The following is a 57,671-nucleotide window of genomic DNA, read 5'->3' on the forward strand; positions in this document are numbered from 1 at the left end:
AGCCGGCGCGATGTTCGGCGGCCACCAGTCGCGGGAATACGTGGATGCCATCGCCGGCGATGGTGAAGTCATGAAAGCCACCGCGGTATTTTTGCCCACGGTATTTAACCACGCGCACGCGACGCCGCTCGGCACCGTAGACGGGTGTCAGCTCTTCCAAGCGGATAACGCCATGGGCAACGCTGTGTACGGTTTTATCCAGCGCCTCGGTGGTCAAGTCATCCAGCAACAGGACCGTGGCGTCATAGCGCACAAAGTAGTGCTTAATCGCCAGGATTTGCCGGCGGTAGCGCAGCGAACTCTGCGCCAGCAAGCGGATCTCCGACAAACTGTCGATCACCACGCGGGTCGGCTTGACCCGTTCCACCGCTTCGAAGATCTGCCGGGTCGCTTCGCCCAATTCCAGGTCGGACGAATACAACAGACTTTGCTGGTGATCAGTGTCGAGAAAGCTCTCGGGCGGCGTCAGCTCGAATATGTGGATGTTGTCATCGAGGTCCCAGCCATGGGACTTGGCGCCCTGGCGTAACTCGCGCTCGGTTTCCGAGAGTGTGATGTACAAGGATCGCTCGCCGCATTTGGCGCCGTCCTGAAGAAAGTGGAGGGCGACGGTGGTTTTGCCTGTCCCAGGCTCACCCTCAAGCAGGAACAAATGGCGGCGAGACAAACCGCCGGCAAGAATGTCGTCGAGACCGACGATACCGGTGGCTGCTTTGTCACTTGATAGCGCGTTGGATGTAGACAAGAAGTGCCCTCAGGTCACATGCGAGTAGAGGTGCGCGGTCGTTCGAACGCGCCATATTCTCTTGACCGTTGTGTATTCCGGGGGTTCAACCGTTTCAGGAGGTTTGTGCGGTGTATCAGCGTTCAGAACACTTTGCTGAAGCGCTATAGACCCTGTTGCAGTGCCGGATCGTCGGGATTCTGCTGTTCCAGTTGCGCGAGCAGCACTTGTACGTTCTGGAGCTGACCGCTTTCCTTCCAATAGTTGACCAGCAAAACCCGGGCTTTGCGATTGGCGGGGTGGCGTTGAATGATCTCTTCCAGTTGTCGCTGGGCGGCTTCCAGTTCCTGCTGGGCGTGCAGGGTAGTAGCGAGGTCGTAGCGGTAATCCTGATTGCCCGGTTCCAATTCCACCGCTTTGGACAGACCCAGCAGGGCATAGGGGCGCTCGCCATGGTGCAGCAGCCACATCCCCAGCGCGTGTTGCAGATACGCTGATTCCGGGTGCGCCGTCAATTGGCGCGCCAGTAACTGCCGGGACTCGTCGGTCTTGCCCTGTTTGTCTAGCAGCTCGATCTGCGCCACCACGGCTTGCAGGTTGTCTGGCTGCAGTCGCATCGCCTGTGCCAGCGCATTTTGGGCTTGCGGCAACAGTGCGCTGTGAATGTACAGGCGCGCCAGTTGAATCCAGCCTTCGGCCGTTTCGGGTTGGGCCTTGAGCGCTTTCACAAACTCATCCAGCACCTGCTGCAAAGGCCCGAAGTACAGGCCCAGGGTGTCGGGGGACAGGCCCAACAGGGCGTTGGCGGCGGTGAATCGTACAGCTTGTTCGGGATCATCCAGTACCGGGCCGAGTAACAGCGTGCGCTGGCCGGTGGGCACCAGGCCGACAATGCTATGGATGGCCGCCTCGCGGACCAGCGCCGATTCGCTGCTCAGGTCTTTGTCTGCAAGCTTCAAGGCATGAGGGCTAGGGTAATTGGGCAGTTCGGCGTGCAACGCCGCGCGGCGCTCGGGCGAAAGGTCCGTCCGGCCGAGTTGCTGATACAGCACACGGGCGGCGCCGGGCTCACCGTTGCGCGCCTGTTTCAGGGCTTTGGAGTAACCATGGGCAATCGCAGCCGGTACGGCCACCGGGGTGGAACGGGAGAAATACCAGATCAGCACAATCGACAATAGGGCGCACAGGCCGATGATGGAGTAACGGCGAGACTTTGACATGCAGGCGTCCGAAAGCAAGGCAGGAATGCAAAGCCGTCAGCTTCGGTCAGAGCATGGCGGGTGTCAAACCCGGGAGAAGCTTGCGCCCCATCGCATGTTGATCGGCGGGGGCGATGACTGGCCAAAACAGTCAGGTAGCTTGAAGGTTTTGACCATTGCCGCAGTGGCGCTCCAGAGCGACTATTCCGACAATTCGGACCGTTCAAGGAAACAATAATGCAGATTGAAAATAAGATCTTCCTGGTCAGCGGCGGCGCTTCTGGCCTCGGTGCGGCTACCGCTGAGATGCTCATTGCCGCCGGTGCCAAAGTGATGCTGGTGGACCTCAACGCCGACGCGGTGGCGGCCAAGGCCCAGCAGCTCGGCGAGAACGCCCGCAGTGCAGTGGCGGATATCAGCCAGGAAGCGGCTGCCGAAGCCGCCGTGCAGGCCACGGTTGCAGCGTTTGGCGGTTTGCATGGGCTGGTGAACTGCGCCGGAGTGGTGCGTGGCGAAAAAATCCTCGGCAAAAACGGCCCCCATGGGCTGGCAAGTTTTGCCCAAGTGATCAACGTCAACCTGATCGGCAGCTTCAACCTGCTGCGCCTGGCGGCTGCGGCCATTGCTGATACCGAGGCGAATGCCGATGGCGAGCGCGGTGTGATCATCAATACCGCTTCCGTGGCCGCATTCGACGGGCAGATCGGCCAGGCAGCCTACGCCGCCTCCAAAGGCGCTATTGCCAGCCTGACGTTGCCTGCCGCACGTGAGCTGGCGCGCTTTGGCATTCGCGTGATGACCATCGCCCCCGGCATTTTCGAAACACCGATGATGGCCGGCATGACGCCCGAAGTGCGCGACTCCCTGGCTGCCGGCGTGCCTTTTCCGCCACGCCTGGGCAAACCCGCCGAATACGCCGCGCTGGTGCGGCACATCATTGAAAACAGCATGCTCAATGGCGAGGTGATCCGTCTCGACGGCGCCTTGCGCATGGCTGCCAAGTAAGGAGCATTCCCCATGACTGATCCCATTGTTATTGTCAGCGCCGTGCGCACGCCCATGGGCGGGTTCCAGGGCGACCTCAAGGGCCTGACCGCGCCGCAGCTGGGTTCCGCCGCGATTCGTGCCGCCGTTGAGCGCGGCGGTATCGCCAGCGACGCCGTGGATGAAGTGTTGTTTGGCTGCGTGCTGCCCGCAGGCCTCGGCCAGGCGCCCGCACGCCAGGCCGCATTGGGTGCCGGGCTGGACAAGGGCACCCGTTGCACCACCCTCAACAAGATGTGCGGCTCGGGCATGGAAGCGACGATCCTGGCCCATGATTCGCTGCTGGCCGGCAGCGTCGACGTGGTCATTGCCGGCGGCATGGAAAGCATGTCCAACGCGCCGTACCTGCTGGACCGTGCGCGTAGCGGCTACCGCATGGGCCACGGTCGTGTACTTGACCATATGTTCCTCGACGGCCTCGAGGACGCCTACGACAAGGGGTGTCTGATGGGCTCCTTCGCCGAAGATTGCGCCCTGCATAACGGTTTCACCCGGGAGGCCCAGGACGCGTTCGCGATTGCCTCGCTAACACGTGCGCAACAGGCGATCACCCATGGCAGCTTTGCTGCGGAGATCGTCCCGGTGCAAGTCACCGTGGGCAAAGAGCAGAAAACCATCCTGCATGACGAACAGCCGCCCAAGGCCAAACTGGACAAGATCAGTAGCCTCAAACCGGCGTTCCGCGAAGGAGGCACCGTCACGGCGGCCAACTCCAGCTCGATTTCCGATGGCGCGGCGGCGCTGCTGCTGATGCGCCAGTCCGACGCTGAGAAACGCGGCCTGAAGCCTCTGGCAGTGATCCATGGGCATGCGGCATTTGCCGATGAGCCGGGGCTGTTTCCGGTGGCACCGGTGGGGGCGATTCGCAAGCTAATGACCAAGACCGGCTGGAGCCTGGATGACGTCGACCTGTTCGAGATCAACGAAGCTTTTGCCGTGGTCAGCCTGGTGACCATGAGCAAGCTGGAAATCCCCCACGCCAAGGTCAACATCCACGGTGGCGCGTGCGCCCTGGGCCATCCGATCGGCGCCTCAGGGGCGCGGATTTTAGTAACGCTGCTCTCGGCACTGCGCCAGAACGGCCTCAAGCGCGGCGTCGCCGCCATTTGCATCGGCGGTGGTGAAGCCACAGCCATGGCCGTCGAATGCCTGTACTAAGGACTTATCATCATGCTGGCGAATGAAGAACAACGACAGATCAGCGACGCGGCCCGGCAATTTGCCCAGGAGCGCCTGAAACCCTTTGCTGCCGAATGGGACCGCGAGCACCGTTTTCCCAAGGAGGCCATCAGTGAAATGGCCGGACTCGGCTTTTTCGGCATGCTGGTGCCGGAGCAGTGGGGCGGATGCGACACCGGTTACCTGGCTTACGCCATGGCGCTGGAAGAAATCGCCGCAGGCGACGGTGCCTGCTCGACCATCATGAGCGTGCACAACTCAGTCGGTTGCGTACCGATCCTGAAATTCGGCAACGAGGAGCAGAAAGAGCGATTCCTCAAACCCCTCGTCAGCGGCGCGATGCTCGGCGCCTTTGCGCTGACCGAAACCCAGGCCGGCTCCGATGCCAGCAGCCTGAAAACCCGCGCGCGCCTGGACGGCGACCATTACGTGCTGAACGGCTGCAAACAATTCATCACGTCCGGGCAGAACGCCGGTGTGGTGATTGTGTTTGCCGTGACCGACCCGGCTGCCGGCAAGCGCGGGATCAGCGCGTTTATCGTGCCGACCGACTCGCCGGGCTACAGCGTGGCGCGGGTCGAAGACAAGCTCGGCCAGCATGCGTCTGACACCTGCCAGATCCTCTTTGAAGACCTGAAGGTGCCGGTCGCCAATCGGCTGGGTGAGGAGGGCGAAGGCTACAAGATTGCCCTCGCCAACCTCGAAGGTGGCCGCGTGGGTATCGCCTCGCAAGCGGTCGGCATGGCGCGCGCGGCGTTCGAAGCGGCCCGCGACTATGCCCGCGAGCGCGAAAGCTTCGGCAAACCGATCATCGAACATCAAGCCGTGGCCTTTCGCCTGGCCGACATGGCCACTCAAATCGCAGTTGCCCGGCAGATGGTGCATTACGCCGCCGCCCTGCGTGACAGCGGCAAGCCAGCACTGGTGGAAGCCTCGATGGCCAAGCTGTTTGCCTCGGAAATGGCCGAAAAAGTCTGCTCGGCCGCCTTGCAAACCCTCGGCGGTTACGGTTACCTGAGCGACTTCCCACTGGAGCGGATCTACCGCGATGTGCGGGTCTGTCAGATTTACGAAGGCACCAGCGATATTCAGCGCATGGTCATCTCACGCAATCTTTAAGGAGCCGATACATGAGTTACGAAACCATCTTGCTCGAAGTCCAGGGCCGCGTCGGGCTGATTACCCTCAATCGCCCGCAGGCCCTGAACGCCCTGAATGCGCAACTGGTCAGCGAATTGAACCAAGCGCTGGATGGCTTGGAAGCCAACCCCGAAATCGGCTGCATCGTGCTGACGGGCTCGAAAAAGGCCTTTGCCGCCGGCGCCGATATCAAGGAAATGGCCGAGCTGACCTACCCGCAGATCTATCTGGACGACCTGTTCAGCGACAGCGATCGCGTAGCCAACCGTCGCAAACCGATCATTGCCGCGGTCAACGGCTTCGCTTTGGGCGGCGGTTGCGAACTGGCGTTGATGTGCGACTTCATCCTGGCCGGTGATAACGCCAAGTTCGGCCAGCCGGAAATCAACCTCGGCGTACTGCCAGGCATGGGCGGCACGCAGCGCCTGACCCGCGCGGTGGGCAAGGCCAAGGCTATGGAAATGTGCCTGACCGGACGCTTTATCGATGCCGTGGAAGCGGAGCGCTGTGGAATTGTCGCGCGTATCGTGCCGGCCGATGAGTTGCTGGAAGAAGCGCTGAAAGTCGCCACCCTGATTGCCGGCAAATCAGTGCCAATCAGCATGATGGTCAAGGAAAGCGTGAACCGTGCGTTTGAAGTGAGCCTGTCGGAAGGCGTGCGCTTTGAGCGCCGAGTGTTCCACGCAGCGTTTGCAACGCAGGATCAGAAGGAAGGCATGGCGGCGTTCGTGGCCAAGCGGGCGCCTGAGTTCAAAGATAAGTAACAGCTGCTAGCCTCAAGCTGCAAGCCTCAAGTAAAAACCAGTTTCCCTTTACTTGCCGCTTGCAGCTTTTAACTTGATGCTGCTAAAGCATGTAATTCTTCAGCTCCCTGGCAATCACCATCCGCTGAATCTCGCTGGTCCCTTCGTAAATCTGCGTGATCCGCGCATCCCGGTAGTAACGCTCCACCGGGTAATCCTCCAAGTACCCATACCCGCCGTGAATCTGCATGGCTGACGAGCAGACTTTCTCCGCCATTTCCGAGGCAAACAGCTTCGCCTGGGAGGCTTCCGACAGGCATGGCTTGCCCGCGCTGCGCAGTCGAGCGGCGTGCAGGATCAGCAGGCGCGCTGCATTCAGCTGGGTTTGCATGTCCGCCAGCAGATTGGCCACGCTCTGGTGTTCGATGATTGCCTTGTCGAACTGCACCCGGTCACGGGCGTACGCCAGCGCCGCGTCAAACGCCGCACGGGCGATTCCCAATGCCTGGGCGGCGATGCCGATGCGCCCGCCTTCCAGGTTGGACAGGGCAATCGCCAGCCCCTTGCCACGCTCGCCGAGCAGGTTGGCCTCAGGCACCGTGCATTGGTTGAGGGTGACGGCGCAGGTGTCCGAAGCGCGGATACCCATCTTGTGCTCGGTGCGATCCACTACAAAGCCCGGCGTTGCCGTAGGCACCAGGAACGCTGAGATGCCTTTCTTGCCCAGCTCCGGGTCGGTCATGGCGAACACAATGGCCAGCTTGGCGCGCTTGCCGTTGCTGACGAACTGCTTGGCGCCATTGAGGACCCACTGGCCGTCACGCAGTTCGGCACGGGTGCGCAGGTTGTGGGCCTCAGAACCGGCCTGGGGTTCGGTCAGGCAGAAGCAGCCAATCGCTTGGCCGCTGGCCAGGTCCGCCAGCCAGGTTTGCTTCTGTGCATCTGTGCCGTAGTTGAGAATTGGCCCGCAACCCACTGAATTGTGGATACTCATCACTGCACCGACGGCACCGTCTCCGGCGGAAATTTCTTCCACGGCGAGGGCGTAGGCGACGTAATCGACATACGTACCGCCCCATTCTTCCGGCACCACCATGCCCAGCAGGCCCAGTTCGCCCATCTTCGCCACCAGGGCGTCGTCGATCCAGCCGGCTTTCTCCCAGGCTTGCGCGTAGGGGGCGATTTCGCCGCGGGCAAAGTCGCGCGCCATGTCGCGGATCATCACTTGTTCTTCTGTGTATTCAATGTCTTGCATGGCTCAGTTCGCAACCTTCTTGAAGTGATGAAAGAAGCTTTCTACATGGCTGAGCGCAAGCCCATGCAGGGTTGGCGGGTTCCAGCGGGGGCTCTTGTCTTTGTCGATGATCAGGGCGCGAACACCTTCGATCAGGTCGCCGCGTTCGAACCATTGCCGGTCAAGGTGCAACTCCAGGGCAAAACATTGCTCCAGGGGCAGGCGGCGGCCGCGACGTAACATTTCCAAGGTGACGGCCATGGCCAGCGGCGAGCGGGTTTTCATCAGGTTGGCGGTGGTCAGCGCCCATTCGTGGCTATCGGCGACGGTGACTTCCTGAAGCTGCTCAACGATGCTCGGTACATCCGGCAGCGCGAAGAAGTGGTCGATGGCCGTGCGCAAAACGGCCAGCGGTGCATCGGGCAGTTGCTGCACCGCCAGTTTGGCGAGCACGCCTTGCAGGTCTTTAAGCGGTGAGTCGTGCCATTGCAGACGATCAAGCTTCTGGTCCAGCTCGGCGAGCTTCGCGCTGTCGAGATACCAGTCTGCCAACCCGCAGTACAACGCATCGGCCGCTCGGATCTGCACCCCGGTGACGCCCAGGTATGTGCCCAGCTCGCCGGGGATACGCGACAGGAAGTAACTGCCGCCCACGTCAGGGAAGTAACCGATTGCCACTTCCGGCATCGCCAGGCGACTGCGTTCGGTGACGACGCGCAAATCGGCGCCCTGCACCAAGCCCATGCCGCCGCCCAGGACAAACCCGTCCATCAGCGCCAGTACCGGTTTGCGGTAATGGTGAACGGCCAGGTCCAGCGCGTACTCCTCGACAAAAAAATCTTGGTGCAGGCTGTCGCCGTTCTTGAAGCTGTCGTACAGGGAACGTATATCGCCGCCGGCACAAAAGGCCTTCTCGCCCGCGCCGCGCAGGACCACGGCGTGCACCTGCGGGTCATCGGCCCACGCCTGCAATTGGGACGCCAGGCGGCGCACCATGTCCAGGGTGATGGCATTCAAGCCTGCGGGGCGATTGAGGGTGAGGTGGCCGATATGGTTGCGAATCTCGGCGAGCACTACGTGCTGATGCGTATCTGCGTGGCTTGCCTCGGTTGAAACCTGAGCAGTCATCGATAACTCCCTGCTTTTATTGTTCTTTATCAAGATGTTCGCGAACGAAACATCCCTTGATCGTACCAGTGCAAATTTGCCCAGTACAACCTTCAATCATGCAGGTCGTTTTTGCATTTATGCAGCGAGTGGGTGATGGACTCAAGGCACCCGACTCGCCAGCACTTCACCAATACTGCGGCGCCTGGCGTGGGTTTGCGCTGCGTGGATCAGTTGTTCCAGCGCTGTGGGCTCCACGTCATAAAATTGCTCCATTTCGGCCAGCGCCTGTTTTAAATCGGCGGCGGTGATGGCGGGGTCTCGATCCGCGTTGGGGTGTGGCAAGAGGGTGGCCGGTGATTCGGCGGCGCCTTTGGGATAGCGCGTGCGCGTGGCATTGTTATAAGCCAATGCGCAGGCCAACAAGGCGCCGGCACCGAGTAGCACGGCGCCTAACTCATACCAACCCAGTGCGGCGGACGCCGGGTCAGCCAATACCAGCGTCATGGCCAGGCCACCGGCCGGCGGATGCAGGCAGCGCAGCCAGCACATCAGCACCACCGTGATGCCCGCCGCCAGGCAGGCGCCACCCAGGGAAGTGCTGAGAACTCGGGTTACCAGCAGGGCGACGACACCCGCGCAGAGGTAGCTGCCGATGATCGACCAGGGCTGCGCCAATGCACCCGATGACACGACGAACAGCAACACGGCCGAAGCGCCGAGCGGGCCAAGCAGGTGCAATGCGACCTCCATGCCAAACACTTGGGCGCATAACCAGATACTGAAGAGTGTGCCCACGGCCATACCGACGGCGGCACGGCTCCATTCGGCGGGGCGGGTGTTGATTGCAGCGGGGAGCCAACGAGCGAGCATTGAAGAGGGTCCATAAACAGCGGGCAAAAAAAAGGCTTGTCTGGTTGCCCGGAAAAGCCCTTTGAGCGTTCCAACCGTTGGGGAAGGAACGCTCCGCAGTGTGCCGACCTTGGAGAAAGGGTGCCAATGCATATTAATGAAGCTTGAGTGCAATAATAATGAATTGTAACGGCATTAATTGGGCAGAGAGCAACAGACCTTACCGAGCACGCGATTACAGGTTTCTTCGTCCAAAAAACGTCGGTGAAGGCTTTCCTGTAGCCCCGGTTCACTGGCCAACGGCCCTTTCAAGGCCACCAAGGCATCGCGCAACCCCATCAGCCGGTCCAAAGGCAGCATGGACACGTAGCCGACATGCACTTCGGCACGGGTCAGGGCAGGCTTATCAAGCGAAACATGATCTGGCACGGTGTTGTCCTCTCGTCCTTGTTATGACCCATGGCCTATGGCGGTAAATAAATACCGCACTCAGGCGAGTTTACAGTCGGGTTTTGGGCACAGGAAAGGGAAAAGGCACCAGCCATTACGTAAAGCTACGTAGGAGTTTTCTGCACCGGGAGCGCCGGCGCAGGGGTCAAGGTTGCGCGGTTTTCGCCAGGTGCAGTAGCACGTAAGGGGTGTGGTCGAATTCGCCGGCCAGGGTTGGGGTGATGGAGCGAAAGCGCGGGTCCGTCAAGCCTTCGTAGTCCGCAGCGCTCATCACCAACCAGGCGGGCCCTTGGATCGGCTTCAAGTCGGCCGCTTGCTGGGTGAACAACGGCACTTGGTCACAGTCGACGTTGACCATGTATTTGATGGCCTTGGCGTCCTTGCCCAAACCGTGCAAAACCACCGGCGCCCGTTGTTGCATCACCTGCTCATGGACCTGAAGGGTAAAGGTGCGGGTATCGTAGACACTGCGTTCCAGCGGTTCGACCACCAGAATATAGGTGGCCCAGACCGCCAATACGCCTGTAAATGCTGGTCCGACCGGGCGCAGCCGCGTCTTGAGCAACGCCAGCAGCGACAGAACCTGCAGCCCCCCAAGCACGCCGAGCACCCAGCCAAGATGGCTCATTTGTTCCGGATAGCGCGGTCTCGCGAACAGCAACCCGGCAATCAAAAGCGTCGGTAGCGCCGTCCAGATACCCAGCATCAACCCGCGCAGCCAGGCGAAGAGCCGCCCGTGCGCCACGTGGAAGGGATACGCCGCAATAATCGCCGCCATGGGCAACATCGGTAGCACATAACGCGCCTTTTTGGCCTGGGGAATCGACAGGCCGAGCATCACCAGAAGCCCTGCGGCCGCGCAGTACCACACCAACTGCAACGCCGGCCCTGGGGCGCGTCGCCCGCTGATCAGCATCGCCAGCAGCACCAACAGTGCCATTGGGTACGCCATGGCATAGTTGCCCAGGGAACTGGTGAAGTAATACAACACGCCACTGGAGCCTTCGCGGCCATCCATGCGTCCGAGGAACTGCATGCGGATCACGTCCTGCATGAAGCCTTCGCCGCCACTCAGCTTGGCCATCAGCAACAACAGGCCAACACACGCCCCCAGTAACGCCAGCGCGAGTAGGCCGAAGCTGAACAGCTGGCGCCATTGCCGGTTGATCAGGTAGTAGCTGCACAACACGCCAGTGGGGATGACCAGGCCAATCGGCCCGCGGACCGCAAAGCCGACAATCAGCAACAGGTACAGCCAGTGCAGGCGTTTTCCCGCACCGAAGTGGTCATGGGCATAACCCAGGTAGAACACCGCCAAGGCGATCGCGGCCAGCATCTGGTCGAGGGACACCGAGCGGGTTTCGCTGATAAACGTGCTGCTTAGCAAGAGTATTGCAATGCTCAGCAGGCCCCAGCGCTGGGAGTAGGGCGCCGTCAGTCGATACACCAGGGTGACGATAAATGCCGAGGCAATCGCCGTGGGCAGCCAAGCGGTGAAGCTGGTGACCTGGCCCAATGGCAAGGACAGCAGCCACGTCAGCAGTGTCGAAGTGGCCAGGTAATCTGCATAGGGCTGCCCGTAAGTGGTGGGGAAAAAGCTAGGCCCATGGCGCAACATCTCCTGGGCGAACACCACGAAGCGTGAGTCGAAGCCAATAATCGCCTGGTGCCAGCTGCCGGCGATAAACAGCAACAACGCCAGCAACCCCAAAACGAGGGATTGGCGGCGGATCGTTGGATTTAACAAGGGCGGTTGAGCTTTGTTCACGTCTCAGGCTTCCACAACCTGTGGCAGCCACTGCTGCTGGGGAATCGGCAAGTTGCACGAGTCGCCGCGGCCAATCGGGTAGTACTGGAAGCCTTTACGCGCCAGACGTTCGCCGTCGTAAAGGTTGCGACCGTCAAAGATCACCGGGGTTTTCAGGCGTTGGTGGATCAGGTCGAAGTCCGGCGCCTTGAACTGTTGCCATTCGGTGCAGACGATCAGCGCATCAGCCCCGCCCAGGGTGGACTCCGGGGTGCCCATGAGCATCAGTCGTGGGTCATCGCCGTAAAGGCGCTGGGTTTCCTGCATGGCTTCCGGGTCGAACGCACGCACATTCGCGCCGGCGGCCCACAACGCTTCCATCAGCACGCGGCTTGGCGCGTCACGCATGTCGTCGGTGTTGGGCTTGAACGCCAGGCCCCACAGCGCGAAGGTTTTGCCGCGCAGGTTGCCCTTGAAGTACGCGTTGACGCGCTCGAAAAGCTTGCTCTTCTGGCGCTGGTTGATGGCCTCCACCGCTTCGAGCAGGTCGCTGGAGCAGTTGGCTTGCTTGGCGCTGTGGATCAGGGCGCGCATGTCTTTGGGGAAGCATGAGCCGCCGTAGCCACAACCGGGGTAGATGAAGTGGTAACCAATGCGCGAGTCGGCGCCGATGCCAAGACGCACGGCTTCGATGTCCGCGCCCAAGTGTTCAGCCAGCTCGGCGATCTGGTTGATAAAGCTGATCTTGGTCGCGAGCATGCAGTTGGCGGCGTATTTGGTCAGTTCGGCGCTGCGCAGGTCCATGAAGATGATGCGGTCGTGGTTGCGATTGAACGGCGCGTACAGGTCACGCATCACATCACGCACTTCTTCGCGCTCGCAGCCGATGATGATGCGGTCCGGGCGGCGGCAGTCGGCCACGGCCGAGCCTTCCTTGAGAAATTCCGGGTTGGAGACGATATCGAACGCCAGGTGCCGGCCGGCCAGGTGCAGGGCTTTCTCGATATGCGCGCGCAGGGTGTCGCCGGTGCCGACAGGTACGGTGGATTTTTCCACCAGGATCACCGGTTCCTTGCGGTGACGCGCCACTGCATCGCCGACTGACAGCACGTATTTAAGGTCAGCCGAGCCGTCCTCATCCGAAGGCGTGCCCACGGCGATAAACAGCACTTCCCCATGCTCGACGGCCAGCTTTTCATCAAAGGTGAAATGCAGGCGCCCGCTCTCCAGGTTCTCTTTCACCATCGCCGCGAGCCCCGGCTCGAAGATGCTCACATGGCCTTGCTGCAGCAGCTTGACCTTGTTTTGATCGACGTCCATGCAGATGACATCGTGACCGACTTCGGCCAACACGGTGGCCTGCACCAGACCGACGTAACCACTACCAAATACACTGATTTTCATGGGGCATTCCTGGGACTTGTAGCGCTAGCACGACGAGAGTTGATAACCAGCACACCGAGGATGACAAGCGCCACCCCCAGGGTTTTTGAAACGGAAAAATCTTCGTTGAACACTGGCAGGCTGGCCGCCAGCAGGTACACCAGGGCGTAGCTGATGCTCAACAGCGAATAGGCGCGGCCCAGCGGCAGCTGCTTGAGCGCGCCGAGCCAGCAGAGCATCGACAGCGCATAGGCGAGGATCGCCAGCATGACGACACCCAGTGCACCGAGGTCAATGCTTGCCGTGAGCCATTCATTGGGCTGCGGCAGGCGCGTCATGCTCCAGCGCATGCCCAACTGGGCGGCACTGACCAGGCCGACGCTGCCCAAGGCCAAGGCAAAACCTTGTACCCGGCTCATACGTGGCGCCCCAACAGCACGACACCGCCGATCACCAGCGCTACACCCAGCCAGTGACGGCCGTCGATGGGCTCATGAAAGACAAACCGCGCCACCAGTGTGACCAGCACGAAATTCAGGCTGAGCATGGGGTAGGCAATGCCCACTTCAAGGCGCTGCAACACCAATAGCCACACCAGCAGGCCCAGGCCCAGGCACACCAGCGCCGACCACAACCACGGCGAGCGCAGCTTCAACGCCCAGCCATCCGGCAGGTCGCGCCAGCTTTCCACGGCGAACTTCTGTGAGACCTGGCCCATGCACGTCAGCAGGCAGGCGGCCAATAGCAGTAGCAGGGTGATCATGGGTTCACCTGCGGGAAGATCAGAATCACGATGTTGCCTTGCTCATAGCGCTTGCCGTCACCTGGCAGCAGCGCCACTTCGGCGATTTCATCGTCACCCTTGACGCGCATTACCACGCCGACCGGCCCCTTCCGGCGCGCATCACTCATCCATTGCTGGACTTGGGTGGTGTCTATCTTGTGGTCCCCGGCATCCGGGTAGGCGAGGCCGTATTTGACTTCGCCGACGGTGTTATAGAGCGTCACGTCCGGGCGTGCCAGACGCCACGACAGCGCCGACGCCGCGCCCAGGTCATTGCTCAGCAACGCGGTGGCGGGTTGCAGTTCCTGCAGGTGGTCGATGATGAATTGATCCGGGGTCTTGTTGTACACCACCGAGTGCGGCAACGCGGCCGGCAACAACGCGACCATCAACCCACTGCCGAGTATGGGGGCAGCCCACCAACGCAATGGCTGCGCGGCCTGCAGCAAGTTGACCAGGATCCAACCGAACAGGAAGGTGAACACCAGCACCAGGCTGAGGGTTTCCTGGCCGTGCTCGTATACCGGTTTTTTCAGTTGGAACCAGCTCAGCGCCAGCAGCACCACCACGCCAATGACGAGGTTCAGCCAGCCGTTGATACGCAATGCCCGGTAGCGGCCCTGGGCCAGCTTGTCGGCCAGGGTATTGCCCATCAGCAAGGCCAGCGGCAGCAGACACGGCATGATGTAGGAGGGCAGCTTGCCCTTGGCCAAGCTGAAAAACGCCAGGGGCATCAGCAGCCACAGCAACACAAAGCCGATTTTCGCGCTGCGCTTGTCCAGCCACGCCTGTTTCAGGGTGGACGGCAACAGGGCGACCCACGGCAGGCTGAACGCAACCAGCAACGGCAGGTAGTACCAGAACGGCTCGGCATGCTGCGCATCGTCGCCGGCGAAGCGTTGGATATGCTCGTGCCAGAAGAAGAAGTGCCAGTAGTCCGGCTCTTGCAGATGCACCGCCAGCGCCCACGGCACGCTCACGACGATCGCCACGATCACGGCGACCACGCCGTAACCCAGCAGCTCACGCAAACGCTTCTGCCAGATCGCGTAGGGCAGGGCGATCAACACCGGCAGCAGCCAGGCCAGGAAACCCTTGGTCATAAAGCCCATACCACAGGCCAGACCGAGTAGCGCCCAGGACCCGAGACGACCGTTGCGAGTCGTGCTGTCGAAGCAAAACCACAAGGCCACGCCGGTCAGGTTTACCCAGAAGGTGAACTGCGGATCGAGGTTGGCATAGCCACCCAGGGCCGCAACGCTGACGAAACTCATGTAGAGCACGGTGCTGACCAGGGTTTTCTGCGGGTCATTCCACAAGCGACGGCTGACCAGATACACCAGCAGAATGCTCAGGCCGGTGCTCAAGGCCGACGCAAACCGCACGCCAAACAGGTTTTGCCCGAAAATCGCCTGCCCCAGCGCGATCATCCAGTAGCCCGCTGCAGGCTTCTCGAAGTAGCGAATGCCCATGAAGTGTGGCGAGGCCCAGTTGCCGGTCAACAGCATTTCCTGGCTGATCTGCGCGTAACGGGTTTCATCCGGAATCCACAGGCCGTGAGTGGCCAGCGGCAGCAGGTAAAACATGCCAAACGCCAACAGGAGCAAAGGCAGGGCCATGCGACGAATCATGCCTGCTGCACTCCGAGCCAACCTTCACGGCCACTCAAGGTGCCGCGCACCAGTTGTTGCTGGGGCAGGGTGGTCAGGTCGCTGGGCAACAAATCGCCCAGCGGCTTGAAGTCGATGCCGCGCTGCGCTGCCTGCGCGAGCAACTGGCGAAAATCATTGGCCATCAGAATCCCTTCTACTTCTGCGTGGACCGTGTAGACGTTGAGCTTCGACGCGGCAAAGCGGTCGAAAATGAACGCATTAAAGTCTTTGGCAGCCACCACCGGCCCGACGACTTCATCGAAGGTCGGCAGGTCTACCGGAATTTGTGGAGTGCCCGCGCTGCCATCGGCCAAGGTAGGACGAAACAGGCTGGTGCCCCGGCAATCGCTGTTGTAGCGAAAGTTGAACCCTTGCTTGGCTTGCACCACGCGCTCGTCGGCACGCCAACCGGCGGCGGCCGAGCAGTCGATGCGTTCGCCGAGGATATCGCTGAGGGTGTCGACACCACGACGGATCTGTTCGACCAGCTGTGCCTCACTCCAGCGCCCGGTGTTGGCCTGCCAGCCGTGGTGATCCCAGGCGTGCAGGCCGACTTCATGCCCAGCCGCCTTGGCCTGGCGCATCAAGTGCCCCAGGTCACGGCCGATCGGTTTGCCCGGCCAGGCCGTGCCGGCCAGCAGGATATCCAGGCCATACAGGCCTACCGCATTGGAACGCAGCATCTTCCACAGGAATTGCGGGCGGATCAGGCGCCACAAGTGGCGCCCCATATTGTCTGGCCCGACACTGAAGAAGAACGTCGCTTTCACCGAGGCTTCATCCAGGGTTTCGAGCAACCGCGGCACACCTTCACGGGTGCCTCGGTAGGTGTCGACGTCGATGCGTAGGCCTGCTTGCATTAGTGCTTATCCGCGATTTCGAGCATCGCTTCACGCAAGAAGAAGTCCAGCGTGTTGCCGATGGTTTCGCTCATCTCTACGGTCGGCTCCCAGTTCAGCAGGCGCTTTGCGTTTTCGATGCTTGGCTTGCGGTGCGCCACGTCCTGGTAACCGGTGCCGTAGAACGCCTTGCTCTCAACGTCGCGGAAACCGGCGAACGGCGGGAAGTTGCCACGCAGCGGGTGCGCTTCGAACTGACGCAGCAGCTCTTCGCCCAACTGGCGGATGCTGGCTTCGTTTTCCGGGTTGCCGATGTTGATGATCTGGCCGTTGCACGCGTCGTTGTCGTTATCAATGATGCGTGCCAGGGCTTCAATGCCGTCGGCGATGTCAGTGAAGCAGCGTTTTTGCTCGCCACCGTCGAACAGGCGGATCGGCGTGCCTTCCACCAGGTTGAGGATCAGCTGGGTAATGGCGCGGGAACTGCCGATACGTGCAGAATCCAGGCGGTCCAGGCGTGGGCCCATCCAGTTGAAGGGACGAAACAGGGTGAAGTTCAGGCCCTTGGCGCCGTAGGCCCAGATCACGCGGTCCAGCAATTGCTTGGAGACCGAGTAGATCCAGCGCTGCTTGTTGACCGGGCCCACCACCAGGTTCGAGGTGTCCTCGTCGAAGTACTGGTCCTGGCACATGCCATAGACCTCGGAGGTCGACGGGAAGATCACGCGTTTGTTGTACTTGACGCAGTAGCGCACCAGCTTGAGGTTTTCTTCGAAGTCTAGCTCGAACACACGCAGCGGGTTGCGGGTGTATTCGATTGGGGTGGCGATGGCCACCAGCGGCAGGACCACGTCGCACTTCTTGATGTGGTACTTGATCCACTCGGTGTGGATGCTGATGTCGCCTTCCACGTAATGGAAATTCGGATGGCTGCGCAGGCGCTCGATGGCGTCGGAGCCGATGTCCAGACCGTAGACTTCGTAACGGTCGTCACGCAGCAGACGCTCGGACAGGTGGTTACCGATAAAGCCGTTCACACCCAGGATCAGCACGCGGGTACGGCGTGGCTTGCGGCCGGACTCGGCGCCGCGCAGCACGGAACCGTCGACCAGGCCCAGTTCGTTGGCCAGGGACGGGCCGGCCAGGTACAGACCGTTGTCATTGCGCTGGCCAAACTTGATCACCAGGGAGTCTTCGCCGCAGGCAATGCGCAGCGGGTTGACGCTGATCACCCGGCCCGGCGCCAGGCCTTCGTTGCCCTTAAGCACTTCGGCTTGCCACACGATCAGCTTGTGCTCGCCCACGGCGCAGAAGGCGCCCGGGTACGGTTGGGTGACGGCGCGAACCAGGTTGAAGAGCTCTTCAGCTGGTTTTTTCCATTCCAGCTTGCCATCGGCGGCGGTGCGGCGGCCGAAGTAAGTGGCCTGGCTTTCGTCCTGGGCAGTTTCAGCGAGTTTGCCGGCGGCCAATTGCGGCAAGGCATCGCGCAGCAGTTTGCTGGCAGCGTCGCGCAGTTTGGCGTGCAGGGTCAGACCGTTGTCGCTGCGCTCGATGATGACTTTTTGCTGGGCCAGGATCGCGCCGGCATCAGCACGCTTGACCATGCGGTGCAGGGTCACGCCGGTTTCGGTCTCGCCGTTGACCAGCACCCAGTTGGCCGGGGCACGGCCACGGTACTTGGGCAGCAAGGAGCCGTGCAGGTTGAACGCACCTTTGCGCGCAGTGGCCAACACTGGCTCGCTCAGCAGGTTGCGGTAGTAGAACGAGAAGATGTAATCCGGGTTCAGCTTGGCAATGCGCTCGATCCACAGCGGGTGGTTGGCATCTTCCGGGGCGTGCACCGCAATACCGTTGCGCGCGCACAGTTGGGCGACGGAGCCGTAGAAGTTGTTTTCCTTCGGGTCATCGGCATGGGTGAACACCGCAGCAATGTCGTAACCGGTATTGAGCAGCGCTTCAATCCCTGCACAACCAATGTCGTGGTACGCGAATACAACAGCTTTTGAACTCATGATTGGACCTGATCAGCAGAAGTAGAGGTATGGGAGGACACCAGGCCGTCAACGACGACCACCGGAGCCGGTGCTGCCGGCGTGTTGCGCAGCACTTTTTCGATAAAAAAGCGTGGGCGGGCACGCACGTCGCTGTACATTCGGCCCAGGTATTCACCCAAGAGCCCCATGCCGATGAACTGGCCGCCGGTGAACACGAACAGCACCGCAAACAGCACGAACAAGCCATCGCCAGCCCAACCGGCACCGAATACCAGGCGCATGATGATCAGGGCAAAGGCGAACAGCATGCCCAGCGCCGCCAGGCTGAAGCCGACGATGGACAGCAGGCGCAGCGGGGTCGTGGTCATGCAGGTCAGCAGGTCGAACATCAGGCTGATCAGGCGCATGGCGCTGTATTTGGATTCGCCGTGTTCGCGCTCGGCGTGATGGACCAGGATTTCCGTGGTGTGGCGGGCAAAGCCGTTGGCCAGGATCGGGATAAAGGTGCTGCGTTCACGGCAGGCGAGCATCGCATCGACGATGGTGCGGCGATAGGCGCGCAGCATGCAGCCGTAGTCGGTCATGGCCACGCCGGTGGAGCGTTGTACGGCCAGGTTGATCAGGCGCGAAGGCCAACGGCGGAACGCCGAGTCCTGGCGGTTGTTGCGCACCGTGGCGACCACGTCGTAACCCAGGGCGGCTTGTTCTACCAGGCGCGGGATTTCTTCGGGCGGGTTCTGCAGGTCGGCGTCGAGGGTAATCACCACTTCGCCTCGGCACTGCTCGAAACCGGCCATGATCGCCGCATGCTGGCCGTAGTTACGGTTGAGGATCACCGCCACCACGTTGCTGGCGTCTTCAGCGGCGGCATCTTCCAGCAATTGGGCCGAATTGTCGCGGCTACCGTCATCCACCAGGATGATTTCGTATTCGTAGGCCAGTAGCTTGCAGGCTGCCGTCGTGCGACGCAGCAATTCAGGCAGGCTCTCTTGTTCGTTGTAGACCGGGATAACGATCGACACGCAATGAATAGGGTAGGGTTTCAAAGATTCATGACCTCGGGTTAGAGCAATTTGGAGCGTGGAAACAGCAGCTGTCATTGGGCAAAAGCCCGGTCCGTAGATTTAGAAGCGGCGCCAAAGGTGAAGCATAATCAATAGGTTAAACGATATAACGCGGTTTGCTATGAAGTGCTGTGTTTAAGATTAAGCGTAAATATGTGGAACAGATATGAAAGGCAGATGAAAAACTCGTTTATTTGACAGGTAGACAGCTAGGGTTCAGCTAAACAACTAAGGGGCTTAGGGCTTTAGTTGGTTGGCGAAATAGGAACTGTTTCTGGTGCCTGTGGTTCAACTTGGGCGTGCACGCTCAGCCACCGAATGTTAGTGAAGAATCTTCTCTGCAATGCACCCCAAGTGCCGGTAAAGTAAGCCGTCTCTTGCCAGGGTGATCGGATGAATAGCGTGCAGCTTTTACGCGGCCAGTTGCGGCCAGTGTTGATGGGGTTGTTGATGAGCGTGGCGTGTGTCACGACCGTGCAGGCCGATGACGGGGTGGCGCTCAACAGCATCGACCAAGTGCCGGAAGGTGTGGAAGTGCGTGGTAAGCAGATCGCCGCCTATACCTGGGACGATAAACAAGGCAAGAACCTGCTGGTGCTCGCCGAGCAAGTCGGCGAGCGTGACGACGACGGCACCCAGTCCGCCTTTGTGTACGCGGCCCAGTACCTGATCGACGGCAACCGCCCAAAACGCGTGTGGATGCTGTACGACGATGTGCAGCATTGCGAGTTCGACGCGTCTCTGCGCTTCGACCGGGCCGCCACCAAGGTCACCGACCTGACCGGCGACGGCATCACGCAGGCTACCGTGGGGTATTCGCGCACCTGCACCAGTGACGTCAGCCCTAACGAATTCAAGCTGATCATGCATGTCGGCAAGTCGCAGAAGTACCGTCTGCGCGGTGTCGACCGGGTTGGCGCGGCCTGGTGGGACGAAGAGGCTGGCGCCTTGCGCGGCATGCCGTTGCCCAAGGATTGCAGCGTGGCCGGGCAGCAGGCGCTGGTCAGCCAATACAAGGAGCAGGGCACCGAATTGCCATTGCCGGGGTGTTATGGCGACGAGAAGGACTTTGCCAAGGCGCCGGAATTGTACCTGGCGTTCATGCGCCAGCACTGGTTCGCGCTGATGCAGAAGCAGGACAGCGACTGGAGTCAGACCCTGGTCCAGCCGCAGGAACCCACCGAGGAGGAGGACACCGCCCCGTGACTTTGTGCCAGGGCCTGTCCTGAGTTAGACTCAGCCTTCGCCAATTCACTAAATACCTTGATTAAACAAAGGCTTGCTCGAGGTATTTAATCCAAAGGCTGATTTACTTTGACTGAGTCTATCCGCAACCCGCTGACCCTCTACCTCACCCGCTTGGCCCCCTCCAGCCAACTGACCATGCGCTACGTGCTGCAAGACGCGGCCGACCGCTTGGGCTTCGAGGACATTAACCTCGAAGACATCGACTGGCACCTGCTGCAACCCGAACACGTCATCGCCCTGGTCGCTGCTTTGCGCGAGGATGGCTATGCTCCCAATACCTCGTCGCTTTACGTGAACGCAGTGCGTGGCGTGATGAACGAAGCCTGGCGTATGAACCTGATCAGCCAGGAACACCTGCTGCGCATGCGCACCGTTAAGGCCACACCCGGCACTCGCCTGAGCCAGGGCCGCAACCTGCGGCGCAGCTTGATTCGCGAAATGATGGACGTCTGCGCGGCCGACCCACGCCCGCAAGGCCTGCGGGACGCAGCCGTGATCGGCATTCTGTATGGCTCCGGTATGCGCAAGTCGGAGTCGGTCAACCTCGATTTGGCGCAGATCAACTTCGAAGAGCGCAGCCTGCGGGTGATCGGCAAGGGCAACAAAGAGTTGATCAAGTACGCGCCGGACTGGGCGTTCGCTAAGTTGCAGGCGTGGCTGGCGTTTCGACGTGAGCAGCTCAAGGAGGGTGAGCAGGACGACAGCTTCCTGTTCAACCGCATTCGCCGCGGCAGCCATATCACCCGCGAGCGCATCACCAAACATGCGATTTACTACATCGCGCGCCAGCGCGGCGAGCAGGTGGGGGTGAAGATTATGCCCCATGACTTCCGTCGCTCGTTTATTACGCGGGTGATCGAGGAGCATGACCTGTCGATCGCGCAAAAACTGGCGCATCACACCAATATCCAGACCACTGCCAGCTATGACGTGCGCGATGACAATGAGCGGCGGCGGGCGGTGGATCGGTTTGATTTGTAGAACCGGTGAATGGGGTCCCCTGTGGGCTCCGGGCAAGCCCGCCTCCCACAAGGGTATTGGGCAGGATTCAGAGAATGGGTTTGCCGCCGGTCACCGCGTAGCGCGAGCCGGAGATATAGCTGGCCTCATCCGAGGCCAGCAACACGTAAATCGGCGCCACTTCCACGGGCTGCCCAGGCCGACCTAGCGGCGTTTCGCTACCAAAGCTCTTCACGTCTTCATCGGTCATCGTCGCCACAATCAACGGCGTCCAGATCGGGCCGGGCGCAACGCTATTGACGCGAATCCCTTTACTGCCGAGCAATTGCGCCAGACCACCGGTGAAGTTGGCAATCGCGCCTTTGGTGGCGGCGTAAGGCATCAGCGTTGGCTTGGGCATGTCGGAGTTTACGGACGAGGTGTTGATGATCGAGCTGCCGGCCTTCATATGCGGCACCGCCGCCTTGCAGAGACGAAACATCGCGGTGATGTTGATATCGAAGGTCTTGACCCATTCCTCGTCCGAGATGTCCTCGAGCGTTTCATGGCTCATCTGGAACGCAGCATTGTTGACCAACACATCGATGCGGCCGAATTGCTCCACCGTCTTGTCCACCAACGCCTGGCAGACGCTTCGTTGCGCGATGTCGCCGGGCAGCAATAGGCACTGGCGACCGGCTTCTTCGACCCAGCGTGCTGTTTCCTTGGCGTCTTCGTGCTCGTCCAGGTAAGCGATGGCCACATCGGCGCCTTCGCGAGCAAACGCGATGGCGACCGCACGGCCGATACCGCTATCGGCGCCGGTAATCAGGGCGATCTTGTTGGCCAAGCGGCCAGCCCCCTTGTAACTCTGCTCGCCGCAATCGGGGTACGGATCCATTTTTTTCTGGGCGCCGGGCACGGATTGAGCCTGCGGGGTGAAGGGCGGGCGAGGGTAGTCAGTCATTTCAATCTCCATAGATTTCCAAAAGTGCTATGGGATTAGTAATGAGCAGGCCGGCGATAGTTGTAATGGATGCCGGTTGGGCCCGACGAATGGTTTGCGCCGGGCCTGAACCTGTCAGGCGCAGGGCGGGGCGCTTGCCAGGTGCGCGGGAAAGCGTCGCAACGTCCACAACGTGGTGAGCATTGCCGCGATGGCACACAGTGCGATGCCAACCAACATCGGCGCGGGCGTGTGATCGGCAAACACGCCGATCAGGGTCATGGACAGCGCGGCGGTAATCATCTGATGACGAAGCAGCAAGGCAAGGTGGGCGATACGTTGAGGCATGGGGCAGTTTTGGGCGAAGCAAAGGTCGGTCAGCTTAAGGGATCCGCACAAAACCGCAAATGTGGGCTTCAATAACCAGTAGGTGCCGCCGATAACATGACGAGTGGCGCTTCAGCGGTTGGCTTTCCAACCGGCTCACCAGGCACGGGGATACCTGCATGACGATCAAATTACGCTTGATTCTGTTGATTGTGACCGGATTGCTCACTGCCTTGATCATGAGCTTTGTCAGTTACCTGGGAAATAGCCGGATGGGCGACGCCGTGCAGGACAATGAAGTCAGCATGACCGTGCTGCGCAACCACATGGAAGCCGACATGATGCACGATGCCCTGCGCGCCGATGTGTTATCGGCCATGCTAGTGGGCTTGGGTAAAAGCACCAGCACCAAGGCCGAGGTCAACAGTTCGCTGCAGGAACACGCCGAGCATTTTCGCCAAGTGTTGGCGGACAACCTGAAGCTGCCGCTGGACGATACGCTCAAGGCAAACCTGGAAAAAATCCGCCCGAGCCTCGATAGCTATATAGGTGCAGGCGAGCGAATCGTCGCCCTGGCGCTGGACAATCCGGAAGCCGCTCGCGGGGAACTGGATACGTTCAACACCGCTTTCACCCGGCTTGAAGAACAAATGGCAACCCTGAGTGAACTGATTGAATCCAACACCCAACAGACCAGCGTTGGTACTCACCAGACCATCAGCAACGCCAATTTCACCCAGGGCGCCGTGTTGATCGCCAGCCTTTTATTGCTATTGGCCCAGGGCCGCTGGGTCATCCTCAGCATTATGGGCCCGCTGCAGACGGCCAGCCGCATTGCTGCGAGCATTGCCAGTGGCAACCTGAGCGAGCCGATTGTCGAGCCCAAACGCAAGGATGAAGCCAGTTCATTGATTCGCAGCCTCGCCACCATGCAGCGGGATTTGCGCGGCATGATCGAAGTGGTGCGCAGCAACGCTCATGGTGTCAATGTCATGAGCGAGCAATTGAGCCACGGCTGTCATGAAGTGGCTGGCAGCAGCCAGCAACAAAGCACAGCCGCGAGCACCATGGCCGCTGCAGCGAGTGAAATGACCGCGAGCATCGAAGAAATCACTCGTCACGCCGAGCGCGCATTGGACATGGCTAACCAGGCTGAGACCTTGTCCAAGGACGGTGGCCGGGTGATTCATCAGGTGGTCAGTGACATGGACGGTATTGCCCGTTCCGCACAGCAATCCGCCCAGGTTATCCGCACGCTGGACAAGGAGTCCGAGGCGATTTTCAGCATTATCCAGGTGATCAAAGGGATCGCCGATCAAACCAACCTGCTCGCCCTGAATGCCGCAATCGAGGCCGCACGCGCCGGTGAGCAGGGGCGTGGTTTTGCTGTTGTCGCCGATGAAGTGCGCAACCTTGCCGGACGCACCAGTGCTTCGACCCAAGAGATTGCCAGCATGGTCGGGCGTATTCAGCAAAGCACGCGGGAAGCGGTGACCAGCATGGAGGAGGGCGTCGCCCAAGTGGATAAAGGCATGGCGGTGACCGCCGAGGTGGAGCGGGCGATTCGCGAAATTCTCCAGGCCACCTTGAACACCACGGAAATGGTCAACGATATCTCCCGTACGATCGGGGAACAAAGCCTGGCCAGCAATGAAATTGCGCATCAGGTCGAGATGATTGCGGGTATGTCGGAGAGTAACAGCCGGGTGATCGCAACGACGGCGTCGACCACGGACGAGTTGTCGTCGTTGGCGGGCAAGCTGTCGCAGTCAGTTGATCGGTTTCGCTTATAAATATGTAAGCTATTGATTTAACTAAACTAAATAGTCATTTAGTTTAGTTATTCTTAACGGCTATTAAAAGGAGGAGGGTAGCTCAACAGATGAACTAGGGGGAGCTCATACTTGCTCGTTATCTTCCAAATTTGAACGTTATCTCTCAAGGAAAGGAAATTAGCACCCAGTGAAATCACGTGTAATCGGTAACAACCCCGTGCTTTATGGGCTGCAGCCATCAGGCGCGTAGATGGCTGAATCAGTCCTACGCACGAACTGGCGTCAGGATTATCGTGCCGTTAGGTTTAACTTCCAGGTCGAGTTTGTCTCCGCTGGCCAACTTTATGGCCGACAGGAGATCGTCAGTCAGCGGTATGATTAAATCGCCAGTGCCATCAGCTGCATCCTGGCATTTGACTTTCCAGCTCGTATTTTTAGCCTTGGGCTTCGGGTTCATTATTTTCTCCGGGTGATCAGATGACAGAGCCAATTTATGATTATGACCCAGCAGACTCGCTGGTTGATTTAGAGGCCGTAGTTGTATTTTTGGCTGATGCACACGACACCGGTGACGCGGCTTTCATTACCGAAGCCATAGCCGTTGTTGCACGCGCCAAGATTCGTATCGAGGCAGATGGCCAAGCCTAGGAGTCATCGTCTTGAACGTGTGTTGCTAGTAGCAACACCTTAACGCTGATCACCTGGTGAAAAGCAGCCTCCAGAGCCCCCCAGTCCCGTATATGGCGGTTCGCATAATGTATATTATGTTAAATGATGGGTGGAAACTATTCCATACTGCCCGTGCCTCGAAGGTACCCGGAAGTGAAGATCGAAATTTCAGAGAAGTAAAAATCTAAATTGCGGAATTGTTCCTGCATTTGGATATTTCCTTCCATCTCAGTGCTACTGGAACGTCCTGAGATTCAGATGGGCGAGCTACCGGCCTGCTCAATCTGAGTCAACCCGACCTTCAGCTTTGATTCGACGAATTGGCTTTAGCACTATCGATCAGTCGACCAACTCGATGCTTGCGGATTCCACGGCCATCCGGCCACCTATTCCATGAACATCCGGCCACTGATTCCACGATGATCCGGCCACCCATTCCACGGTCATCCGGCCACCCTTGACCACTACATTGCAGCGAAGACAACGAGGAGGCTCGATCAGCTCACCTTCGAAAGAGATCGCCGCTTGTTGGTTGGTTAACTCTGCTGGACGCTTGCATGCGAAGCAGATCGGGCAGGCTAGGCTTCCATGGAGATGTACTACGTCTCGAGACCCGGCACGCTCATGCAATTCGTCAATATTCTGAGTTACCACAGAGACATCTCGATCGGAACTGGCCAAACGGGCAACCATCTCATGGGCTGCATTCGGCTTCGCTTGAATGGCTTGCTGGCGGCGCCAAAGGTACCACCCCCAAACCAAAGCGGGGTTTTTCCTAAAAGCGTTTGCAGTTTCAAGGGGCCGGGGATCGTGTCTTGCTCACAGTCCTGTGAGCTTATCTCTGAACGTGGGAATACCGCTCTCTGCTGAGATACCAGCACCCGTGAAAAACACGACTTTTCGAGCAACATCAAGGGCCTGAGAAGCCTTCTCCATATGGCACATCTGTGGAGCTTTTGTCTTCATATTCGCGACTAATCGCCAGTTTAACCCGCCGCCAATCGCCGGCCGGCGCACGCGTAAACTTGCCTCACACTTCAGACTCAGGCGCCCAGCGACGGAACATCACGCTCGCGTTAACGCCGCCAAAGCCGAACCCGTTTGAGAGTGCGTGCGTGATCGCCATCTCCCGGGACTTGAGGCTTACCAGGTCAAGCCCGGCAGCCGCCTCATCGGCATGATTCAGGTTGAGCGTGGGCGGCACGACCTGGTCACGAAGCGCCAATACGGTAAAGATCGCCTCGATGCCTCCGGCCGCCCCCAGAAGATGCCCGGTGGCAGACTTGGTCGAGCTGATTGCCACGCCAGAGCCGCTCCCGAACACCGAGCGAATAGCGGCCAACTCGCCCTTGTCACCGACCTGGGTGGAGGTCGCATGTGCGTTGATGTGCTGAACATCCAGAGGGCTGACAGCAGCCTGACGCAGTGCCTGCTCCATAGCGCGCCGTGCGCCGCTGCCGTCCTCGGGACCTGCGGTCAGGTGATAGGCATCCGCACTGGTGCCATAACCCACCAGCTCGGCCAGTGGCGTGGCGCCACGCGCGAGGGCATGCTCCAGTGACTCGATCACTAACAACCCCGCGCCTTCGGACATCACGAAGCCATCGCGATCCCGATCAAAAGGCCGTGAAGCCTGCTGCGGGTGCTCGGCAAAACCGGTGGATAGCGCACGGGTCGCTGCAAAACACCCCAGGGTCACACGGTCGATCGCCGCTTCGGTACCGCCGCACAGGGCGATATCTGCCTCACCATTTCTGATGATTCTGGCGGCATCGCCGATGGCCTGTACGCCGGCGGCACAGGCCGTTACCGGGGCGCCGAGCGGCCCTTTGAAACCGTGCCGGATGGAAACGTGCCCAGCCGCCATGTTGGCGAGAAAAGACGGCGCAGTGAATGGCGACAATCTGCGCGGGCCACGTGTGTCGGTGGTCCGCACAGCATCGGCAATCACACCAAACCCGCCCACGCCAGATGCAATGATCGTCGCGGTCCTCTGCTGGTCTTCGCTTTCCGTCGGGTGCCAGCCTGCCTGCTCAAGCGCCTCATGCGCCGCCACAAGGGCAAACTCGATGAAGCGATCCATCTTCTTGCGGTCCTTGGCCGAAATGATGCGTTCCGGGTCATACCCCGCGATAGCGTCTTCCGCCAGTGACGGGACCTGACCACCGACTGCAACCCCCGTCCCCTCGGTCACCTCGCCCGGTAACTGGCGGATGCCCGAACGCCCAGCCAACAAGCGCTTCCAGACTTCCTCAACGCCGCACCCCAGAGGCCCGACCATGCCGACGCCCGTGACGACGATTCGCTTTTGACCGTTGAGATTATTCATTGAGCCCTCTTCATTTATCAGTCGAAAGTGCTTGGGTGGGTTTCGCCGTATGCGTGCTGCTTTCAGACTCAGGACGGATCTTGAACCAGATGGAATACATCGCGGGCAGGAAGACCAGCGTCACAATGGTTCCGACAAACGTGCCTCCGATCAAGGTGTAGGCCAGCGTCCCCCAGAAGACCGAATGGGTCAGCGGGATGAACGCCAGGATTGCCGCCATCGCTGTCAGCAAGACCGGGCGGGCCCGTTGTACCGTGGCTTCGACCACCGCATGGAAAGGGTCCAGCCCTTCTTGTTCGTTGTGGTGGATTTGCCCGATCAGAATCAGCGTATTACGCATCAGGATGCCCGAGAGCGCGATCAGCCCGACCAGCGCGTTGATACCAAAGGGTTGTTGAAACAGTAACAAGGTCGGCACCACACCCATCAACCCCAGCGGTGAGGTGAGAAACACCATGATCATCGCGGAGATTGAGCGGACCTGCAAAATGATGACCAGCAGCGTCATGGCGATCATGATCGGGAACAGCGGCAACATCGCCGTACCGGCCTTGCCCGACTCCTCGATTGCACCCGCTTGCTCGATCCGATAGCCGTCCGGCAGTTTGTCGATGATCGGCTGGAGTTCCTTCACAATCACACTCGACACATCCGGCGGCTGCAGATCCTCGGCAATGTCACCGCGTACGGTGATGGTCGGCGTACGGTCACGACGGCGCAGGATCGGATCCTCCATGCGTACGTCGACTTGCCCGACCTGCGACAATGGAATCCGCTGACCCGCCGTGCCGACCAGGGTAAAGCCTTCGATTTTGGCGGGATCAAGACGGATATCACCTGCCGCGCGCCCGACCACCTGCACCGAACGAATGTCCTCGCGCACCGCCGTGATCGGTACGCCCGCCAGCAGGAACTGCAGTTGCTGTGCCACCGCGCTTGACGTCAAACCCACGGCCTGCAAACGATCCTGATCCAGCGTGAAATGCAAGGTCGGCGTCAGCGGGCCCCAGTCGGTGTTGACGGTTCTCATCATCGGACTGGCCTGCAACACGTCCTGCACCTGGCCGGCGATTTCGCGAAGTTTCACCGGCTCAGGCCCCATCACTCGATACGCAACCGGAAATGGCGAGTACGGACCAAACACCAGTTGCGTGACCCTGACCCGCGCTTCTGGCGCAAGGCCTTCGGCAGCCGCCTCGCGCAGACGCAACTTGAGGGTTTCACGGGCCTCCTGGCTGTCCGTCAGCACCACGATTTTCGCGAATGACGGATCCGGCAGTTCCGGTGCCATCGCCAGATAAAAGCGCGGCGCACCTTGCCCGATGTAGGCCGTGACGATTTTTGCCTCCGCCTGCTGTTGCAGCCAGGCCTCTATCTTGGCGGTGGTGGCGCTGGTCTGCTCGATGGAGGTTCCATAGGGCATTTGCACTTCAACCAGCACCTCAGGACGGTCCGAGGTCGGGAAAAACTGCTTCTTGACCAGGCCCATGCCGAGGATCGACACCACAAACAAAACGATGACGGTACCGGCCACCAGCCATTTGCGCGCAATGACCTGCGTCAACAGCCGGCGGAAGCGGTTGTAGTGACGGGTGTTATAGATGGCTGCGTGGCCACCTTCGACTGTCTTGATGTTCGGTAGCATCTTCACGCCCAGGTACGGGGTGAAGACGACGGCCACCACCCAGGAGGCAATGAGCGCGATGCCGACAATCCAGAACATGTTGCTGGTGTACTCGCCGGCGGTCGATTGCGCGAAGCCATTGGGCATAAAGCCGATCGCCGTCACCAGGGTACCGGACAGCATCGGCGCCGCCGTATGACTCCAGGCGTATGCGGACGCCTTGATGCGGTCGTAGCCCTCTTCCATTTTCACCACCATCATTTCGATAGCAATGATGGCGTCGTCCACCAGCAGGCCGAGCGCCAGGATCAACGAGCCGAGGGTAATCCGGTCAAAATTCTTCCCCGTAGCCTCCATCACCACAAACACCACGGCCAGCGTCAACGGCACAGCGGCCGCCACCACAACGCCGACACGCCAGCCCATGCTGAGAAAGCACACCAGCATCACCACGAGCAGTGCGACGAAGAACTTGACCATGAACTCGCCGACGGCGGAATCGATATTCACCGCTTGATCGGTGACTTTGGTGAGCGCCATGCCCAGCGGCATACCCTGGTTGATCTTGACCGTCTCCGCATCCAGCGCCTTGCCGAGGTCCAGCCCGTTCCAGCCCTCGCGCATTACGATGCCCAGCAGCAACGCATCTTCACCGTTGTTACGTACGAGAAAGGTTTTGGGATCTTCGTAACCACGTTCGATCGTCGCCACATCAGAGAGCTTGAGCGTGCGTCCCTGGAGCGTAATAGGCGTGTCCCGGATCTTCTGCAGCTTATCGAAGGCGCCATCCAGGCGCAGGAAGACTTCGGGGCCTTGGGTTTCAATGGAACCTGCGGGCGTGAGCACATTCTGATTGTTCAGCGCGGCAAAAATGTCCTGAGGCGATACGCCCAGGGTGGCCAGGCGATCATGGGAAAACGAGATAAAGATACGTTCGGGCTGCTCCCCGATAATATTGACCTTCTTCACACCCGGCACATGCAGCAGGCGCTGGCGCAACGACTCGGCATCGCGCACCAACAGGCGCTGTGGCTCGCCTTTGGCCTTCAGGGCAAACAGGGCGAATGTCACGTCCGAGAATTCGTCGTTGACCATCGGCCCGATGACACCGGCCGGGAGTTTGATCGCCTCGTCATCGAGCTTTTTACGCGCCTGATAGAACTCCTCCTGCACCTGCGACGGCGGCGTGCTATCGAGCAATGACAGCATCGTGAACGCCAGGCCTGGGCGGGTATAGGTTTCCGAGCGGTCGTACCACTTCAGTTCCTGCAGGCGTTTTTCAAGCGGTTCCGCGACCTGATCCTGCATCTCCTGGGCAGTTGCCCCCGGCCACGCGGTGATGACCGTCAACTGCTTGACCGTAAAGGGAGGATCCTCCGCGCGCCCCAGCTGGAAGAACGACAGGATGCCCGCGACGGCAATCAGGAAGATCAAGAACACTGTGATCGAGCGCTCGCGTACGGCGAGCGCCGAAAGGTTGAAGCGACCCTCGCTCATGGATGAGTCCCCGCAACCTTGACGTCACCCTGTTGAGCCAGCCGCACCTCTTCGCCATCCCGCAGCAGGTGTGCGCCCAAAGCTACAACAGGCTCGCCTTCCTTGAGATCGCCTGCGACGCGCGCTGAATCGTCGCTTAAACCCAGGACCTGCACAGGCCGCCAACTCACTTTCGCCGGTGTACCGGCGATGACCCACACACCCGTCCCCTTGCCAGGGTCATAAACCGCCGCGATGGGTACTTGCAACACCGGCCCCTGCGCCGCGCCTTCGGCAATCCTGACCGTGACAGTCGAACCAAGTGGTGCATTCGCCAGTGCGCCTTCCAGCACATACCGCGCCTCGAAGGTGCGAGTCATACGGTCCGCCGAGTCCGACAGCAGCCTGAGCCTTGCGGTAACAGCACCGGTGGTGTTGCCATAAAGTGTCGCTTGCGCGGAAGACCCGGCTGCCGGGCGCGCGGTCTCGGGCAGGTGCACGATCGCTTCGCGCTGCCCTGCCCTCGCGAGCCGAACCACTGGCTGCCCCGGACTGACGACTTGCCCAGGCTCAGCGAGCGTCTCCACCACGACGCCGTCGGTATCCGCCACCAGCACCGCATAACCCAAAGCATTGCGCGCCACGTCAGCCTGCGCCTGCGCGGCGCCCAGTTGCGCCCTCGCGGTATCCGCCGCCGCTTTAATCTGGTCATAGGCCGATGCAGAGACCGCGCCTGCTGCGACCAGATCACGGTAGCGCGCTTCGTCATCCGCAGTCTGCTTGGCTCGGGCCCGAGCAGCTGTGACCGACTCTTGCTGTGCCCGCGCCTGTAAACCCAAGTCAATCGGGTCGAGGCGCATGAGCGGCTGGCCACGCTTGACGGTCTGGCCGGTGTCAACCAGACGCTCAAGGATCTTGCCTGACACCCGAAAGCCCAAATCGCCCTGAGTACGGGCAGCGACCACCCCAGTGAAAGAACGCGAGATATCGGAGGAACCCTGAACCGCTGCCGACCTCACCAGAGGGGCTTGCGTGCGCGGATCTTGAGCGGTGGATGAGTCACCACACGCCGTCAGGACGAGAGGCAACAAGCAAGCGGCAATAGGGACAGGTCGAAGCCGGCGCATAGATTCCCTTGATTCAATAATAGGATGGAAATCATATTTTTAGACTTGTGACTATAATTGTCAACGGTCACAATCATGGTGCACCAACTTGAAAGCGGTAAAAATGCTTGTTATCGGCCACTCTTCCCGTGGCTCGATAGTGTCAATTGACAGGCTGTGACCATTAAGTAATATGGTCACAATCAACATTCGATTCAAGGAATCTCAATGCCCTCCCTTCACCCCCTCGCTCTTTTGGTGAGCGCCAGCCTGATAGCAGGTTGCACGGTCGGTCCGGACTATCAGCGTCCTGACGCGCCGCTTTCCGGTGGATATATGGGCCAGGCGGCTGTTGAACAGCGGCCTGGTACGCCGCAGGCGAGTCTTGTCGCGTGGTGGGAAGGCTTCGGTGATCCACAGTTGGCCGACTTCGTCTCTAAAGCCCTTGCGCAGAACCTGGACCTGGCACAAGCGGCGGCGCGAGTCACACAAGCGCGCGCAGGACTGGGCGCCGTCAATGCCGCTTTACTTCCATCGGGAAATATCAGTGGTCAGGCTGCGCGGTCCTATCAGTCAATCGAGACGCCACTCGGCCAAGTGCTGAATTCAACCCCTGGCTTTGATCGCTACGGAAGCTCCTACGAGCTCAACCTTGATGCGAGCTGGGAGGTGGATGTATTTGGCGGTCTGCGACGCGGACGCGAGGCCGCACTGGCCGAGTACCGGGCCTCCGAGGCTGACGTTGCCGCCACACGCCTGGCCATCGCTGCGCAGACGGCTGATATCTACATCACGATCCGTGGATTTCAGGCCCGGCTGGACATCGCAAACCGACAAGTCAAAACACAGGAGCAATTGCTGGAAAAAGTCCAACTGCTCTATGGCAAAGGCCTCGCCGCCAGCTATGAGGTTCGCCAAACGGAGGGCGCGCTGTCGCAAGTCCAGGCGACAGTGCCGGCCCTGCAAACCGGCCTGGATGCCGCCATGAACTCGCTCGATGTGATCCTCGGCACACCTCCAGGCACGCATCGAACGCAATTGGCGAGTCAGGGCACGATTCCTCTGGCACCACAACTGAGCGACACTGGAACACCCGCCGATTTGCTGCGCCGCCGGCCAGATCTGATTGTGGCTGAGCGCCGCCTCGCGGCCTCCAACGCACGCATCGGTGAGGCCAACGCCGAGTACTACCCGAAGTTTTCACTTAGCGCATTGCTCGGCAGTGCCACGGCCGTATCCGGCGGCAACCTGTTTACCGGCGGTGCCAGCCAGTCGGCAGGCGTCCTGGGCTTGCGCTGGAGACTCTTCGACTTCGGTCGCATAAACGCACAGATTGACCAGGCGAAGGGGCAGGAAGCCGAAGCCCTGGCTGCTTACCGCCAGTCTGTACTACACGCCACGGAGGATGTCGAAAACGCCTTCTCCGCCCTGGTAAATCGGGAAGTTCAGGCAACCACCCTCGCCACAGGGGAGGACGCTCTGACACAGGCACGCCAATCGTCGTTCACCGCCTATGAAAAGGGCACCGCCAGCCTGATCGATGTTCTGCACGCCGACGAGACCCTGTTGCGGGCTTCCGATGCACGCGCACAAGCGCGAACAGAATCGGCTCGGGCGGCGGTCGCAGCATTCAGAGCGCTCGGCGGTGGATGGCAAGCGCCTGAACCTCGGCCTGTGGCGACTCGATAGCCAGCCAAGCCTGCTCTGCCGGCCCCTGGGAATAGCACAAAACGGCGAGTTGCCGAACAACACAACAGCAAGACGCCGGAGAACATTACTATGCAGTCGAACAATAATTCCTGGGTACTCATTACCGGCGCATCAAGCGGATTCGGCAGAGAGTTTGCGCGACAATATGCTGCAGAAGGAAGAGCATTGATCCTGGTTGCGCGCAGGCTGAATGAGCTTGAAGCGCTCGCTGATGAGTTGCGCGCACGTTACGCCGTCGATGTGTTGGTGCAACAGGCGGACCTTTCATCCATTAATGTAATTATCGATTTGCATCGATCCCTGCATGACCGCAACATTGTCGTCGACATACTGATCAACAACGCAGGCTATGGCCTACAGGGCGCATTCCTGGACGAGCCTCTGGAAAGCTCCTTGGCTATGATCGACTTGGATGTCGCCAGCCTGACCGCCATGACTCGTCTCTTTGCTGAAGATATGCGAGCACGGCGCAAAGGGCATGTCTTGATGGTTGCAAGTCTGCTGTCTTACCAAGGCGTTAAAAACTTTGCCGTTTACTCCGCCGCCAAAGCTTATGTGCTGAGATTCTCCGATGCGCTTCATCGTGAACTCAAAGGTGACGGTGTCGTCGTCACTGCGCTGTGTCCAGGCATGTCTGACACCGGCTTTGCATCAAACGCCAAGCAAAAGATCACACCCCTCTTGCGCAGGGTGATGATGCAACCCCAGCCCGTGGTACAAGCAGGAATCCGCGCACTGCAAGCGGGACGAATGAGCGTTGTGCCGGGTTTCGGCAACAAGGCCATCAGCGTCCTGACCTGGGCCACGCCTCGTCGCTTTCATCAGGGGCTGATGGAGCACGTAATGGGCGTCTGAGCGCGTGAAAAAATAGCCTTTCCCAACGGTAAGCGTTGGGAATGTTCTAAACGGCCGGAAGTAATGCGCGACTCCCGGCCGGTGTGTGGAAGCAGCCAATCAGAACCGATAACTGACAGAGGCTCCAAGACCGCTCGCGCTGTTTTTATACTTGGAACTGTATGCGCCCCTGGTCGCAGAGACGTGGTTGATCTGAACACTCTCTTCCCACAGATAAGAGTAGGCGACATCAATCGTGACATTGTCTACCGGGGTCCAGCCTGCGCCGACGCTGAACACTTTCCGGTCGCCCGTAGGAATGCGCGGCCCTCGATCGGTGTTATTGGTGGGCGACTGATCGACCGAGAAGCCGGAACGAAGCACCCAGTGATCATTTAACTTGTACGCCGCGCCGATCGCGTGAGCCCACGTATCATGCCAGTTCTGTTCTTCGGTGACGGAACCTAGCTGAGCATTCAACAAAGGAGGCAACCCTTTGGTCTCGCTGGTCAATTCCTTGAAGCGACTCCACCGCGTCCAGGTACTCCCAGCGTATAGGGTCCAGTCATCATCCAGTTGATGAGTCAACGACATGTCCACGGACTCTGGAGTATCCACCGCCAGCGAAGCGTCATAGCTGCGACCACTCACCCCCAGCACGCTAAAGAGACCGCCAGTGACCTTGGTCTTGGCATCCAGGCGGTAGCTGACCTTGGAATGGTAAGTCATCCCCAGGCGGGTTCGGTCTGTAGCCTGCACCAAAATACCCACGTTGAAACCCAGAGCCGTGTCATCCCCAGTGCTTTTGAGTTTGCCGTCATTGCGGCCGGGGCTCAGCGGATTGGGCACCATCCCGGACAGCTCGCCGCTGATGCGGTTGATGGTAGGACCAAACCCGATCGATACTTTATCGTTAAAGGCATAGCTGACCGTGGGCTGAAACGTAAGGGTCGTGACTTCACTTTTGTTGGCATAGTAACGGCCAGCAAAATCGCTGCCGTAATCGGTCATCAGACCAAACGGCACATAGAACCCCACACCGAATGCCCAATGCTCATCAATAGGCTTGACGTAGTACCCCATCGGTACCGTGGTCACTGGCACCATGTCGCCGTCTTCCTGACCGCCGAATGTACTGCGCGTCTGGCTTATATCCGACTTCGCGAAAAGCGTCGCGCCGCCCACGCTGACCTGCTCGTTTTTCAAGCGAGCCATACCCGCCGGATTACCGAAGACGGTGCTCGCGTCTTCAGCCGAAGAAGAGCGACCGGCAAACCCGGAGCCCATCCCGCTGATGCTTTGTTCGTTTAGCGCAAAACCGCTCGCTAGCACATTAGAAGAAGCAAGCACGACAGCCAGTCCAAGTGGACGCTTGAGCATTTTTTTTTTCATTATTAGAACTCTTCTTGATTACCGGAAAGAACCGGTTAGCAGTAGTTTTGTTATGGCTTTCAGTTCGTTTGCATCATGTAAAAGGGCCACCGTCTGTCACGCCCAAAGGACCCGGCGACCGTCACGGAAGTAATAGAGCGGCGCTGAATCATGACAATTCCTCCGAAGCTGAGGCGTCATATTTAGCTATGTGACCATTTATGTCAATGGTCACAAATCAGACAGAAAGAGTTACCACGCAGCACGATGCCGTGGCAGAACCTGGAAAGATATTTTTTAGACCCTCACATGAAAGCTGCGCAGGATACGCAGCCTGGAATCACGGCATGAGGCTGCGCAATATTAAGTTTGAGGTTAGCGTGGGTGCTGTCTCAACGAAGTCGAGATTGTATTGCAGCAGCAAAGGGTTGACGAAAGGCCGCAACGCAAAATGGATGGAATCTACCGTCTCGTCCAATGGAGTTTTGCGTTCAAATTCACCGCTTTCCCGGCCGTCACGCACAATCTGCAATACGAAACGTTTAATCTTTGCGTCGTAATTTTGTGTACTCGGCCAGCTTTCTGACGCCGCAAGAGCGGCAATGTCATAGAGTTTTCGATCGTTAAAGAACAGGCTTGCACCTGTGGAGATCAAGGTCCTGACCAAGCGTCGAAATCGCTCCGTCGACGAAATATCATCGACACTGATGGCATGTTCAACCGCCGCAACGATTTCCACCAGGCAATTTGAGCAGATGGCTTCGCCGATCGCCTGTTTGGAATCGAAGAATTTGTAGATGTAAGCCTTGGAAAATCCGATAGCATTGGCCAGGTCGGAAACCGTGGTTTTGCTGTAACCATACTGGCTGAAATGCTCGTTGGCCGCCGCGACAATCTGATCTCGAATGTCATGATCGGCTGGGCCACGAACGCCGGGTGAGGAGACTGATGACTGGTTCATGCTCGTAGCTTACGCATCCCCATCAAGGTTGACAACTTGTGACCATTTTGCAATATAGTCACAATGCACTTGCACCACTCAGCGCAGCAACTCGTGTGATTCATCCCTCTTTACGGCCTTAACCGGCCGTTTTTTTCTGGCAAATATATGGATTAAGTCCAAGGGCGATACGAACTGACTAGGCGGAGGATCAACTGCACACCAATTTGACACGGGACCTAATGATAACTGTCGCTTCAACGTCTTTGAGATAAGGCGCATCAATGGGGTGTTCGCCAAGCTCGAATGGGCTGTTCACCCAGCTACTTTTTGGATCTCAGCCACCACATGCTTCACTGCGTCTTCGATCGCACCTTCATTACGGCACATCACCCAGCCATGATCCGCAACCGCCTGCTCGAACATCTCTGTGCATGTAACATGCTCTGCATACTTCTGGATCACTGTACCGCCCAATCCTCGCGACCGTGCAGTTGCCCTCGCCCACGAAATATCCGGCGCGGTGACAACGCCGACATGCACATCCGGTACTCGCACGTCTCGCTCCTGGTTCAACTGGAGAATCTCTGCAAACGAGACGGTGTGTCGAAACGCAGCATCGGACGGATACCAGCGATCAATCAGGATAATGCTGTCCAACGGCTGCTGAGTCAGCACGTTCCGGGATATCCAGCTGCGACTGTCGGCAAAGCGCTCGCACACAGCCCATTCCAGATTCCGTGAGGGATTTCTGGCAAGCTCATTAACCAGGGCCATGGTTTCCCTTCTGTAGGGATCGCTTTTTCTCTCGCAAAGTCGGATGACTTTCTTGTTGTCCGCCCTCAGTGTTGCCGTTACGGCCTCCAACAGCGTGGTTTTGCCGGTGCCTTTGGGCCCATCCAGAGAAACAAAAAACGGAATATTCATTTGTCACACAGTTATCAGGACAAAGATGACCACTCTAACTGCATTTTCATGCTGCCCACGCACCCATGCACTTTCACAAGTAATTTTCCCACCCCCTAGGTATGCTCCGCGTCTATTGCCGATCACTGATACCGGGATGCCAGCCCAAGTCTCTGCTGCACAGTCGCAGTCTATGGAGCCGTATCCTCTCAAGGACGTTTGAAAGATGAGCACCCCCGCGCTGGACATCAGCAGCCTGACCCCCTTGCCTTACCATCAGCGTGTGGTCGATTACCTGAAAGCCCATGAACCTGTCGTGTGGGAATGGGCCTCGTCTCTGGGTGTTCAGCAGGAACATGCCCAGGATGTACGCGCGCAGTTGCTAAGAAACACGTATCGCCTGAGCCCAGAGACCCACCCGCAGGCCTATCAGGCGTGTGAGACGGCGCTGCAATGCTTGCAGATCCAGGCGCCCGCGACCCTTTATCAAGCCGGCGATGGCACGATGAATGCCAGCCTGTATTACCTGGCCGGTGAAGTGCACGTGGTGTTCTACGGGCCGGTTCTTGAGCGACTGGACGCTCAGGAGTTACTGGCGCTGCTGGGGCATGAGCTGGCCCATTACCGCTTATGGTCTGAGCACGGTGGCGACTATCTCACCGCCGAGCGGATTCTCAATCACGCCATGGCCGATATGAATACGCCTCCCAGCCTGGAACAGACCGCACGTTTATATAGCCTGCACACCGAAATCTACGCCGACCGAGGCGCGGCCCTGGTGGCTAGCGGACCGGACCGACAGCGTCGATTACCTCGCTGGTCAAGATTCACACCGGGATTGTCAGCGTCGATGCCGCCAGTTATCTGAAGCAGGCTCAGGAACTGGATGGTAATGAGGCACAGGTCTCCCAAGGCGTTTCGCACCCGGAGACGTTTCTGCGCTCCCAGGCGGTGGACAACTGGTGGCGGCAGGTGCCGGATACCGACAATTGGCTATATGGCCGGTTGCGTGGGCCGTTGTCGCTCAATCGCTTGGATGTAACCGGCCAAGTCGAGCTGACCGCCCTCACCCGCAGGTTTATCGCCGGCTTCATCGGCACCTCTGTGCTGCAATCGGAGGTGGTGCTCAATCAGGTGCGTGGTTTCTTTCCCGACTGGAAAGACAATGAAGCGACGCTGGACCTGGGCACGCTAAATGCCGAGCTTGTCGACGCGAGCATCCACGAATACCTGCACTTCATCATGCTCGACCTGAGCCTGGTGCACCGCGACCTGCGAGATGAGGCCTTGTTGCACGCGGCGCGCACCGCGAAGAAACTCGGCAGTGCCGACGACTTTATCCGCGTGCTCAAGCGCGATATCAAATTACCCAAACGTGAGCTCGACCCGATCGTTCGCGCGCTCAAAGCGGAGGTCGACACATGGACCCGATAACCCAACCCATCAACTTCACTCAATTGCTGCAGACCCACGATGGCGTCGCCGTCCCCATTGACGATGTGCTGTTCCTGGCGCTGCCGCTACTGCGTCAGGTCGCGCACTTGCATGAACTGGGACGTGTCGCCCAGCTCAGTTATCTCGATGTGCTGCAAGGGCCGGAACGCACGCTGCAACTGCGCAATCCCGAGGGCGTTACGCCACGGCTGGCGTTGGAAGCGATCAAGCAGGTGCAACCTAATCCCGAGTCGGCGCTGAATGTCGTCGGCAAGGTCCGCCTGATCCGGGATTCGGAAAGTGGTGTGGCCGTGACCGACCTGCAAGTCCAGGAAGACCCGCATGAGACGATTGATCACCCGGTTTTCCTCACTGACCTGCACAGTTGGGAGCATCGCCTCGGGCACCACGACGAAATCACCGATATTTTCCAGCTCGGCCAATTGCTGGCCTGCCTGGCGTGCGGGTTGGATTTCGCCGATATCAACGACCTCAAGGCCTTTGCCCGTCACCGCCGTAACCTGTTTCAGCTCAACGGTCGGCTCAACCCGGTGCTGGCCAATCTGATCGTCGAAATGACGGAGCTGAACCGCCATGAGCGCTCCAGGGATGTCAGTTCGCTGATTCGACGCCTGGAATCCTGGCGCGAGCAGCCGGCCAGCCTGGATGTCGAGCGTGTGTTGGCCCAGGCCGAAGGCCCGGCTTCACGGCGCACCGTGGTGCTGGAGCATCTGCGCAACCGGTTGTTTGACCTTTCACGACGCAACCGCCTGTTGTACTTCAGACCGACACAAGCCAACGTCAACTTGACCGTAGCCAGCGTCCCCTTGGTGATGCGTGTTGAAAGTATCCGGCCCGAAGCCTTGTGCACCTGGCAGCCCACCTTCGGTGGCTTCTCCGAGCAGGTGTTGAGCGGCAAATCGGTTGGCCTGCAACAATGGTTGCGGTTTGAAGACCAAACCTGGTTGCAGGCGTCGCTCGAACGCATCATTCAGGAAACCCGCCGCGACCGCGCAGAGTTCGGTTTCAGCAACCTGCGCCTGGTCGTAGCCTTCATACGCTGGCACAACCTCAAGGACACGCCGCAAGAGCGCATCGTCACTCCCCTGCTCTGGCTACCGGTGGAACTGAGTCGCAAAAAGGGCGTGCGCGACCAGTTCATGTTGCAGTGCGATGAGACCGAAGCGGAGTTCAACCCGGTACTGCGTCATCAATTGCGTCAGCTCTACAATATCCAGTTGCCGGAAACCGTTGACCTGCAAAAGACCTCCCTGGAAGCCATCCACGCCGATATTGCGCGCCAGATCAAACTGACCGAGCCCGGCGTCGAGTTGCGCCTGCAAAGCAAGCCGCAAATCGAGCTGATCCACCAGAAGGCCGTGCAGCATCTGCAGCACTTCCAGCGCCGTCGTGCCCGCCAGCGCTTGTCGACGCCTTTGGTGAAACCGGATTTCAGCTACGACCGCGAAGATTTCCGTCCGCTGGGCCTGCAATTGTTCCAGCAGAAGGTCCTGCCCAGCGAGTTGCCGCTGCGCCTGGCCGTAGGCGCCAAACCCGTGCTGCGCAATCAACATCCTCAGATGGTTGCCAGCAGCGCCGAAAACAGCACCTTCGCCATGCCCGAGAACCAGGGGCATCGCTACGCCTGGGACATCGACCTCACCCAGGTAACCCTGGCCAACTTCAACTATCGCAAGATGTCGCTGGTGCGTGACTACGCACAGCTGATCGACGAGCCGGCGCAAAATGAAGCGTTTGACCGGATGTTCTCGATCGAGCCTCGAGACGTCGAAGTACAGTCCTCGGACCCGATCCCGCTACCCGACCAGTGGAACGTGGTGGCCGGCGACGCGACGCAGAACGCCGCCGTCAGTCTGGCCAGGACCGGTCGTCACTTCATCATTCAAGGGCCTCCGGGCACCGGCAAGTCACAGACCATCACCAACCTGATCGCCGACTATGCCGCGCGGGGCCTGCGGGTGTTGTTTGTGTGTGAAAAGCGCGCGGCGTTGGACGTGGTGTTCCATCGCCTGCAACAGAGTGAACTGGGCGAATTGTGCTGCCTGATTCACGACTCCCAGACGGACAAGAAAGCCTTCGTGGGCAACCTGCGCGAGTGTTATGAGCGCTGGATTGCCGGCGATGCTCAATCGCCGCAGTTGCAAGCACGGCGCGACGCCACACTGGCCACCCTGAGCCAACAACTGGGCCTGATTGAGCGCTTTGAGCAGGCGATGGTCGGGGTGCCGGAGTCCTTGGCCTGCTCGGTGCGTGAGTTGGTCCGTCATGTGATCGAGCTGCCACCCGTTACTGCATCGCTACCGCCCGAAGCCCTGGAGCGCCTTCCCGAATGGCGTCACTGGCAGGCACAACACGAGCTGACCGGCCGGTTGTATCAGGCCATCAAGGAACGCTTCGGCCTCGACAGCTTTGCGCGTCACCCCTTCAGTCGTCTGGCCTCAGGCCTGATCGCCCACGAGCATGCCTACGGCCAGCTCAAGGCGTTTCTGGAGGAAGCCAGTGGGCTGATGGACAGCGTCGAGTCTTTCCTGGAGTCATCGTCCACCCTGCTGTCCGGTGACACCCACCTGACGGATGCATGCTTGCTGACCCAGGCCGCCGAGCAACTGACCGGGGCCAACCTGGCGGCGCACCTCGACCTGCTGGAGCCTGGTTCAGCGGGTTCCCAAACGCTGCACGCCGAACAGGCCGCCTTGCAGGCACTGATCGTGCAACTGCACAACGCCAGTGAAACCACGCGCCATTGGCGCGAAAAACTTGAGCCTCAAGATACCAAAGCGGCCCTGGAGCAGGTACTGCGCCAGGAAGGTTCACTGCTGCGTTGGTTGCAACCCGCCTGGTGGCGCCTGCGTGGCGAACTTCAACGCCGCTACGACTTCAGTCAGCACGCGATTCGCCCCAGCCTGCGCAGTGTGCTCGACAACCTGGCCGGCGAACACCGCGCCACTGCCGAGCTGCACGTCGAACAGCAACGCCTGCAAAGTCGCTATGGCATCCAGGATATCGACTTGTTCGTGCACAATCTGAACGCCCTGCTACAGCAACTGAGCGCATCACCGTTTTTGCGAAAGTGGGTCGAAGGTCTGCGTGGCAACCCGAGCACCTTGCCCGGTGTACGCCAGGAAGCCAGCCTGCGCCAGCCCATAGCGCGCCTGGACAAGCTGGTTGCCCAGCATTGCGTGTTCGACCCGGCGCCAAGCCTGGCCGAGCTGGCCGAATACCTGCGCGACCTGCGTGAAGAACTCGACGAACTGCCCGACACCCTCCCCCTGCTCAACGAGCTGCACCAGGCCGATCCCGTCTGCCTTGCGGTCGTGCAGCAGTATGCTTTGCCACAGCACGCGCTGGACGGGTTGATTGCCCAGGAAAACCTGACCCGCCTGTACCGCGCCAACCCGCAGTTGGCACGCTTCGATGGCCCGGCCTTGAGCCTGGCCGCGCGTCAGGTCAGCCAGGCTGAAAGTAACCTGCTCAAGAGCAATGCTCACGTGCTCAGCGCTACGCTGCACCAGCGTTTTTTGGAGCATGTAAAGCAATCGGCGATGTCGGTGACACAATTGGACGCGCCGGCCCGCGAGTTCAAGAAAGCCTATGCCAAGGGCCGTCGCGAACTGGAACATGAGCTGGGCAAGACCATGCGCTATCGCTCCATTCGCGAAATGGCCAGTGGCGACAGCGGTCGGGTGATCAACGACCTCAAGCCCATCTGGCTGATGAGCCCGTTGTCGGTGTCCGACACCCTGCCGTTGACCCCAGACCTGTTTGATGTGGTGATTTTTGACGAAGCCAGCCAGATCCCCAGCGAGGAAGCCGTGCCAGCCCTGAGCCGCGCGCAGCAGGTGATTGTGGTGGGTGACGAGATGCAGTTGCCACCGACCAACTTCTTCTCCAGTGCCGGCGACCAGGACGATAACGACCTGATTGCCATGGAGGACGGGGAACAGATCGCAATCAACCTCGATGCCGACAGCCTGCTGAGCCAGGCCGCACGCAACTTGCCGGCGACCCTCCTGGCCTGGCACTACCGCAGCCGGCACGAAGCGTTGATCAGTTTCTCCAACGCAGCGTTCTACGAAGGGCGGCTGATCACCATTCCTGACCGGCGTATCGAGCGCCCTGCCCCAGCCCACGCCGCCCTGGACTCCACCGATGCCCAGGCGGTGATTCAGGGTGCCAACACGCTGCTCGACAGCCCGATCAGCTTTTTGAAGATGAGCGATGGCGTCTACCTCAGCCGCAGCAACCTGGCCGAAGCCCGCTACATCGCCAACCTGGTGCGTGAACTGCTGCAACGCGAGACCGGCCTGAGCCTGGGCATTGTGGCCTTTTCCGAGGCCCAGCAAGGTGCCATCGAGCAAGCCCTGGAAGGCCTGGCCAGCAACGACCCGGCCTTTGCCACACGCCTTGAGCGCGAGTATCTGCGTGAAGATGCCGGGCAGTTCAATGGCCTGTTCGTCAAGAACCTGGAGAACGTCCAGGGTGATGAGCGCGATGTGATCATCCTGAGCATCTGCTACGCGCCGGGACCGAACGGCAAGATGTTGATGAACTTCGGCCCGATCAACCAGCGCGGCGGGGAAAAACGCCTTAACGTGATCTTCAGTCGTGCGCGCAAGCGCATGGCGATTGTCTCCAGCATTGAGTCCGAAGCCATCACCAACACCCACAACGATGGTGCCGCCGCACTGCGTGCGTTCCTGCAGTTCGCCCAGGCCAGTGCCAGCGGGGATGCGCCGCGCTCACAGGGTATCCTCGCCAACCTCAATCCAGGCGCCAAGCAGTCCTTTGCCGTCAGCCTGCCCAAGGACCACCTGCGCAGTGCCCTCGCCGCCGCGTTGCGCAAGCGCGGCCATTCGGTCCAGGAATATGTCGGGCGTTCACAGTTCCGCTGTGACCTGGCGATCAGCGACGCCAGCGGTGAACACTTCAGTCTGGGAGTGCTGCTGGACAGCGACACGTCGGCCGCGGCTGACGTGCGTGAGCGTTACATCTTCCGCCCGACGGTTTTGCGCAGCTTTGGCTGGAAGATCATCGATGTGCTCAGCCATGACTGGTTGCGCGACCCGGAAGACGTGCTCAATAGCATCGAAACACTCCTACGGGGTGAGGAAGCCCCTGCGCTGCCAGAGCCCGAACAGGTAGAGGAAACAGTCGAGATTGAGGCCGAACCACCAATCATCACTGAAGCGACACTCTTGATGCGTGAGTTCACCTTTGGTGAAGGCAACTCCAACAAGTTCTGGCGTATTGGCGTCGCGGAGTCCGAGGTGACGGTGAATTTCGGCCGCATCGGCACCAAGGGCCAGACCCTCATCAAGTCCCTCAACAGCCCTGAACGTGCTTTGCGCGAAGCGGAAAAGCTGATCGCGGAGAAACTGCGCAAAGGGTATCAAGAGCAGGCGGGCTCACTTCTTGATAGCAAGGCCACCGGCCTGTTGAAGGGCTCGGACAAGGAGAATAGATAACGGGGCCTGGCCATCGCCTTCTTGGCCGCATCTCCGACCCTTAGCCCAGAGTGGCGTCTCCTGATCATCACGGGTTTCTGTGGTGGACTTACCACTTTCTCCACATTTTCAGCCGAAACGGTTGCCTTGATTCAGGAAGACAGACTGCGATGGGCGCTCGGCTCTATTTCGTTGCACGTCCTAGGTTAGTTAGCGATGACCGCTGCCGGGCTTCTGTCCTAGCAACTGATTGCGACTCGCTGAAGAGATAGAAATGACAGCTTCTCGATCACCGTTTGATCGCGGTTTATCCTCATGCCCATCGTCTAGAATTGCGACAGTAGTTGCGCAGTGAGTGCACGCTGTCGGGCGACGGTGCAACGGATTATTTATTCCACTAAGAGGTCAGTCTGGCTTCAAAAGCCCTGCTCAGGTAGTTGCGGGTTGTTAATAATGGGGTACGTCAAATTGTCGTCAGTCATTGAGACATAACGCTCAGTGAACTCATGAGCCGTCATAGGACGACCATAGAGGTAGCCTTGGCCCTCTCCGCATAAATAATGCCGCATCAGACTTTCCTGTTCGCGTGTTTCTATGCCTTCCGCAGTGACCTGAAGATTAAAGCCGGCAGCCAGCCTGACAACAGCCTCGATGATGACTTCATCTTTTTTACTACGTTCGACGCCACTGACAAACGAACGGTCAATCTTAAGCCGTGTGACCGGGTAGTCTTTCAGAAGGCTCAAAGAAGCATAGCCTGTGCCAAAATCATCGAACGCAATGCCTACACCCAACGAGCGAAGGTAGCGCAGGGGCTCCATAATTCGCTGTTCGTTTCGCAAAATTATATTTTCTGTAATCTCCAGTTCGAGTGCGCTCGCCGGTAAAGAAAAGTCGTTAAGCGCACTTTCAACCGTTTCAGCAAAGTCGCGCGTCCGAAACTGAGCTGCGAACAAGTTGACGCCGATCCTGAAGCCGTCACAGCCGATATTTCGCCAATGAGCTGCCTGTTCACAGGCTGAGCGCAATATCCACTCGCCCACCGGTACCGCTAGAAGGCCTGCTTCTAGTACAGGTAAAAAAACCGCTGGAGACATGACACCCAGTGTTGGATGGTTCCATCGTATAAGTGCTTCGGCCCCAGTAATCACGCCATCTGCAAGGCGTACCTGGGGCTGGTAGTACAGTTCAAATTCTTTGTTCGCCCATGCCTGACGCATTGATGAGCTGAGCGCTCCTCTCTTTGACGCGGTGTGTCGATGCTCGGAGGTGAACATACGAACAAGGGATCGCCCGTCAGACTTGGCTTGATAGAGCGCCAAATCCGCGTTGCCTAGCATTTGCTCCCCATCGTAATCAGAGCCTGATCTCATCGACACGCCAATACTGGCTCCGATATAAATAGAATTATCTTGAAACTCTATAGGTTCCTCAATGAGTGCGATGAGCGCCAAACCAAGCTCAATCGCTTTGTGCTCATCGGCAATCTCTGCCATGAACACTACAAATTCGTCCCCACCCAGACGGGCCACCATATGACACGTCGGTACGCGTTTGCGAAGACGACTTGAAGTCACCCTGAGGACAAAATCACCAGCCGCGTGGCCTAACGTGTCGTTAACATCCTTGAAACCATCCAGGTCGATCAGAAGAATTGCCGCTGCTATCTGCGCGTCACACGCCTCCTTAATACGCTGCTTAAGTGTTGATCGATTAGCGAGGCCTGTCAGATGATCGTACTCAGCAGCGTGCTTCAGTAGTTTTTCCGCCGCTACACGTTTTGTGACGTCACGGATGATCGCCCCAACTTGTGCCTCACCGGCTTCAGTCCATTGTGAGAGAGAGAGCTCGATGGGTATTTTATGGCCGTCACGATGCAGGGCCGTCAAGTTGACGGATTTTCCGATGATGCTGGTTGGGCCGCCTGAGACTACCCTCGAAAAACCGGCATGATGCCTGGAGCGCATCTCTTGCGGAATAATGATGTCGAGAGTCTTTCCAACTGCGTCTTCGGATCTATGCCCGAAAATAAGCTCGGCCGAATTATTCCACGAGGTGATTTGATTTTTGCTGTTTGAGCAAATAATGGCATCGGGTGAAGTCGACGTGATATTCATGAACCGAGTGAGGCTATCCTCGTTCTTGAGTTCGAGCCGACGTAACTCCATTTTTTCAATAACGATGACGGCCAAGTCCTTAAGAACACGCTGGTCACGTTCTGAAAATTTCTCTCTTGGCTTATTGTCGATCAGGCATAAGCTACCCAGCATATGCCCCGTGGCCGTTACCAGTGGCGCCCCCGCGTAAAAGCGAATATGGGGAGCTCCGACAACCAGGGCGTTTGATCTAAACCGCTCATCCTGCAATGCATCAAGTATCAAAAAAACGTCACGACCCATGATCGCATAATTACAAAATGAGACGTCACGACCTGTTTCACACACAGCGAGGCCAACACGTGCTTTGAAGAATTGTCGGTCGCGGTGTACCAAAGAAATCAGGACGATGGGTACATCAAAAATCCGAGATGCCATTTGGACGATCTGATCATATTCGTGCTCAGGTGGCGAATCCATCAGCTCGAAAGCATTCAACATCTGAATGCGCTCTTCATCATTATCACTGACTGGGTAAGTACTCATTTGAGGTTATCGCTAAAAGCTGACCGCACATAGAAAGCGACGCGATTGGTATGGATCGCTGCTACTTCAGCATCGCTGCAAATAAGCCGCAAAAATATGCTCACGTCATGAAAAAAAAAGAAAATTCTGTACATTTCAATACCTGTCCGCAGCGTATCGGCAGCTATTTCGAGCGGCTCATCATCTGTATCGTCAAAAAAACGGATATCTGTAGAAATCTCTTTCAGCGCGCAGGCGTGCGGGATGAGCGCGTATCGGGCCGAGACGCGACGCATCGACTTCATATTCGAACACGATGAGCACCTTGATCCGTTCAAAGTTGCTGAGCATCGAAACAGGCTTCGCCTCAATCGAACCCCTCCCGGCAAGATGGGTCTGCTCTTGTATCACTCTCGGGAATAGATCCAATGTCCACGCAACACAGCCTAGTAGTACTCGCTCGCGGCGGATACGCCGCTCGAGGCGTGCTTTATTTGATCATCGGTATCTTCGCGCTGCTGGCAGCACAGGATTCGACAAAGCCGAAGGACAGCCATAAGAGCCTGGAAGCCTTGCTTGGCCAGCCATTCGGCTATTTTTTGGTTGGGCTTGTGGTGGCAGGTCTGCTCGCTTTTGCTGGTTGGCGCGTCCTGCAAGCGACGCGTGATGTCGATCATCACGGCACAGAACTCAAAGGTTTGGTTATTCGAGCGGGCCTGTTTTCCGCAGGTGTCTTCAACGGGGCTTTAGCGTTTTTTGCACTCGGCCTCCTCATGAGCGGCATTCGAAGCTCGGGCAATTCCGGAGGGCAAACCCAAGATTGGCTGGCGCATCTGTTGTCTTGGGAATACTCGAACGTGTTGGTGTACGTGATCGCCCTCATTCCACTTGGCGTTGGAGTGGCTCACATCATCAAGGGATGGAAAGCGTCATTCGAGAAATACTTTAACGCCGATGAAGACGTCATGCGCTACGTACGGCCAGTGTCTCGGTTCGGTCTCATAGCTCGTGGCGTCGTGTTTATAGAGATTGCGTTACTACTGGCAGTCAGCGGTTCATCCTATCAAGCCATGGACCCACCTGGTATGAAGGAAGCGCTCGACGCGCTCCAGAACCTCCCGGGTGGATGGTTGATTTTGATGGTGATGGCCTTGGGGCTGATTGCTTTCTCGGTTTACAGTTTTTCTGAAGCGTTTTGGCGCACGATAAATATGGATGTGCCAGGCGTACCGAAAACGTAGTTGAAGCCGTTACGACGAGTGTTTTTTTGCACTTCACATCGGTTGGTAGCTAGACGCCACGGCGGCACTATGCAAATCCTGAATAGCCCCAACGCTCGAATGGCGTTAGCATCCTGCCCATTGGGTTTAACGATCAGGGTCGTACTGTGGAAAAGCTAAATCGCCTTCAAAGCGGAATCGAAGGGTTGGATGTCCTGCTCAAGGGCGGACTGGTCGCTGGGGCCTCTTATATCATTCAGGGGCGCCCTGGGTCCGGCAAAACCATTCTGGCCAACCAGCTTGGGTTCCACCATGCGCGCAACGGCGGGCGTGTCTTGGTTGCCACGCTGCTGGCCGAATCCCATGACCGGCTGTTCCAGTTCCTGTCGACCTTGAGCTTCTTTGACGCAGCCCGGGTGGGCGCAGAAATTCAGTTCGTCAGCGCGTTTGATACACTGGAAAACGAAGGTCTTGATGAAGTGGTCAAGCTGCTACGGCGCGAAATCAGCCGGCAGAAGGCAACGGTCTTGGTGGTAGACGGTTTACTCAACGCGCGCTCCAAAGCCGACTCCCCGATCGATACCAAGAAATTCATTTCTGAACTGCAAGGTCACGCCGCCTTTGCCGGTTGCACCGTCCTGTTCCTGACCAGCTCGCGATTGGATGACGGTAGCCCCGAGCACACGATGGTCGACGGTGTAATCGAAATGGGTGAGGCGTTGTTCGGTACGCGTTCGGTCCGGCGTATTCAATTGCGCAAGACCCGAGGCAGCGGCGCGCTGACCGGCCTGCATGAGTGTGAAATCACTGACGACGGCCTGATGGTCTATCCGCGTCTGGAAAGCCTCTATAGCTACCCTTCTTCACACGACGACGCCGACCTCACGCGTATCCCCAGTGGCATCGGGTCGTTGGATGAGATCCTGCATGGCGGCCTGCACCGTTCTAGCGTCACGCTGGTGATGGGGCCATCAGGGATCGGCAAGACCACCCTGGGCCTCAAGTTTCTGGCTGAGTCAACGGTGGAGTCGCCCGGCCTGCATTTTGGTTTCTATGAAAGCCCTCAGCGCTTGCGTCTGAAGGGTGAGTCGTTGGGCATCGATATCAAACAGCTGGAACACAGTGGAGCGCTGACGATCGCCTGGCAACCGACAACCGAAGGTTTGCTCGACGGGCTGGGTGCACGTGTGTTGCGTGTCGTCGAGGAGAAAGGGATCAAGCGTCTGTTCATTGACAGTTTGAGCGGGATGACCCGTGTGTCGAATAACCCCGCGCGCATCACCGACTTTTATAGCGCGCTGATGAATGAGCTGCGTTGCAGGGGCGTCACGGTATTTGCATCCATCGAGGTCCACGACCTTGTCGGCTCCGAGGTCAGCGCGCCGGCCTCTGAACTGTCCAGCATTGCCGACAACCTGATGTTGATGCGCTTCCAGGAAATTCAATCTGAACTTAAGAGGACGCTTTCCATTCTTAAAGTGAGAGACAGCTGCTACGACACCTCATTGCTGGAGGTCGTCATCCGTGACCAAACCGTTGAACTGAGAAAGGTTTTCCGACATGCATCCTCAGTTCTCGCACACTCTGCGCTGCCAGGCTCAGCCTTATAAGTACTTGGGTAGGTTGAATTGACATGTCCACCATCCTTGTCGTCGACGACGAATACTTGATCGCCGATATTCTCGGCTATGCGCTGGAGGATGAAGGATTCATGGTCGTTAAGGCCGGTAATGGTCGCAAAGGCCTTGAAGTGCTGGAGCGCGAGCGGCCAGCGTTGATCATTACCGACTTCATGATGCCCGTTATGGACGGCCTCGAGTTCGCCACGGCCGTACGTGCGCTGCCGTCGCTCAATCACTTGCCTATTATTCTGGTGAGTGGTGCGCAAGCCCATGTCGGCATGGAAAGATCAGACTTGTTTGATGCAGTGCTGGATAAGCCCTTCAAGATTGATTTGATCATCGCCGAAGTACGACGCCTGTTGACACCTGCTTGAATGCCGAACCTTTGGCAGGTGTCGGCGATGCAGCGAAGGCGCCCTCCTCTTGCCTGTGCGTTTATCGGGCTGGATGGGCGCTCCGGTTGATCAAAACTCCGTAATCACAGTGACACCGGCAACTTCGAACCTGTCCATATTCATTAACGCGTCTATGGACCATTTAAGGAAGCCGTATGCGTTAAACGCATACGGCTTCCTTAAACGTCATAATCCCCTGTTTCCTGGCGTGTTAATCTCGCACCACCACGAATAGACATTGATCGTCACTCGACGATGACCAGAACCAGGAAAGAACATGCCGAAACTCTCTCACTCAGCCTTGCGCCGCAAATTCCGTGAATTGCTAGCCACCCCAGCGTGCGTTGAAACCGCCTCCGTATTCGACCCAATGTCGGCGCGTATCGCCGCCGACCTGGGTTTCGAAGTCGGCATCCTCGGGGGCTCGGTCGCTTCGTTGCAGGTACTGGCCGCACCCGATTTCGCGCTGATCACCCTGAGTGAGTTCGTTGAACAGGCCACCCGCATCGGTCGCGTGGCCCAGTTGCCGTTCATCGCCGACGCTGACCACGGCTATGGTAACGCGCTGAACGTAATGCGTACTGTCGAAGAACTTGAGCGCGCCGGTGTGGCCGCGTTGACGATTGAAGACACGTTGCTGCCGGCGCAATTCGGGCGTAAGTCCACTGACCTGATCTCCATTGAAGAAGGCATCGGCAAGGTGCGGGCTGCGCTGGAGGCACGGGTTGATCCAGAGCTGTCGATCATTGCCCGAACCAACGCGGGCGTGTTGCCGACCGAAGCGGTTATCGAGCGGACCCTGGCTTATCAGAAAGCCGGTGCCGATGGGATTTGCATGGTGGGTGTCAGTGACTTCGAACACCTGGAAAAGATCGCCGAGAACCTCACCGTACCTCTGATGCTGGTAACCTACGCCAATCCCAAACTCAACGATGCCCAGCGTCTGGCGAGCCTGGGTGTACGCGTAGTGGTGGCCGGTCACGGCGCTTACTTTGCAGCGATCAAGGCTACCTACGACAGCCTTCGTGCCCAACGCCAACTGACTCACAGTACGTCAAACCTCAGTGCCACCGAGCTGACGCACACCTACACGCTGCCGGAAAGCTATGTGGCGTGGGCGGAAGAGTTCATGGACGTCAAAGAGTAATCCCCAAGCCGGAACGAGGGGGTTCCCCTCCTCCCTCTTCACAGGGTTACCGCTATCAGCCCACCCAGCCCACCGCGGTCTTCGGAATCACTTCCGACTCATCCAGCTTCGACGCAAACATGCTCACGGCCTCCACCGCGTCGCTGGTGCTGGTGCGAATCTGCAGGATGACCGAGCCCGCCTGATCAGCCAGGTTGACACCGCGTTGGGCGCCTTCCTGGGTGGCGTTCATGCTGGTGACGGCGTCGCGGGTTTCCGCGAGGATCATGCCGATCATCTCGGCGATTTCCGCCGTGGAACGGCTGGTGCGCCCGGCCAGTTGCCGCACTTCATCGGCCACTACCGCAAAGCCACGCCCTTGATCGCCCGCACGCGCCGCCTCAATAGCAGCGTTCAGCGCCAACAAGTTGGTCTGGTCGGCGATACCGCGAATGGTGTTGACGATAGCGGTGATCTGCTCCGAACGATCGCCCAGTTGCCCGACCAGTCGCGCAGAGGCGCCAATGTTGTCGGCGATGCGGCGCATCTCACTGGCGGTCTCCTGGATCACCTGGGTGCCATGTTCGGCAAAACGCTCGGTCTCGGACGAGATATGGTAGGCACGTGAAGCGCCACGGGAGTCTTCCTCGAACTTCTCAACACGCTCGGTGATATCGCTGGCGAACTTGACGATCTTGGTCAACTTGCCGTCGCCATCGTAAACCGGGTTGTAACTGGCCTCCAGCCATACCACCCGGCCATGTTTGCCCAGGCGCTTGAATTGCCCGGTGAAAAATTCGCCATTGTTCAGGCGCCCCCAGAAGTCGGCATATTCACCGCTGTTGACCAGGGTCGGTTCGCAAAACAGGCGGTGGTGTTTGCCTTTGAGTTCCGCCAGCGAATAACCCATCACGCTCAAGAAGTTGGCGTTCGCGTCCAATACGTGGCCGCCGAGGTCAAACTCGATCACGGCCATCGCCCGGTCCAGCGCGACCAGTTTGCTGGAAGCGGCCGCTTCCTGTTCCACTTTGGCGGTGACGTCCAAGGCGTACTTGACCACTTTCAGTACCTGGCCGCGTTCATCCAGGACCGGGTTGTAGCTCGCTTCCAGCCAGACCGTCTTGCCGTTGGCATCGACCCGCTTGAAGGTGCCTGACACAAATTTGCCCGCCTTCAAATCACTCCAGAATTGGCTGTAGGCCGAACTGCTGGTCAGCGCCGGCAAGCAAAAGTCGCGGTGGGATTTGCCGCTCAATTGAGCAGCGCTGTAGCCCATGGTCTTGAGAAAGTTATCATTGGCCAGCAGCACCTTGCCATTGAGGTCAAATTCGACCACGGCCATGGAGCGTTCCAGTGCGACGATCAGTCCTTTGTACTCGGTGGATTCGGCCTTCCTGGCCGCCAGTTCTGTTTTGAGTGCTTTATTGAACATGACGTACCCTCAGCCGTGCGGAAAACTGATTTCTTTATTGGCTATCGGCTGCGTAATACGCGACTTGACGGGGAAAAAAATTTTATTTTCTGGCGCCAGATTATTGCTGGAGCCCCCGTCATTCAGGGCTTTGCGTCGAGCAGTGCCAGTGTGCTGTTCCGCCGCTGGGCGTAGTTTGCCCCTGCTGTCGTTTTCGAGGACCATGGGTGCCTTTCTGAACCTGCCAACGCGAGGCACCCATGGCCAACCACGACCTGCACTACACCCCTGATCCAGATGCCGACTCGATTTCATCGGATGTGATCGGCTTCAACGGCATCCTGGTGTCCACCCAGATCCCGACCCGCGCCGATGGCAGCCTGGAACTGGGCGACATCACCCTGCAAAGCGAATGCACGCTAGAAGCCTTGAAGGTCGCGCTGGAAAAGGCTGGCAGCTCGATGGACCGGGTGATGCACTTGACCATCTACCTCACCGACATGGCCGATCGCGCCGCTTTTAATGAAGTCTACAAACGCTTCTTCGCCAAGCCCTGGCCCGTGCGCGCGGCGGTGGGTGTGGCGGCGTTGGCGGTAGAAGGCATGCGTGTGGAAGTCACCGCGATGGCTGCCAAGGCCTAAGCCGCACTCGGTCAACAATGTGGGAGCGAGCAAGCCCGCTCCCACAGTTGATTGGGTTTGCCCCCTCAAAGCATGGGGAGCACCGGCGGTAGGCCCTGCGGTAGGTGCCTGCCCAGCGTTTCACAGCTACAATGCGCGCCTCAACCGTGACAAGCCTGACTAAAAAAACTATGTCCTTGCCCAAGCATCACCTCGAATTGCTCAGCCCTGCCCGCGATGTCGCTATCGCGCGCGAGGCCATCCTGCATGGCGCCGACGCCATCTACATCGGCGGCCCGAGCTTCGGCGCGCGCCATAACGCCTGTAACGAAGTGAGCGAGATCGCTTCCCTGGTGGAGTTCGCACGCCGCTACCACGCGCGGGTGTTCACCACTATCAACACCATCCTGCATGACAACGAGCTGGAACCCGCGCGCAAGCTGATCCATCAGCTCTACGACGCCGGCGTCGATGCGTTGATCGTGCAAGACCTGGGCGTGATGGAACTGGATATTCCGCCCATCGAGCTGCACGCCAGCACCCAGACCGACATTCGTACCCTCGGCCGTGCCAAGTTCCTCGACCAGGCCGGTTTCTCGCAGCTGGTATTGGCCCGTGAGCTGAACCTGCAGGAAATCCGCGCCATCGCTGATGAAACCGATGCGGCCATTGAGTTCTTTATCCACGGCGCCCTGTGCGTAGCGTTCTCTGGGCAGTGCAACATTTCCCACGCGCAAAATGGCCGCAGCGCCAACCGTGGCGACTGCTCCCAGGCCTGCCGCCTGCCATACACCTTGAAGGATGACCAGGGCCGCGTCGTGGCTTTTGAAAAGCACCTGCTGTCGATGAAAGACAACAACCAGAGCGCCAACCTGCGCGCCCTGGTCGAAGCCGGCGTGCGCTCGTTCAAGATCGAAGGCCGCTACAAAGACATGGGCTATGTGAAGAATATCACCGCCTATTACCGCCAGCGCCTCGACGAGATTCTTGAAGACCGCCCGGACCTGGCTCGCGCTTCCAGCGGCCGTACGGCGCATTTCTTCCTGCCCGACCCGGAAAAAACCTTCCACCGTGGCAGCACCGACTATTTCGTCAGCGACCGCAAGATCGACATCGGCGCCTTCGACACCCCGACGTTTACCGGCTTGCCGGTGGGTGTGGTGGAAAAAGCCGGCAAGCGCGACTTGCAGGTTGTTACCCATGAGCCATTGTCCAACGGCGACGGTCTCAATGTGCTCGTCAAGCGTGAAGTCGTGGGTTTCCGCGCCAACATCGCCGAGCCTAAAGGCGAGTTCGAGGAAGACGGCGAGAAACGCTACCGCTATCGCGTCGAGCCGAATGAAATGCCGGCCGGCCTGCATCAACTACGCTCGAACCATCCACTGAACCGCAACCTGGATCATAACTGGCAGCAGGCCTTGCAAAAGACCTCTGCCGAGCGCCGTATCGGCCTGGCGTGGGCCGCTCGCCTGCGTGAAGACCAACTGGAAGTCACCGCCACCAGCGAAGAAGGCATCAGTGCCAGCGTCACCCTGCCCGGCCCGTTCGGCGTGGCCAACAAGCCGGAACAGGCGCTGGACACCCTGCGCGACCTGCTCGGCCAGTTGGGCACTACTGAATACCACGCGACGGACGTCCAGCTGGATGCACCGCAAGCGTTCTTCATCCCCAACTCACAGCTCAAGGCGCTGCGCCGCGAAGTGATTGAAGCGCTGACCGCCGCCCGCATCGCCGCTCACCCGCGCGGTGGCCGCAAAGCCGAGACCTCGCCGCCGCCGGTGTACCCGGAAGCACACCTGTCGTTCCTGGCCAACGTCTACAACCAGAAAGCCCGCGACTTCTACCACCGTCACGGTGTGAAGCTGATCGACGCCGCCTTCGAAGCCCACGAAGAAACCGGCGAAGTGCCGGTGATGATCACCAAGCACTGCCTGCGTTTCTCGTTCAACCTGTGCCCTAAACAGGCCAAGGGTGTCACCGGCGTGAAGACCAAGGTAGCGCCGATGCAGTTGATCCATGGCGATGAAGTGCTCACCTTGAAGTTCGACTGCAAGCCGTGCGAGATGCACGTGGTGGGCAAGATCAAGGGGCATATCCTTGGCTTGCCGCAACCGGGCAGCGCGGTGGAGCATTTCAACCCGCAAAACATCATCTTTCAGGGCACGCACTAACCCTGTGGGAGCGGGGCCACCACCAGCCCCGCTGCAACCCCGCAGCCGCCAGCAGAATCGCCGCTACCCCCAGCCATTGCAGCCAGCCGAGGCGATGCCCGAAGGCAATCCAGTCGACGAAGATCGCCGCGATCGGGTAGATAAACGACAGTGCTCCGGTGATGGCCGTCGGCAACTTCTGGATCGCGCCATACAACAACACATACATCAAACCAGTGTGCACCACGCCAAGCGTTACCAGTGCGGCCCAGGCGTTTGGCGCAGTTGGCAGGCCGTTCCAGGGCACCAAAGGCGCCAGCAGCACCGCCCCGGTTGCAACTTGGATCAACGCCATCAAATGCGGCGGTACGTCTTTCAAACGCTTGATGATCAACGCTGCAATCGCATACAAAAACGCTGCGCCCAACGCTAGCGCGATCCCCGCCAGGTAATCCCCGCCGCTGCTCTGCTGATCGCCATGGGCGGTAACAATCGCCAACATCCCGAGAAACGCCACGCTCAGCCACGCGAGCTTCTGCACGGTGATTTTTTCACCCAGGAACACCGCCGCCAACATCACCAACATGAACGGCTGCACGTTGTACACCGCCGTACTGATGGCAATTGACGCGTGGGAATAGGACTCAAACAGCAACAACCAATTACCGACAATCGCCACCCCACTGAGCATCGCCAGCCCGACCTTGGCCCAACTGAGCAGGTCCAGACGCAAGTACCCGAGTATCGCGCACACCAGCAACAGTGTCAGCCCGCCGATCACGCAGCGCCAGAACACCACTTCGATCACCGACACGCCAGAGACCAATACAAACCAGCCAATGGTCCCCGAGATCAGCATGGCGGCGACCATTTCCCACGACCCGCGACGAATGGATGTGTCCATGATTAAGGCTCCTCAAGTGAGGCTCAATTATGGCAATCTGCTTGAGAGCGGCTCCAGTGACTAAAATAGGTCAAACACCTGGATGACCTTTACTTATTAGGCGGATCCCATGATTGACACCATCGACCAGCAACTGATCGCCGCTTTGATGGACGACTCACGCTTGTCGCTCAAGGCCCTGGCCGGCATTACCGGGCTGTCCTCGCCCAGTGTTGGCGAGCGTTTGCGGCGTCTTGAAGAGCGCGGCGTGTTGACCCACTACACCGTGGATATCGACCCCAAGCATTTTGGCTACCTGTTGCAGGCCATCGTGCGTATCCGCCCGTTACCCGGCAAATTGCAGGAGGTGGAGCGCCAGATCCAGGCGATCCCCGAGTTCACGGAGTGCGACAAGGTCACGGGCGAGGATTGTTTTATTGCGCGGCTGCATGTGCGCACCATGGATCATCTGGACAGTTTGCTTGACCGGCTTAACGCGTATGCCGAAACCAACACGGCGATCGTCAAGAAGACCCCGGTGAAACGGCGATTGCCGCCACTGGGGGATTAACGGGGCAGCTCACACAATTAGAACTGTTTCGTTTATTCGTGCAGTATTTTTGCTGCTGCCAATAAGCCTCGGAACTTACGATAACGCGCATCCAGCACTGACCGTTGATTTGCATCTGGCAAATACCTCGCCTTCACGGGCATCCCTGCCTGCAACAACGCCTCCCCCTGCCCAATCGCCAGGAACCCCAGCTTCGCCGCGCCGATACACGCACTCAACTCACTGCCGTGCAAGGTGAAGATTTCTCGCTGCAGGATATTCGCCAGCAACTGCGCCCAGTATTCACTGCGCGCCCCGCCCCCCACCAGGGCGCATGCACCCACATTCGCACCCGCCGATTGCACGGCGTGCAAGGCATCGAGCAAACCGAAGCCCACACCCTCCATCACCGCGTAGCCGAGCATGGCGGGCGTGCAGTCATGGCCCAGGCTCATGAATCCACCGCGCAGCAACGGATCGTTATGGGGGGTACGTTCACCGGCGAGGTACGGTAGAAACAGCGGTGTGTTCAAAGGCACAGGCTGCCCTATTGGCAACTGCAGTTGCACCTGGCCCAACAACGTTTGCTCATCCGCCGTGCCGGTCAGCCGCGTCACCCAGCGCAAGCAACTGGCACCGGCCAGCATCGCGCCCATGGTGTACCAACGGTTGGGTAACGCATGGCAGAAGCTGTGCACGGCACTGGCCGGGTTGCCGGCAGCGTGGGCAGTGATTGCGACAATCGCCGCGCTGGTGCCGAGGGTGATGAAGCCATCGCCTGCGTTGATCGCACCGATACCCACGGCGGCCACCGGGTTATCGCCACCGCCGCCCGCAAG

General features: G+C 59.0%; 46 protein-coding genes and 6 pseudogenes (2 of these 52 cut by a window edge). 21 read left to right on the forward strand and 31 right to left on the reverse strand.

Annotation, left to right across the window (positions count from 1 at the left end; genetic code table 11):
* Both AACY52_RS03395 and AACY52_RS03400 read right to left on the reverse strand, forming a co-directional pair.
* Positions 1-745: the 5' portion of an ATPase domain-containing protein gene (locus AACY52_RS03395; RefSeq protein WP_339416293.1), read on the reverse strand. 758 nt of this gene lie to the left of the window's left edge; 745 of the gene's 1,503 nt are visible here — the first part of the coding sequence; the start codon lies at positions 743-745; its stop codon lies beyond the left edge, outside the window.
* Between the two features lie 143 nt (positions 746-888).
* Entirely contained in the window at positions 889-1,944 is a 1,056-nt protein-coding gene (locus tag AACY52_RS03400) for a tetratricopeptide repeat protein (protein WP_339416295.1), read from the reverse strand.
* A 216-nt stretch (positions 1,945-2,160) separates the two neighbouring features.
* Between AACY52_RS03400 and AACY52_RS03405 the strand changes: the two genes are divergently transcribed.
* From AACY52_RS03405 to AACY52_RS03420, 4 genes are read left to right on the forward strand one after another with little or no spacing between them, the layout of a single operon-like run.
* Complete coding sequence (locus AACY52_RS03405) at positions 2,161-2,928, forward strand: SDR family NAD(P)-dependent oxidoreductase (protein ID WP_339436355.1); 768 nt, start codon at positions 2,161-2,163, stop codon at positions 2,926-2,928.
* A gap of 12 nt (positions 2,929-2,940) precedes the next feature.
* On the forward strand, positions 2,941-4,125 hold the full coding sequence (locus AACY52_RS03410; RefSeq protein ID WP_339560243.1) for an acetyl-CoA C-acyltransferase: 1,185 nt from the start codon (positions 2,941-2,943) through the stop codon (positions 4,123-4,125).
* Between the two features lie 12 nt (positions 4,126-4,137).
* Positions 4,138-5,265 (forward strand): acyl-CoA dehydrogenase, encoded by a 1,128-nt coding sequence (locus AACY52_RS03415; RefSeq protein ID WP_339560244.1) that lies wholly within the window; start codon positions 4,138-4,140, stop codon positions 5,263-5,265.
* Positions 5,266-5,276: 11 nt separating this feature from the next.
* Positions 5,277-6,050, forward strand: coding sequence for an enoyl-CoA hydratase (locus AACY52_RS03420; protein WP_065873077.1), 774 nt, complete (start codon positions 5,277-5,279; stop codon positions 6,048-6,050).
* Positions 6,051-6,132: 82 nt separating this feature from the next.
* Here AACY52_RS03420 and AACY52_RS03425 read toward each other — a convergent pair whose 3' ends face one another.
* From AACY52_RS03425 to arnC, 12 genes are all read right to left on the reverse strand, one after another.
* Positions 6,133-7,284 carry an acyl-CoA dehydrogenase family protein gene (locus tag AACY52_RS03425; protein WP_339416302.1) on the reverse strand — a complete coding sequence of 384 codons (1,152 nt, stop codon included), beginning with the start codon at positions 7,282-7,284 and terminating at the stop codon, positions 6,133-6,135.
* A gap of 3 nt (positions 7,285-7,287) precedes the next feature.
* A complete protein-coding gene (locus tag AACY52_RS03430) occupies positions 7,288-8,391 on the reverse strand; it encodes an enoyl-CoA hydratase/isomerase family protein (RefSeq protein ID WP_339416304.1) in 1,104 nt (367 codons plus the stop codon).
* 141 nt (positions 8,392-8,532) lie between these two features.
* Positions 8,533-9,243 carry an HPP family protein gene (locus tag AACY52_RS03435; RefSeq protein ID WP_339560245.1) on the reverse strand — a complete coding sequence of 237 codons (711 nt, stop codon included), beginning with the start codon at positions 9,241-9,243 and terminating at the stop codon, positions 8,533-8,535.
* A 174-nt stretch (positions 9,244-9,417) separates the two neighbouring features.
* Entirely contained in the window at positions 9,418-9,651 is a 234-nt protein-coding gene (locus tag AACY52_RS03440) for a hypothetical protein (protein ID WP_339416345.1), read from the reverse strand.
* A 166-nt stretch (positions 9,652-9,817) separates the two neighbouring features.
* A complete protein-coding gene (locus AACY52_RS03445; protein WP_339427508.1) occupies positions 9,818-11,440 on the reverse strand; it encodes a phospholipid carrier-dependent glycosyltransferase in 1,623 nt (540 codons plus the stop codon).
* A 3-nt stretch (positions 11,441-11,443) separates the two neighbouring features.
* Positions 11,444-12,823 (reverse strand): UDP-glucose/GDP-mannose dehydrogenase family protein, encoded by a 1,380-nt coding sequence (locus AACY52_RS03450; RefSeq protein ID WP_339427507.1) that lies wholly within the window; start codon positions 12,821-12,823, stop codon positions 11,444-11,446.
* Positions 12,820-13,221 carry a 4-amino-4-deoxy-L-arabinose-phosphoundecaprenol flippase subunit ArnF gene (gene arnF, locus AACY52_RS03455; protein WP_339416308.1) on the reverse strand — a complete coding sequence of 134 codons (402 nt, stop codon included), beginning with the start codon at positions 13,219-13,221 and terminating at the stop codon, positions 12,820-12,822. Before arnF ends, AACY52_RS03450 begins: the two co-directional genes overlap by 4 nt.
* Positions 13,218-13,565 (reverse strand): 4-amino-4-deoxy-L-arabinose-phosphoundecaprenol flippase subunit ArnE, encoded by a 348-nt coding sequence (gene arnE, locus AACY52_RS03460; protein WP_339416309.1) that lies wholly within the window; start codon positions 13,563-13,565, stop codon positions 13,218-13,220. Before arnE ends, arnF begins: the two co-directional genes overlap by 4 nt.
* Positions 13,562-15,217, reverse strand: coding sequence for a lipid IV(A) 4-amino-4-deoxy-L-arabinosyltransferase (gene arnT, locus AACY52_RS03465; protein ID WP_339436349.1), 1,656 nt, complete (start codon positions 15,215-15,217; stop codon positions 13,562-13,564). The genes arnE and arnT overlap by 4 nt, the downstream gene beginning before the upstream one ends.
* Positions 15,214-16,098 carry a 4-deoxy-4-formamido-L-arabinose-phosphoundecaprenol deformylase gene (gene arnD, locus AACY52_RS03470; protein WP_339416311.1) on the reverse strand — a complete coding sequence of 295 codons (885 nt, stop codon included), beginning with the start codon at positions 16,096-16,098 and terminating at the stop codon, positions 15,214-15,216. The genes arnT and arnD overlap by 4 nt, the downstream gene beginning before the upstream one ends.
* Positions 16,098-18,089 carry a bifunctional UDP-4-amino-4-deoxy-L-arabinose formyltransferase/UDP-glucuronic acid oxidase ArnA gene (arnA, locus tag AACY52_RS03475; protein ID WP_339560246.1) on the reverse strand — a complete coding sequence of 664 codons (1,992 nt, stop codon included), beginning with the start codon at positions 18,087-18,089 and terminating at the stop codon, positions 16,098-16,100. Before arnA ends, arnD begins: the two co-directional genes overlap by 1 nt.
* The gene (gene arnC / locus AACY52_RS03480; protein ID WP_339416314.1) at positions 18,086-19,117 is read right to left on the reverse strand and encodes an undecaprenyl-phosphate 4-deoxy-4-formamido-L-arabinose transferase; all 1,032 of its coding nucleotides are present in this window, start codon (positions 19,115-19,117) and stop codon (positions 18,086-18,088) included. The genes arnA and arnC overlap by 4 nt, the downstream gene beginning before the upstream one ends.
* Positions 19,118-19,528: 411 nt before the next feature.
* Here arnC and AACY52_RS03485 point away from each other — a divergent pair, with 411 nt between their 5' ends.
* Together AACY52_RS03485 and xerC are read left to right on the forward strand one after the other, a co-directional pair.
* Positions 19,529-20,341: a M949_RS01915 family surface polysaccharide biosynthesis protein gene (locus tag AACY52_RS03485; protein ID WP_339493962.1), complete on the forward strand. Its 813-nt coding sequence runs from the start codon at positions 19,529-19,531 to the stop codon at positions 20,339-20,341.
* Positions 20,342-20,449: 108 nt separating this feature from the next.
* Positions 20,450-21,364 (forward strand): tyrosine-type recombinase/integrase, encoded by a 915-nt coding sequence (xerC, locus tag AACY52_RS03490; RefSeq protein WP_339416317.1) that lies wholly within the window; start codon positions 20,450-20,452, stop codon positions 21,362-21,364.
* A gap of 67 nt (positions 21,365-21,431) precedes the next feature.
* Here xerC and AACY52_RS03495 read toward each other — a convergent pair whose 3' ends face one another.
* Together AACY52_RS03495 and AACY52_RS03500 are read right to left on the reverse strand one after the other, a co-directional pair.
* Positions 21,432-22,289 carry an SDR family oxidoreductase gene (locus AACY52_RS03495; RefSeq protein ID WP_339416319.1) on the reverse strand — a complete coding sequence of 286 codons (858 nt, stop codon included), beginning with the start codon at positions 22,287-22,289 and terminating at the stop codon, positions 21,432-21,434.
* A 114-nt stretch (positions 22,290-22,403) separates the two neighbouring features.
* Positions 22,404-22,592, reverse strand: a pseudogene (locus tag AACY52_RS03500) (Bcr/CflA family drug resistance efflux transporter); the annotation flags it as partial.
* A gap of 182 nt (positions 22,593-22,774) precedes the next feature.
* On the opposite strand from AACY52_RS03500, the pseudogene AACY52_RS32160 reads away from it, so the two are divergent.
* Together AACY52_RS32160 and AACY52_RS32165 are read left to right on the forward strand one after the other, a co-directional pair.
* A pseudogene (locus AACY52_RS32160) lies at positions 22,775-23,530 on the forward strand (MCP four helix bundle domain-containing protein); the annotation flags it as partial.
* Positions 23,531-23,662: 132 nt separating this feature from the next.
* Positions 23,663-24,388 (forward strand): methyl-accepting chemotaxis protein, encoded by a 726-nt coding sequence (locus AACY52_RS32165; RefSeq protein ID WP_370468009.1) that lies wholly within the window; start codon positions 23,663-23,665, stop codon positions 24,386-24,388.
* A 247-nt stretch (positions 24,389-24,635) separates the two neighbouring features.
* Here AACY52_RS32165 and AACY52_RS03510 read toward each other — a convergent pair whose 3' ends face one another.
* Entirely contained in the window at positions 24,636-24,827 is a 192-nt protein-coding gene (locus tag AACY52_RS03510; protein WP_198719729.1) for an AbrB/MazE/SpoVT family DNA-binding domain-containing protein, read from the reverse strand.
* Positions 24,828-24,847: 20 nt separating this feature from the next.
* On the opposite strand from AACY52_RS03510, the gene AACY52_RS03515 reads away from it, so the two are divergent.
* Positions 24,848-25,018, forward strand: coding sequence for a hypothetical protein (locus AACY52_RS03515; protein ID WP_339560247.1), 171 nt, complete (start codon positions 24,848-24,850; stop codon positions 25,016-25,018).
* A gap of 471 nt (positions 25,019-25,489) precedes the next feature.
* Here the strand turns inward: AACY52_RS03515 and AACY52_RS03520 are convergent.
* The 4 genes and pseudogenes from AACY52_RS03520 to AACY52_RS03535 form a co-directional block, all read right to left on the reverse strand.
* Positions 25,490-25,984, reverse strand: a pseudogene (locus AACY52_RS03520) (NAD-dependent deacetylase); the annotation flags it as partial.
* 85 nt (positions 25,985-26,069) lie between these two features.
* A complete protein-coding gene (fabF, locus tag AACY52_RS03525; protein ID WP_339420249.1) occupies positions 26,070-27,368 on the reverse strand; it encodes a beta-ketoacyl-ACP synthase II in 1,299 nt (432 codons plus the stop codon).
* A 10-nt stretch (positions 27,369-27,378) separates the two neighbouring features.
* Positions 27,379-30,489: an efflux RND transporter permease subunit gene (locus AACY52_RS03530; RefSeq protein WP_339560248.1), complete on the reverse strand. Its 3,111-nt coding sequence runs from the start codon at positions 30,487-30,489 to the stop codon at positions 27,379-27,381.
* Positions 30,486-31,595: an efflux RND transporter periplasmic adaptor subunit gene (locus tag AACY52_RS03535; protein ID WP_339560249.1), complete on the reverse strand. Its 1,110-nt coding sequence runs from the start codon at positions 31,593-31,595 to the stop codon at positions 30,486-30,488. Before AACY52_RS03535 ends, AACY52_RS03530 begins: the two co-directional genes overlap by 4 nt.
* 207 nt (positions 31,596-31,802) lie before the next feature.
* On the opposite strand from AACY52_RS03535, the gene AACY52_RS03540 reads away from it, so the two are divergent.
* Entirely contained in the window at positions 31,803-33,263 is a 1,461-nt protein-coding gene (locus tag AACY52_RS03540) for an efflux transporter outer membrane subunit (RefSeq protein ID WP_339560250.1), read from the forward strand.
* Positions 33,264-33,353: 90 nt separating this feature from the next.
* Entirely contained in the window at positions 33,354-34,139 is a 786-nt protein-coding gene (locus AACY52_RS03545) for an SDR family oxidoreductase (RefSeq protein WP_339420241.1), read from the forward strand.
* A 99-nt stretch (positions 34,140-34,238) separates the two neighbouring features.
* Here AACY52_RS03545 and AACY52_RS03550 read toward each other — a convergent pair whose 3' ends face one another.
* The 3 genes from AACY52_RS03550 to AACY52_RS03560 all read right to left on the reverse strand — a co-directional run bounded on the left by AACY52_RS03550 (position 34,239) and on the right by AACY52_RS03560 (position 37,356).
* Positions 34,239-35,510 carry an outer membrane protein transport protein gene (locus AACY52_RS03550; protein ID WP_339494552.1) on the reverse strand — a complete coding sequence of 424 codons (1,272 nt, stop codon included), beginning with the start codon at positions 35,508-35,510 and terminating at the stop codon, positions 34,239-34,241.
* A 319-nt stretch (positions 35,511-35,829) separates the two neighbouring features.
* The gene (locus AACY52_RS03555) at positions 35,830-36,450 is read right to left on the reverse strand and encodes a TetR/AcrR family transcriptional regulator (RefSeq protein WP_339420237.1); all 621 of its coding nucleotides are present in this window, start codon (positions 36,448-36,450) and stop codon (positions 35,830-35,832) included.
* Positions 36,451-36,744: 294 nt separating this feature from the next.
* Positions 36,745-37,356, reverse strand: a complete 612-nt coding sequence (locus AACY52_RS03560) for a dTMP kinase (protein WP_339530148.1) — start codon at positions 37,354-37,356, stop codon at positions 36,745-36,747.
* Between the two features lie 205 nt (positions 37,357-37,561).
* Here AACY52_RS03560 and AACY52_RS03565 point away from each other — a divergent pair.
* From AACY52_RS03565 to AACY52_RS03575, 3 genes and pseudogenes are all read left to right on the forward strand, one after another.
* A pseudogene (locus tag AACY52_RS03565) lies at positions 37,562-38,769 on the forward strand (M48 family metalloprotease).
* Complete coding sequence (locus AACY52_RS03570; RefSeq protein WP_339560251.1) at positions 38,757-44,255, forward strand: WGR domain-containing protein; 5,499 nt, start codon at positions 38,757-38,759, stop codon at positions 44,253-44,255. Before AACY52_RS03565 ends, AACY52_RS03570 begins: the two are co-directional and overlap by 13 nt.
* A 3-nt stretch (positions 44,256-44,258) precedes the next feature.
* Positions 44,259-44,444, forward strand: a pseudogene (locus tag AACY52_RS03575) (CrcB family protein); the annotation flags it as partial.
* Between the two features lie 206 nt (positions 44,445-44,650).
* Here the strand turns inward: AACY52_RS03575 and AACY52_RS03580 are convergent.
* Together AACY52_RS03580 and AACY52_RS03585 are read right to left on the reverse strand one after the other, a co-directional pair.
* Positions 44,651-46,876 carry an EAL domain-containing protein gene (locus tag AACY52_RS03580; RefSeq protein ID WP_339428454.1) on the reverse strand — a complete coding sequence of 742 codons (2,226 nt, stop codon included), beginning with the start codon at positions 46,874-46,876 and terminating at the stop codon, positions 44,651-44,653.
* Positions 46,873-47,160, reverse strand: coding sequence for a hypothetical protein (locus AACY52_RS03585; RefSeq protein WP_339420229.1), 288 nt, complete (start codon positions 47,158-47,160; stop codon positions 46,873-46,875). Before AACY52_RS03585 ends, AACY52_RS03580 begins: the two co-directional genes overlap by 4 nt.
* A 123-nt stretch (positions 47,161-47,283) precedes the next feature.
* Here AACY52_RS03585 and AACY52_RS03590 point away from each other — a divergent pair, with 123 nt between their 5' ends.
* From AACY52_RS03590 to AACY52_RS03605, 4 genes are all read left to right on the forward strand, one after another.
* Positions 47,284-48,096, forward strand: coding sequence for a DUF1206 domain-containing protein (locus AACY52_RS03590; RefSeq protein WP_339439241.1), 813 nt, complete (start codon positions 47,284-47,286; stop codon positions 48,094-48,096).
* Between the two features lie 146 nt (positions 48,097-48,242).
* Complete coding sequence (locus tag AACY52_RS03595) at positions 48,243-49,685, forward strand: ATPase domain-containing protein (RefSeq protein WP_339428452.1); 1,443 nt, start codon at positions 48,243-48,245, stop codon at positions 49,683-49,685.
* 23 nt (positions 49,686-49,708) lie between these two features.
* Entirely contained in the window at positions 49,709-50,071 is a 363-nt protein-coding gene (locus AACY52_RS03600; RefSeq protein ID WP_065873108.1) for a response regulator, read from the forward strand.
* Positions 50,072-50,369: 298 nt separating this feature from the next.
* Positions 50,370-51,239 (forward strand): oxaloacetate decarboxylase, encoded by an 870-nt coding sequence (locus tag AACY52_RS03605; RefSeq protein ID WP_339420223.1) that lies wholly within the window; start codon positions 50,370-50,372, stop codon positions 51,237-51,239.
* Between the two features lie 55 nt (positions 51,240-51,294).
* Here AACY52_RS03605 and AACY52_RS32170 read toward each other — a convergent pair whose 3' ends face one another.
* From AACY52_RS32170 to AACY52_RS03615, 3 genes and pseudogenes are all read right to left on the reverse strand, one after another.
* Positions 51,295-51,789, reverse strand: coding sequence for a methyl-accepting chemotaxis protein (locus tag AACY52_RS32170; protein ID WP_370467915.1), 495 nt, complete (start codon positions 51,787-51,789; stop codon positions 51,295-51,297).
* Between the two features lie 93 nt (positions 51,790-51,882).
* Positions 51,883-52,650 (reverse strand): annotated as a pseudogene (locus AACY52_RS32175) (PAS domain-containing protein); the annotation flags it as partial.
* A 9-nt stretch (positions 52,651-52,659) separates the two neighbouring features.
* Positions 52,660-52,854, reverse strand: a complete 195-nt coding sequence (locus AACY52_RS03615) for a hypothetical protein (RefSeq protein WP_339420220.1) — start codon at positions 52,852-52,854, stop codon at positions 52,660-52,662.
* 35 nt (positions 52,855-52,889) lie between these two features.
* On the opposite strand from AACY52_RS03615, the gene AACY52_RS03620 reads away from it, so the two are divergent.
* Entirely contained in the window at positions 52,890-53,270 is a 381-nt protein-coding gene (locus AACY52_RS03620; protein WP_339420219.1) for a RidA family protein, read from the forward strand.
* Positions 53,271-53,440: 170 nt separating this feature from the next.
* Positions 53,441-55,420, forward strand: coding sequence for a U32 family peptidase (locus tag AACY52_RS03625; protein ID WP_339420218.1), 1,980 nt, complete (start codon positions 53,441-53,443; stop codon positions 55,418-55,420).
* Here the strand turns inward: AACY52_RS03625 and AACY52_RS03630 are convergent.
* Positions 55,398-56,303 carry a DMT family transporter gene (locus tag AACY52_RS03630; RefSeq protein ID WP_339420217.1) on the reverse strand — a complete coding sequence of 302 codons (906 nt, stop codon included), beginning with the start codon at positions 56,301-56,303 and terminating at the stop codon, positions 55,398-55,400. The genes AACY52_RS03625 and AACY52_RS03630 overlap by 23 nt on opposite strands.
* Before the next feature lie 109 nt (positions 56,304-56,412).
* On the opposite strand from AACY52_RS03630, the gene AACY52_RS03635 reads away from it, so the two are divergent.
* Entirely contained in the window at positions 56,413-56,853 is a 441-nt protein-coding gene (locus AACY52_RS03635; protein WP_049708345.1) for an Lrp/AsnC family transcriptional regulator, read from the forward strand.
* 32 nt (positions 56,854-56,885) lie between these two features.
* Here AACY52_RS03635 and xylB read toward each other — a convergent pair whose 3' ends face one another.
* Positions 56,886-57,671, reverse strand: partial view of a xylulokinase gene (gene xylB, locus AACY52_RS03640; RefSeq protein ID WP_339560252.1) — the 3' portion only. The gene runs 675 nt beyond the window's last position; the window shows 786 of its 1,461 coding nt (coding positions 676-1,461); its start codon lies beyond the right edge, outside the window; it ends in the stop codon at positions 56,886-56,888.

The organism is Pseudomonas sp. EA_65y_Pfl1_P113, assembly GCF_963970525.1.
GTDB classification, from domain to species: domain Bacteria; phylum Pseudomonadota; class Gammaproteobacteria; order Pseudomonadales; family Pseudomonadaceae; genus Aquipseudomonas; species Aquipseudomonas tritici.

Bases quoted from the DNA above. Each gene is read 5' to 3' on its own strand.
- fabF (WP_339420249.1), bottom strand. From the start codon at position 27,368: ATGAATAATCTCAACGGTCAAAAGCGAATCGTCGTCACGGGCGTCGGC.
- AACY52_RS03430 (WP_339416304.1), bottom strand. From the start codon at position 8,391: ATGACTGCTCAGGTTTCAACCGAGGCAAGCCACGCAGATACGCATCAG.
- AACY52_RS03545 (WP_339420241.1), top strand. From the start codon at position 33,354: ATGCAGTCGAACAATAATTCCTGGGTACTCATTACCGGCGCATCAAGC.
- AACY52_RS03485 (WP_339493962.1), top strand. From the start codon at position 19,529: ATGAATAGCGTGCAGCTTTTACGCGGCCAGTTGCGGCCAGTGTTGATG.
- AACY52_RS03555 (WP_339420237.1), bottom strand. From the start codon at position 36,450: ATGAACCAGTCATCAGTCTCCTCACCCGGCGTTCGTGGCCCAGCCGAT.
- AACY52_RS03630 (WP_339420217.1), bottom strand. From the start codon at position 56,303: ATGGACACATCCATTCGTCGCGGGTCGTGGGAAATGGTCGCCGCCATG.
- arnE (WP_339416309.1), bottom strand. From the start codon at position 13,565: ATGATCACCCTGCTACTGCTATTGGCCGCCTGCCTGCTGACGTGCATG.
- AACY52_RS03410 (WP_339560243.1), top strand. From the start codon at position 2,941: ATGACTGATCCCATTGTTATTGTCAGCGCCGTGCGCACGCCCATGGGC.
- AACY52_RS03435 (WP_339560245.1), bottom strand. From the start codon at position 9,243: ATGCTCGCTCGTTGGCTCCCCGCTGCAATCAACACCCGCCCCGCCGAA.
- AACY52_RS03510 (WP_198719729.1), bottom strand. From the start codon at position 24,827: ATGAACCCGAAGCCCAAGGCTAAAAATACGAGCTGGAAAGTCAAATGC.
- AACY52_RS32165 (WP_370468009.1), top strand. From the start codon at position 23,663: ATGGCCGCTGCAGCGAGTGAAATGACCGCGAGCATCGAAGAAATCACT.
- AACY52_RS03600 (WP_065873108.1), top strand. From the start codon at position 49,709: ATGTCCACCATCCTTGTCGTCGACGACGAATACTTGATCGCCGATATT.
- AACY52_RS03530 (WP_339560248.1), bottom strand. From the start codon at position 30,489: ATGAGCGAGGGTCGCTTCAACCTTTCGGCGCTCGCCGTACGCGAGCGC.
- arnD (WP_339416311.1), bottom strand. From the start codon at position 16,098: ATGCAAGCAGGCCTACGCATCGACGTCGACACCTACCGAGGCACCCGT.
- AACY52_RS03625 (WP_339420218.1), top strand. From the start codon at position 53,441: ATGTCCTTGCCCAAGCATCACCTCGAATTGCTCAGCCCTGCCCGCGAT.
- AACY52_RS03400 (WP_339416295.1), bottom strand. From the start codon at position 1,944: ATGTCAAAGTCTCGCCGTTACTCCATCATCGGCCTGTGCGCCCTATTG.
- AACY52_RS03590 (WP_339439241.1), top strand. From the start codon at position 47,284: ATGTCCACGCAACACAGCCTAGTAGTACTCGCTCGCGGCGGATACGCC.
- AACY52_RS03570 (WP_339560251.1), top strand. From the start codon at position 38,757: ATGGACCCGATAACCCAACCCATCAACTTCACTCAATTGCTGCAGACC.
- AACY52_RS03495 (WP_339416319.1), bottom strand. From the start codon at position 22,289: ATGACTGACTACCCTCGCCCGCCCTTCACCCCGCAGGCTCAATCCGTG.
- AACY52_RS03425 (WP_339416302.1), bottom strand. From the start codon at position 7,284: ATGCAAGACATTGAATACACAGAAGAACAAGTGATGATCCGCGACATG.
- AACY52_RS03515 (WP_339560247.1), top strand. From the start codon at position 24,848: ATGACAGAGCCAATTTATGATTATGACCCAGCAGACTCGCTGGTTGAT.
- AACY52_RS03405 (WP_339436355.1), top strand. From the start codon at position 2,161: ATGCAGATTGAAAATAAGATCTTCCTGGTCAGCGGCGGCGCTTCTGGC.
- AACY52_RS03415 (WP_339560244.1), top strand. From the start codon at position 4,138: ATGCTGGCGAATGAAGAACAACGACAGATCAGCGACGCGGCCCGGCAA.
- arnT (WP_339436349.1), bottom strand. From the start codon at position 15,217: ATGATTCGTCGCATGGCCCTGCCTTTGCTCCTGTTGGCGTTTGGCATG.
- AACY52_RS03420 (WP_065873077.1), top strand. From the start codon at position 5,277: ATGAGTTACGAAACCATCTTGCTCGAAGTCCAGGGCCGCGTCGGGCTG.
- AACY52_RS03535 (WP_339560249.1), bottom strand. From the start codon at position 31,595: ATGCGCCGGCTTCGACCTGTCCCTATTGCCGCTTGCTTGTTGCCTCTC.
- AACY52_RS03450 (WP_339427507.1), bottom strand. From the start codon at position 12,823: ATGAAAATCAGTGTATTTGGTAGTGGTTACGTCGGTCTGGTGCAGGCC.
- AACY52_RS03580 (WP_339428454.1), bottom strand. From the start codon at position 46,876: ATGAGTACTTACCCAGTCAGTGATAATGATGAAGAGCGCATTCAGATG.
- arnA (WP_339560246.1), bottom strand. From the start codon at position 18,089: ATGAGTTCAAAAGCTGTTGTATTCGCGTACCACGACATTGGTTGTGCA.
- AACY52_RS03620 (WP_339420219.1), top strand. From the start codon at position 52,890: ATGGCCAACCACGACCTGCACTACACCCCTGATCCAGATGCCGACTCG.
- AACY52_RS03585 (WP_339420229.1), bottom strand. From the start codon at position 47,160: ATGAAGTCGATGCGTCGCGTCTCGGCCCGATACGCGCTCATCCCGCAC.
- AACY52_RS03615 (WP_339420220.1), bottom strand. From the start codon at position 52,854: ATGGTCCTCGAAAACGACAGCAGGGGCAAACTACGCCCAGCGGCGGAA.
- AACY52_RS03605 (WP_339420223.1), top strand. From the start codon at position 50,370: ATGCCGAAACTCTCTCACTCAGCCTTGCGCCGCAAATTCCGTGAATTG.
- arnF (WP_339416308.1), bottom strand. From the start codon at position 13,221: ATGAGCCGGGTACAAGGTTTTGCCTTGGCCTTGGGCAGCGTCGGCCTG.
- AACY52_RS03560 (WP_339530148.1), bottom strand. From the start codon at position 37,356: ATGAATATTCCGTTTTTTGTTTCTCTGGATGGGCCCAAAGGCACCGGC.
- AACY52_RS03635 (WP_049708345.1), top strand. From the start codon at position 56,413: ATGATTGACACCATCGACCAGCAACTGATCGCCGCTTTGATGGACGAC.
- AACY52_RS03550 (WP_339494552.1), bottom strand. From the start codon at position 35,510: ATGAAAAAAAAAATGCTCAAGCGTCCACTTGGACTGGCTGTCGTGCTT.
- AACY52_RS03540 (WP_339560250.1), top strand. From the start codon at position 31,803: ATGCCCTCCCTTCACCCCCTCGCTCTTTTGGTGAGCGCCAGCCTGATA.